The sequence below is a fragment of the Sphingomonas sp. KR3-1 genome, assembly GCF_040049295.1.
GTDB lineage: Bacteria > Pseudomonadota > Alphaproteobacteria > Sphingomonadales > Sphingomonadaceae > Sphingomonas.
The window spans coordinates 217,996-273,101 of sequence record NZ_JBDZDQ010000001.1; the positions used below are offsets into that span (position 1 = coordinate 217,996).

Annotated in this window: 54 protein-coding genes and 4 tRNA genes (2 of these 58 only partly in view); 15 read left to right on the forward strand and 43 right to left on the reverse strand. The window is 67.7% G+C overall.

Annotation, left to right across the window (positions count from 1 at the left end):
- From ABLE38_RS01185 to ABLE38_RS01215, 7 genes are all read right to left on the reverse strand, one after another.
- Positions 1–490, reverse strand: the 5' portion of a protein-coding gene (locus ABLE38_RS01185) for a tyrosinase family protein (RefSeq protein ID WP_348972341.1). It extends 905 nt beyond the left edge of the window; 490 of the gene's 1,395 nt are visible here — the first part of the coding sequence; it begins with the start codon at positions 488–490; its stop codon lies off the left edge, out of view.
- 248 nt (positions 491–738) lie between these two features.
- Positions 739–1,542, reverse strand: coding sequence for a fructosamine kinase family protein (locus tag ABLE38_RS01190; protein ID WP_348972342.1), 804 nt, complete (start codon positions 1,540–1,542; stop codon positions 739–741).
- A 149-nt stretch (positions 1,543–1,691) separates the two neighbouring features.
- A tRNA-Met gene (locus ABLE38_RS01195) sits at positions 1,692–1,768 on the reverse strand.
- Positions 1,769–1,857: 89 nt separating this feature from the next.
- On the reverse strand, positions 1,858–2,367 hold the full coding sequence (locus ABLE38_RS01200; protein ID WP_348974432.1) for a 2'-5' RNA ligase family protein: 510 nt from the start codon (positions 2,365–2,367) through the stop codon (positions 1,858–1,860).
- Positions 2,364–4,238, reverse strand: a complete 1,875-nt coding sequence (locus tag ABLE38_RS01205) for a potassium transporter Kup (protein ID WP_348974433.1) — start codon at positions 4,236–4,238, stop codon at positions 2,364–2,366. Before ABLE38_RS01205 ends, ABLE38_RS01200 begins: the two co-directional genes overlap by 4 nt.
- Positions 4,239–4,475: 237 nt before the next feature.
- Entirely contained in the window at positions 4,476–5,018 is a 543-nt protein-coding gene (locus ABLE38_RS01210) for a pseudouridine synthase (protein ID WP_348972343.1), read from the reverse strand.
- Positions 5,015–5,488, reverse strand: a complete 474-nt coding sequence (locus ABLE38_RS01215) for an Lrp/AsnC family transcriptional regulator (protein ID WP_348972344.1) — start codon at positions 5,486–5,488, stop codon at positions 5,015–5,017. Before ABLE38_RS01215 ends, ABLE38_RS01210 begins: the two co-directional genes overlap by 4 nt.
- Positions 5,489–5,625: 137 nt before the next feature.
- Between ABLE38_RS01215 and ald the strand changes: the two genes are divergently transcribed.
- Positions 5,626–6,732 (forward strand): alanine dehydrogenase, encoded by a 1,107-nt coding sequence (gene ald / locus ABLE38_RS01220; protein WP_348972345.1) that lies wholly within the window; start codon positions 5,626–5,628, stop codon positions 6,730–6,732.
- Positions 6,733–6,783: 51 nt separating this feature from the next.
- Here the strand turns inward: ald and ABLE38_RS01225 are convergent, their stop codons facing one another.
- From ABLE38_RS01225 to ABLE38_RS01295, 15 genes are all read right to left on the reverse strand, one after another.
- Positions 6,784–7,443 (reverse strand): cytochrome c biogenesis factor-like protein, encoded by a 660-nt coding sequence (locus ABLE38_RS01225; protein ID WP_348972346.1) that lies wholly within the window; start codon positions 7,441–7,443, stop codon positions 6,784–6,786.
- Positions 7,440–7,844, reverse strand: a complete 405-nt coding sequence (locus ABLE38_RS01230; RefSeq protein WP_348972347.1) for a cytochrome c-type biogenesis protein — start codon at positions 7,842–7,844, stop codon at positions 7,440–7,442. Before ABLE38_RS01230 ends, ABLE38_RS01225 begins: the two co-directional genes overlap by 4 nt.
- Positions 7,841–8,365, reverse strand: a complete 525-nt coding sequence (locus ABLE38_RS01235) for a DsbE family thiol:disulfide interchange protein (protein WP_348972348.1) — start codon at positions 8,363–8,365, stop codon at positions 7,841–7,843. The genes ABLE38_RS01230 and ABLE38_RS01235 overlap by 4 nt, the downstream gene beginning before the upstream one ends.
- Positions 8,362–10,284, reverse strand: coding sequence for a heme lyase CcmF/NrfE family subunit (locus ABLE38_RS01240; RefSeq protein WP_348972349.1), 1,923 nt, complete (start codon positions 10,282–10,284; stop codon positions 8,362–8,364). The genes ABLE38_RS01235 and ABLE38_RS01240 overlap by 4 nt, the downstream gene beginning before the upstream one ends.
- A complete protein-coding gene (ccmE, locus tag ABLE38_RS01245) occupies positions 10,281–10,715 on the reverse strand; it encodes a cytochrome c maturation protein CcmE (RefSeq protein WP_348972350.1) in 435 nt (144 codons plus the stop codon). The genes ABLE38_RS01240 and ccmE overlap by 4 nt, the downstream gene beginning before the upstream one ends.
- Complete coding sequence (locus ABLE38_RS01250; protein ID WP_348972351.1) at positions 10,712–10,846, reverse strand: hypothetical protein; 135 nt, start codon at positions 10,844–10,846, stop codon at positions 10,712–10,714. Before ABLE38_RS01250 ends, ccmE begins: the two co-directional genes overlap by 4 nt.
- Positions 10,843–11,562: a heme ABC transporter permease CcmC gene (gene ccmC, locus ABLE38_RS01255; protein WP_348972352.1), complete on the reverse strand. Its 720-nt coding sequence runs from the start codon at positions 11,560–11,562 to the stop codon at positions 10,843–10,845. The genes ABLE38_RS01250 and ccmC overlap by 4 nt, the downstream gene beginning before the upstream one ends.
- A gap of 265 nt (positions 11,563–11,827) precedes the next feature.
- Positions 11,828–12,259 carry a hypothetical protein gene (locus ABLE38_RS01260; protein ID WP_348972353.1) on the reverse strand — a complete coding sequence of 144 codons (432 nt, stop codon included), beginning with the start codon at positions 12,257–12,259 and terminating at the stop codon, positions 11,828–11,830.
- Between the two features lie 65 nt (positions 12,260–12,324).
- A complete protein-coding gene (locus ABLE38_RS01265; protein WP_348972354.1) occupies positions 12,325–12,723 on the reverse strand; it encodes a hypothetical protein in 399 nt (132 codons plus the stop codon).
- Between the two features lie 49 nt (positions 12,724–12,772).
- Complete coding sequence (locus tag ABLE38_RS01270; protein WP_348972355.1) at positions 12,773–13,639, reverse strand: sigma-70 family RNA polymerase sigma factor; 867 nt, start codon at positions 13,637–13,639, stop codon at positions 12,773–12,775.
- The gene (locus ABLE38_RS01275) at positions 13,636–14,094 is read right to left on the reverse strand and encodes a carboxymuconolactone decarboxylase family protein (RefSeq protein WP_348972356.1); all 459 of its coding nucleotides are present in this window, start codon (positions 14,092–14,094) and stop codon (positions 13,636–13,638) included. Before ABLE38_RS01275 ends, ABLE38_RS01270 begins: the two co-directional genes overlap by 4 nt.
- A 179-nt stretch (positions 14,095–14,273) precedes the next feature.
- Entirely contained in the window at positions 14,274–15,878 is a 1,605-nt protein-coding gene (locus ABLE38_RS01280; protein WP_348972357.1) for a M20/M25/M40 family metallo-hydrolase, read from the reverse strand.
- 223 nt (positions 15,879–16,101) lie between these two features.
- Positions 16,102–17,154: a Glu/Leu/Phe/Val dehydrogenase dimerization domain-containing protein gene (locus ABLE38_RS01285; RefSeq protein ID WP_348972358.1), complete on the reverse strand. Its 1,053-nt coding sequence runs from the start codon at positions 17,152–17,154 to the stop codon at positions 16,102–16,104.
- A gap of 64 nt (positions 17,155–17,218) precedes the next feature.
- Positions 17,219–17,295 (reverse strand) — tRNA-His (locus ABLE38_RS01290).
- A gap of 69 nt (positions 17,296–17,364) precedes the next feature.
- Positions 17,365–18,453 (reverse strand): ATPase, T2SS/T4P/T4SS family, encoded by a 1,089-nt coding sequence (locus tag ABLE38_RS01295; RefSeq protein WP_348972359.1) that lies wholly within the window; start codon positions 18,451–18,453, stop codon positions 17,365–17,367.
- Positions 18,454–18,571: 118 nt separating this feature from the next.
- On the opposite strand from ABLE38_RS01295, the gene ABLE38_RS01300 reads away from it, so the two are divergent.
- Together ABLE38_RS01300 and ABLE38_RS01305 are read left to right on the forward strand one after the other, a co-directional pair.
- On the forward strand, positions 18,572–19,243 hold the full coding sequence (locus ABLE38_RS01300) for a 2OG-Fe(II) oxygenase (protein ID WP_348972360.1): 672 nt from the start codon (positions 18,572–18,574) through the stop codon (positions 19,241–19,243).
- Positions 19,240–19,842: a hypothetical protein gene (locus tag ABLE38_RS01305; protein WP_348972361.1), complete on the forward strand. Its 603-nt coding sequence runs from the start codon at positions 19,240–19,242 to the stop codon at positions 19,840–19,842. Before ABLE38_RS01300 ends, ABLE38_RS01305 begins: the two co-directional genes overlap by 4 nt.
- A gap of 79 nt (positions 19,843–19,921) precedes the next feature.
- Here ABLE38_RS01305 and ABLE38_RS01310 read toward each other — a convergent pair whose 3' ends face one another.
- The 4 genes from ABLE38_RS01310 to ABLE38_RS01325 all read right to left on the reverse strand — a co-directional run bounded on the left by ABLE38_RS01310 (position 19,922) and on the right by ABLE38_RS01325 (position 26,788).
- Positions 19,922–22,573, reverse strand: coding sequence for a TonB-dependent receptor (locus ABLE38_RS01310; RefSeq protein WP_348972362.1), 2,652 nt, complete (start codon positions 22,571–22,573; stop codon positions 19,922–19,924).
- Between the two features lie 82 nt (positions 22,574–22,655).
- The gene (locus tag ABLE38_RS01315; protein ID WP_348972363.1) at positions 22,656–24,323 is read right to left on the reverse strand and encodes a hypothetical protein; all 1,668 of its coding nucleotides are present in this window, start codon (positions 24,321–24,323) and stop codon (positions 22,656–22,658) included.
- Positions 24,324–24,512: 189 nt separating this feature from the next.
- Complete coding sequence (locus ABLE38_RS01320) at positions 24,513–25,772, reverse strand: amidohydrolase family protein (RefSeq protein WP_348972364.1); 1,260 nt, start codon at positions 25,770–25,772, stop codon at positions 24,513–24,515.
- 131 nt (positions 25,773–25,903) lie between these two features.
- Entirely contained in the window at positions 25,904–26,788 is an 885-nt protein-coding gene (locus tag ABLE38_RS01325) for a DMT family transporter (protein WP_348972365.1), read from the reverse strand.
- Between the two features lie 146 nt (positions 26,789–26,934).
- On the opposite strand from ABLE38_RS01325, the gene bla reads away from it, so the two are divergent.
- Positions 26,935–27,825 (forward strand): subclass B3 metallo-beta-lactamase, encoded by an 891-nt coding sequence (bla, locus tag ABLE38_RS01330; protein WP_348972366.1) that lies wholly within the window; start codon positions 26,935–26,937, stop codon positions 27,823–27,825.
- Between the two features lie 158 nt (positions 27,826–27,983).
- Here bla and ABLE38_RS01335 read toward each other — a convergent pair whose 3' ends face one another.
- The 6 genes from ABLE38_RS01335 to lon form a co-directional block, all read right to left on the reverse strand.
- The gene (locus ABLE38_RS01335) at positions 27,984–28,520 is read right to left on the reverse strand and encodes a hypothetical protein (protein WP_348972367.1); all 537 of its coding nucleotides are present in this window, start codon (positions 28,518–28,520) and stop codon (positions 27,984–27,986) included.
- 288 nt (positions 28,521–28,808) lie between these two features.
- On the reverse strand, positions 28,809–30,875 hold the full coding sequence (locus ABLE38_RS01340) for a M13-type metalloendopeptidase (protein ID WP_348972368.1): 2,067 nt from the start codon (positions 30,873–30,875) through the stop codon (positions 28,809–28,811).
- 151 nt (positions 30,876–31,026) lie between these two features.
- Positions 31,027–31,422: a hypothetical protein gene (locus ABLE38_RS01345; RefSeq protein WP_348972369.1), complete on the reverse strand. Its 396-nt coding sequence runs from the start codon at positions 31,420–31,422 to the stop codon at positions 31,027–31,029.
- A 120-nt stretch (positions 31,423–31,542) separates the two neighbouring features.
- Positions 31,543–31,617, reverse strand: a tRNA-Val gene (locus ABLE38_RS01350).
- Between the two features lie 99 nt (positions 31,618–31,716).
- Entirely contained in the window at positions 31,717–31,989 is a 273-nt protein-coding gene (locus ABLE38_RS01355; RefSeq protein ID WP_086129015.1) for an HU family DNA-binding protein, read from the reverse strand.
- A gap of 167 nt (positions 31,990–32,156) precedes the next feature.
- On the reverse strand, positions 32,157–34,553 hold the full coding sequence (gene lon / locus ABLE38_RS01360) for an endopeptidase La (RefSeq protein ID WP_348972370.1): 2,397 nt from the start codon (positions 34,551–34,553) through the stop codon (positions 32,157–32,159).
- A 622-nt stretch (positions 34,554–35,175) separates the two neighbouring features.
- On the opposite strand from lon, the gene ABLE38_RS01365 reads away from it, so the two are divergent.
- Positions 35,176–36,546: a M1 family metallopeptidase gene (locus ABLE38_RS01365; RefSeq protein WP_348972371.1), complete on the forward strand. Its 1,371-nt coding sequence runs from the start codon at positions 35,176–35,178 to the stop codon at positions 36,544–36,546.
- Between the two features lie 2 nt (positions 36,547–36,548).
- On the forward strand, positions 36,549–37,154 hold the full coding sequence (locus tag ABLE38_RS01370; RefSeq protein WP_348972372.1) for an isoprenylcysteine carboxylmethyltransferase family protein: 606 nt from the start codon (positions 36,549–36,551) through the stop codon (positions 37,152–37,154).
- 521 nt (positions 37,155–37,675) lie between these two features.
- Here the strand turns inward: ABLE38_RS01370 and ABLE38_RS01375 are convergent.
- The gene (locus ABLE38_RS01375) at positions 37,676–38,296 is read right to left on the reverse strand and encodes a hypothetical protein (RefSeq protein ID WP_348972373.1); all 621 of its coding nucleotides are present in this window, start codon (positions 38,294–38,296) and stop codon (positions 37,676–37,678) included.
- 136 nt (positions 38,297–38,432) lie between these two features.
- Between ABLE38_RS01375 and ABLE38_RS01380 the strand changes: the two genes are divergently transcribed.
- Complete coding sequence (locus tag ABLE38_RS01380; protein WP_348972374.1) at positions 38,433–39,890, forward strand: NCS1 family nucleobase:cation symporter-1; 1,458 nt, start codon at positions 38,433–38,435, stop codon at positions 39,888–39,890.
- On the opposite strand, the gene ABLE38_RS01385 is transcribed toward ABLE38_RS01380, so the two are convergent.
- From ABLE38_RS01385 to ABLE38_RS01395, 3 genes are all read right to left on the reverse strand, one after another.
- Positions 39,859–40,551 carry a hypothetical protein gene (locus ABLE38_RS01385; protein WP_348972375.1) on the reverse strand — a complete coding sequence of 231 codons (693 nt, stop codon included), beginning with the start codon at positions 40,549–40,551 and terminating at the stop codon, positions 39,859–39,861. The two genes, ABLE38_RS01380 and ABLE38_RS01385, sit on opposite strands and share 32 nt — an antisense overlap.
- A gap of 177 nt (positions 40,552–40,728) precedes the next feature.
- Positions 40,729–41,985, reverse strand: coding sequence for an ATP-dependent Clp protease ATP-binding subunit ClpX (gene clpX / locus ABLE38_RS01390; protein ID WP_348972376.1), 1,257 nt, complete (start codon positions 41,983–41,985; stop codon positions 40,729–40,731).
- A gap of 120 nt (positions 41,986–42,105) precedes the next feature.
- Positions 42,106–42,741 (reverse strand): ATP-dependent Clp protease proteolytic subunit, encoded by a 636-nt coding sequence (locus ABLE38_RS01395; RefSeq protein ID WP_348972377.1) that lies wholly within the window; start codon positions 42,739–42,741, stop codon positions 42,106–42,108.
- Positions 42,742–42,882: 141 nt separating this feature from the next.
- On the opposite strand from ABLE38_RS01395, the gene ABLE38_RS01400 reads away from it, so the two are divergent.
- Positions 42,883–44,193, forward strand: coding sequence for a hypothetical protein (locus tag ABLE38_RS01400; protein ID WP_348972378.1), 1,311 nt, complete (start codon positions 42,883–42,885; stop codon positions 44,191–44,193).
- On the forward strand, positions 44,190–45,218 hold the full coding sequence (locus tag ABLE38_RS01405) for an aldehyde reductase (protein WP_348972379.1): 1,029 nt from the start codon (positions 44,190–44,192) through the stop codon (positions 45,216–45,218). Before ABLE38_RS01400 ends, ABLE38_RS01405 begins: the two co-directional genes overlap by 4 nt.
- Here ABLE38_RS01405 and ABLE38_RS01410 read toward each other — a convergent pair.
- The gene (locus ABLE38_RS01410; RefSeq protein WP_348972380.1) at positions 45,208–46,137 is read right to left on the reverse strand and encodes a glycosyltransferase family 2 protein; all 930 of its coding nucleotides are present in this window, start codon (positions 46,135–46,137) and stop codon (positions 45,208–45,210) included. The genes ABLE38_RS01405 and ABLE38_RS01410 overlap by 11 nt on opposite strands.
- Before the next feature lie 128 nt (positions 46,138–46,265).
- On the opposite strand from ABLE38_RS01410, the gene ABLE38_RS01415 reads away from it, so the two are divergent.
- A complete protein-coding gene (locus ABLE38_RS01415; RefSeq protein WP_348972381.1) occupies positions 46,266–46,820 on the forward strand; it encodes a DUF4328 domain-containing protein in 555 nt (184 codons plus the stop codon).
- Between the two features lie 63 nt (positions 46,821–46,883).
- Here ABLE38_RS01415 and tig read toward each other — a convergent pair whose 3' ends face one another.
- Both tig and ABLE38_RS01425 read right to left on the reverse strand, forming a co-directional pair.
- Entirely contained in the window at positions 46,884–48,506 is a 1,623-nt protein-coding gene (gene tig / locus ABLE38_RS01420) for a trigger factor (protein WP_348972382.1), read from the reverse strand.
- Positions 48,507–48,578: 72 nt separating this feature from the next.
- Positions 48,579–48,663, reverse strand: a tRNA-Leu gene (locus ABLE38_RS01425).
- 145 nt (positions 48,664–48,808) lie between these two features.
- Between ABLE38_RS01425 and ABLE38_RS01430 the strand changes: the two genes are divergently transcribed.
- Genes ABLE38_RS01430 through ABLE38_RS01440 form a run of 3 tightly spaced genes read left to right on the forward strand, consistent with a single transcriptional unit; the run spans position 48,809 to position 49,928 of the window.
- Complete coding sequence (locus tag ABLE38_RS01430) at positions 48,809–48,988, forward strand: hypothetical protein (protein ID WP_348972383.1); 180 nt, start codon at positions 48,809–48,811, stop codon at positions 48,986–48,988.
- 16 nt (positions 48,989–49,004) lie between these two features.
- Positions 49,005–49,187: a hypothetical protein gene (locus ABLE38_RS01435; protein ID WP_348972384.1), complete on the forward strand. Its 183-nt coding sequence runs from the start codon at positions 49,005–49,007 to the stop codon at positions 49,185–49,187.
- Positions 49,188–49,199: 12 nt separating this feature from the next.
- Positions 49,200–49,928, forward strand: coding sequence for a Crp/Fnr family transcriptional regulator (locus tag ABLE38_RS01440; protein WP_348972385.1), 729 nt, complete (start codon positions 49,200–49,202; stop codon positions 49,926–49,928).
- Here the strand turns inward: ABLE38_RS01440 and ABLE38_RS01445 are convergent.
- Entirely contained in the window at positions 49,925–50,551 is a 627-nt protein-coding gene (locus ABLE38_RS01445) for a peptidylprolyl isomerase (RefSeq protein WP_348972386.1), read from the reverse strand. The genes ABLE38_RS01440 and ABLE38_RS01445 overlap by 4 nt on opposite strands.
- 1 nt (position 50,552) lies before the next feature.
- Positions 50,553–50,870: a metalloregulator ArsR/SmtB family transcription factor gene (locus tag ABLE38_RS01450; protein ID WP_348972387.1), complete on the reverse strand. Its 318-nt coding sequence runs from the start codon at positions 50,868–50,870 to the stop codon at positions 50,553–50,555.
- Positions 50,871–50,956: 86 nt separating this feature from the next.
- On the opposite strand from ABLE38_RS01450, the gene ABLE38_RS01455 reads away from it, so the two are divergent.
- Both ABLE38_RS01455 and ABLE38_RS01460 read left to right on the forward strand, forming a co-directional pair.
- Positions 50,957–51,865, forward strand: coding sequence for an acyl-CoA desaturase (locus ABLE38_RS01455; protein ID WP_348972388.1), 909 nt, complete (start codon positions 50,957–50,959; stop codon positions 51,863–51,865).
- Positions 51,862–52,311 (forward strand): hypothetical protein, encoded by a 450-nt coding sequence (locus tag ABLE38_RS01460; RefSeq protein WP_348972389.1) that lies wholly within the window; start codon positions 51,862–51,864, stop codon positions 52,309–52,311. Before ABLE38_RS01455 ends, ABLE38_RS01460 begins: the two co-directional genes overlap by 4 nt.
- On the opposite strand, the gene gatB is transcribed toward ABLE38_RS01460, so the two are convergent.
- Together gatB and gatA are read right to left on the reverse strand one after the other, a co-directional pair.
- Positions 52,308–53,813, reverse strand: a complete 1,506-nt coding sequence (gatB, locus tag ABLE38_RS01465) for an Asp-tRNA(Asn)/Glu-tRNA(Gln) amidotransferase subunit GatB (protein ID WP_348972390.1) — start codon at positions 53,811–53,813, stop codon at positions 52,308–52,310. The genes ABLE38_RS01460 and gatB overlap by 4 nt on opposite strands.
- A 174-nt stretch (positions 53,814–53,987) precedes the next feature.
- Positions 53,988–55,106, reverse strand: partial view of an Asp-tRNA(Asn)/Glu-tRNA(Gln) amidotransferase subunit GatA gene (gene gatA / locus ABLE38_RS01470; RefSeq protein WP_348972391.1) — the 3' portion only. 366 nt of this gene lie beyond the right edge of the window; 1,119 of the gene's 1,485 nt are visible here — the last part of the coding sequence; its start codon lies off the right edge, out of view — the gene reads right to left on this strand; it ends in the stop codon at positions 53,988–53,990.

The window sequence follows — 55,106 nt, forward strand, 5'->3', positions numbered from 1 at the left end:
CGGCGCTGCTGCCGCGCGCGAAACCGGTCACATCGGGCAGGAAGGCGCCATAGCCCAGCGCCTTGCCCACCTCCGCGCCGATCCGCGGCTCGAACAGCGGGTTGGTGGCGGAGTTGCCCGCGGTGAATTCGGCGGGAATGCGCGCGTCGGCGAAATAGTCCCAATAGGGCATCCGCAGCGTCACCGAACGGGCGATCTCGCGCAGCCTGGTCTCGAACAAATGGAGGTAGCCGCGGTGCCAGGCGAGGAAATAGGGCTGGCCGTGCGGGCAATGGTGCATGTGGACCATCGGCCAGAACGCCCATGCATTGGGGTCGTCGGCATTGGAGTTCGCCTTCATTCGCCGCACTGCTTCGACCAGGCGCGGATGATCGGCGGTCTTGCGGAATTCCGCCCAGGGCAAGCGCCGCTGGGCGGGCGCAGCAAGGGCCAGCCCCGGCGCGCCCGCACCGACTGCCAACAACCCGATGATCTCCCGCCGACTGAGCATGGCCCCTCCCCCGATTCGCCCCGGCGCGATCATGCCCGTGTGCGCGGCAAAGGCGAGTCCGGGTGACGCCATGCCCTCCCAAAGGGGTAGCCGCCAGGCGCCCTTCTGCGGATGGCACCGCGGCCGGGAAGTGGCGACAAGCGGATTGCGCCCCGGACAAGCCACCCCGGCCGGGCGCATCGCGCGGCGCCTGCCCTCTCCGCGCCGCGACGGGCGGGCGCGCCGAGTCCCCAGCACGGCGCGCCCGCCTAGAAGCCGAGGAGGGAAAGCTCCGCCTCGATCTGCGTGCGATAGACGCCTCCGAACAGCCGCAGGTGCACGAGCAGCGGCCAGAGCCGGTAGAGGGGCTGCCGGCGCTGCCAGCCCGGCAGGAGCGCCAGGCGCTCGACGAAATGCGCCGGGAGGTGGTCGAACAGGGTGAGCATCGCGGCGTCCACCTCGCGGTCGCCATAATAGCAGGCCGGATCGATCAATCCGGTGACGCGGCCGTTCGCGACCAGGATGTTGCCGCCCCACAGGTCGCCGTGGAGGAGTGACGCCGGCGGATCGCGCGGCAGCATCGTGCCGCACCGGTCGGCCAGCGCGCCCAGCCGCCGTGCTAGCGCGGGGTCGACGTGCGGCAGATGGCAGCGCAGCCGGTTGTCCGCCCAGAACGCCGCCCAGTCGGCGTTCCGCGCGTTGGGAATGGGGACCCGGCCGAAGTGATAGTCGAAGTCCCAGCCATAGCGCTCGCTCCGCCCGGCATGGAGCAGGGCCAGCGCCCCGGCGAGCGATTCCCATGCACCCGAGGGGCCGCCATTCGCTTCTAGCCGTTCGAGCAGCAGCAGCTCATCCTCGACGGCCAGCACGTGCGGCGCGGGTGCGCCGGTGGCGGCGATGGCGCGGAGCATATCGGCCTCGATCGGCGCCCCGGGTCCGCGCTTGGCGATCGCCTGGCGGCCGTCGTCCAGCTCGATCAGGCTGACCGCGGAGAGGTCCCCGCCTGCAACCCGCCGGGACGCACGCACGCGCGCACCGAGCAATTGCTCGGCACGTTGCTGCAGGTCGCTCATAGAGGCGCGTCCGATCGTCGTTTTCCGCCCTGCCGGCGGAGCAAGGCCAACGGGCCCCGACGCCGGGAGCATGAACCCGCCTCGACGAACAAGCAATTGATAGATTACGACAAATCGCCGGTGAGGCCGCGCGACTGGAAGGATTTGAGTGGTAGCGGAGGAGGGACTTGAACCCCCGACCCCAGGATTATGATTCCCGTGCTCTAACCAACTGAGCTACTCCGCCCCAAGGGATGCACGCAGCATTGCGAGGCACCCGAAAGGCTTGGCTACCGCCGAAGCGAGGGGGCCCAATAGGTCCCGCCTCGCCTCAGGTCAAGCGTACATGTGCCGCGAATGCGCTTCCCATGGACCGCCGCGATAATGCCAGCTCGCAAGCCCCGCGATTTCCACTTCGCGCGGCGCGAAATCCTTCGAAAGCGCGCTCAGCACTGCCTTGGCCAGCACCGGACGCACCTTGTTCTGGATGGTGACGTGCGGGCGCCAGCGGCCGGCATCCTGCGGGGTCAGCAGCCCGGCGAACGCTTCGACCAGCCCCTCGCGGATGGCCACCAGCTCGGGGGCCTCGATCCGGTAGGCAACCCCGCCGCCAAGCGACATCAGCCCGGTCACCCGCGCCCGCGGCGCGCGCACCCCGCGGGTCTCGACCGAGAGGCGACGCTTCAACTCGTCCGCCACCGAGGGCGGCAGCTGGTGGAACAGCGTGAGATGCGCGTCCAGCACGTTGCGCTCGGGCGGATAGTGCTCGCGGCGCAGCGCATTGAACCAGGCCTGGTCCTGGCGGCCGAGCAGCGCGGTGACGATCAGGGGAGCGTAGGCGCTCAGATCTCGACCTGGCTGCCCAGCTCGACCACCCGGTTGGTGGGCAGGCGGAAGAACTCCATCGCGCTTTCCGCGTTGCGCAGCATCCAGGCGAACAGCTTCTCGCGCCAGATCATCATCCCCGGCCGCGACGAGGCCAGCAGCGTCTGGCGGGCGAGGAAGAAGCTGGTCTCCATCATCTTGAACTCGGCGCCGCAGGCGCTCGCCGCCTTGAGCGCCGCCGGCACGTCCGCCTCCTGCATGAAGCCGTAGGCGAGCACCATGCGGTGGAAGCCCTTGCCCAGGTCATCGACGTGCATGCGATGCTCGTCGGGGACATAGGGCACGTCCTTGATCTTCACCGTCAGCAGGATCACCCGGTCGTGCAGCACCTTGTTGTGCTTGAGGTTGTGCAGCAGCGCGTGCGGCACGCCCTCGGGCGTCGAGGTCATGAACACCGCGGTGCCGGGCACCCGCGTCGCCGAGGTGGCGGCGGAGGTGATGAAGATCTTGATCGGCATCGCGCTCTCGCGCAGCCGGCTGATCATCAGCTGGCGGCCCTTCGACCAGGTGGTCAGCAGCGTGAAGACGATGAAGCCGACCAGCAGCGGGAACCAGCCGCCATCGGGCACCTTGGTCAGGTTCGCGGCGAAATAGGCCAGGTCGACGGTGAAGAACACCGCGAGCAGCGGGATCGCATAGCGCTTCTTCCACTTCCACAGCGAGAACAGCACGACCGCGAGCAGGCAGTTGTCGATCAGCATCGCGCCGGTGACGGCGATGCCGTATGCCGCGGTGAGGTTCGACGAGGTCTGGAAGGCCAGCACCAGCAGGATCACCATGATCATCAGCGCCCAGTTGATGAGCGGGATGTAGATCTGGCCGGCGGTGGAGGCGCTGGTGTGCTCGATGCGCAGCCGCGGCACGAAGCCGAGCTGGATCGCCTGCTGCGTTACCGAGAAGGCGCCCGAGATGACGGCCTGGGACGCGATCACGGCGGCCATCGTCGCGAGGATGACGAGCGGGAACTGCAGCGCCTCGGGCGCCAGCATGTAGAAGGGGCTGCGCAGCGCGTGATGCCCCTCGCGCATCAGCAGCGCGCCCTGACCCATATAGTTGAGGATGAGCGCGGGCAGCACGAACCACAGCCACGAGATCCGGATCGGCTTGCGGCCGAAATGGCCCATGTCGGCGTAGAGCGCCTCGGCGCCGGTCACCGCCAGCACGACCGAGCCGAGCGCCAGGAAGCCCTTCAGCGGATCGTTGGCGAGGAACTGGAAGGCGTGGTGCGGCAGCAGCGCGTTGAGGATCGTCGGCGTCTGGATCAGGCTCAGTGTGCCCAGCGTCGCGATCGTCAGGAAATAGAGCAGCATGATCGGCCCGAAGAACGTGCCGACGCGCGAGGTGCCGGTGCGCTGGATCGAGAAGAGCATGACCAGGATCACCACCGCGATCGGCAGCACCAGCCGCGAGAAGCCCGGCGCGGCGACGGCAAGGCCCTCGACCGCCGAGAGCACCGACACCGCCGGCGTGATCATCGAATCGCCGTAGAAGAGCGCGGTGGCGAACACGCCGAGCAGCACGATCCCCTGCGTCCAGCGCTTCGGGTTGCCGCTGCTGCGCGAGATCAGCGCGAGCAGCGCCAGGCTGCCGCCCTCGCCCTTGTTGTCCGCCCGCATGATGATCGTGACGTATTTCAGCGTCACCACCACCATCATCGACCAGAACATCAGGCTGATAACGCCCATGATGTGCAGCGTGTCGAGCGTCAGCTTGTGGTGCCCGTCGAACGTCTCGCGGAAGGCGTAGAGCGGGCTGGTACCGATATCGCCGAAGACGATGCCGATCGCGCCGATCGCGAGCTTCCACGTCGCGTCATGGCCGTGGCCATGCACTTCGAGCGCGTCGGGATGTGCCGGAGCCGGCGTTGCGGCTCCTTCTGGAGTGGTATTCACGGGCGCGGGTGTCGCGTCGGAAAGGAAACGGACCTGGCCATGCGACCTGCGTTCTCGATCTTCTAATTGCGGCGCGCGGTTAGCACGCGCAGCATGTGCAATCAACGAATGTCGTTACGGAGGGTTTGACGCGCAAGGGGTGCGGACGGTTCCCGCAGAATGAACGCGGCGTCATGCTCAGACGACGCGCCATTCGCCGCTGGGCAGGTCCGCGATCGACCATTCGCCGATGCTCCACCGCACCAGCCGCAGCGTCGGGTGCCCGACCGCTGCCGTCATCCGGCGGACCTGGCGATTGCGCCCCTCGCGGATGGTCAGCTTCACCCAGCAATCGGGGATGCTGGCGCGGTAGCGGATCGGCGGGTCGCGCGGCCATAGCGCCGGCGCATCGATCCGCTCGGCCTGCGCCGGCCGGGTCGGGCCGTCCTTCAGCTGCACCCCGGTGCGCAGCAGGTCCAGCGCCGCCGCATCGGGCTCCCCCTCGACCTGGACCAGATAGGTCTTGGGGAGCTTGAACTTGGGATCGGCGATCCGCGCCTGCAGCCTGCCGTCGTCGGTCAGCAGCAGCAGCCCCTCGCTGTCCCGGTCCAGCCTGCCGGCCGGATACACGCCTGGCATGTCGATGAAGCTGGACAGGGTGGCGCGCGTCGTTTCCGTGCCGCGATCGGTGAACTGGCTCAGCACGTCATAGGGCTTGTTGAAGCGAATCAGGCGAGTCACGCGGCGCCCGCCCCGAATAGCGCCTCAGCCTCGCTCCGTGTCGGCACTGCGCGCAGCACGAAGCTCGAGTTGATCGTCACCACGCCAGGCAACCGCCCGAGATGCTCGCGGTGCAGCCGCTCATAATCGTCGAGGTCGCGCGCCAGGATCTTTAGCCGATAGTCCTGCCCGCCCGAGACCAGCGCGCATTCCACCACCCCGTCGATCTGTGCCACCGCCGCCTCGAAGCGCGCCAGGTCCTCCTCAATTTGCGTGCCGAGGGTGATGTCGACCAGCGCGGTGATCCGGAACCCCAGCCGGCGATGCCCGAGTCGCGCGCCATAGCCCTGGACATGGCCAGAGGCCTCCAGCGCCTGGATCCGCCGTGTGCAGGCCGATTGCGACAACCCCACCTGCGTGGCGATGGCGCTCACCGGCGCGCGCGCGTCTGCCGCCAGAGTCTTGAGGATAGCTGCGTCAATCCTGTCCATATTGCATGAATAGCCGATTTTCACGCAATTTACAGGAATCTCATGCGCCGAGCGCCTTGCCCTGTCACATCTTTGCAGGGATTCGCCGCCGCCCATGCTATATCGTGCGCGCCAATCGTATTCATGGAGAGATTCCCATGCGCATCGGCGTTCCCAAGGAAATCAAGAATCACGAATATCGCGTCGGCCTGACCCCGGCTTCGGTGGCCGAGCTGGTCCATGCCGGCCATGACGTGCTGGTCGAGACCAAGGCCGGCATGGGCATCGATTTCGACGACTCGGCCTATATCGCCGTCGGCGCCAAGATCGCGCCGGACGCCGCCGCCGTGTTCGCCGGCTCGGACATGATCGTGAAGGTCAAGGAGCCGCAGCCGGGCGAGATCGCGATGCTCGAATCGCGCCATGTCCTCTTCACCTATCTCCACCTCGCCGCCGACAAGCCGCAGGCCGAGGGGCTGATGCAGTCGGGCGCGACCTGCATCGCCTATGAGACCGTCACCTCGAACTCAGGCGCCCTGCCCCTGCTCAAGCCGATGTCGGAAGTCGCCGGCCGCATGTCGATCCAGGTGGCATCGCACTATCTCGAGAAGGAACAGGGCGGCCGCGGCGAGCTGCTCGGCGGCGTGCCGGGCGTGGCGCCGTGCAAGGTCGCGATCCTCGGCGGCGGCGTCTCGGGCATCAACGCTGCGCAGATGGCCACCGGCCAGCGCGCCGACGTGACGATCTACGACATCAGCAACGAGCGCCTGGCCGAGCTCGACATGCATTTCGGCAGCCAGATCAAGACCGCCTATGCCAGCAAGGCCGCGATCGCCGAGGCCGTGAAGACCGCGCAGGTCGTCATCGGCGCGGTGCTGGTGCCGGGCGCGGCGGCGCCGAAGCTGGTCACCAAGGACATGCTCAAGACGATGATGCGCGGCTCGGTGCTGGTCGACATCGCGATCGACCAGGGCGGCTGCTTCGAGACCAGCCATGCGACCACGCACGACAACCCGGTCTACGAAGTCGACGGCATCATCCACTATTGCGTGGCGAACATGCCGGGCGCGGTTGCCCGCACCTCGGCCTTCGCGCTCAACAACGCGACGCTCCCGTTCGTGCTCAAGCTCGCCAATCTCGGCGCCGAGGGCGCGATGAAGGCCGACAAGCATCTCGCCAATGGCCTCAACGTCTACAAGGGCAAGATCGCCTTCAAGGCAGTGGCGGACGACCTCGACCTCCCGTACGAGGCATGGATGGGCTGAGGGGCCCGGTTCGAGCGGTCGGGTTCGCCCGGCCGCTCGATTTCCCTCGCATCAGCGCTGCGGCGCGCCCTGTGCCGCCTGCCGCTGCCGCGCCATTTCCAGCTGCATCTCCACCGCCAGCAGGCGCAGGACCAGCGCGCGGCGATAGCTCGCCTTTTCCGGCGTGAGCTGGACGGCCTTTTCCAGCCAGGGCTTCGCATCGTCGAAGCGCCCCGCGCGCGCCAGCGACCAGCCATAGAAGAAGACCGGGCCGGGATGGTTCGGGCTGAGCGCGAAGGCCTTGTCGAAGGCCATCTGCGCCGCCGGGGACATGTCGCCGTCCTGCTCGGCCAGCGCCGTGCCGAAGCCGGTCCACAGCGCCACATCCTCGGGCACCTTGCGCACCGCGCCCTGCCATACCTTGACCGCCAGTTCAGGAGTGCCCGCACGCACCACGGCATCGGCCGGGCTGGCATAGGCCCAGGCATAGGTGCCGTATTTGCCGAACATCGCGTCGCGCAGGTCGATCAGGTCCTGGTCGATCTTCACCTGATGCGCGCCGGGCTCGACCGGGTGGCCGGGCAGGCTCCAGCTCCCCTGCCAGGCATAGCCCGCAGCGCCGAGCATGAGCGCCGTCGCCGGCACGCTCCACAGCTTGACCGGATAGCGCAGCGCCGCCAGCACCAGCGCCGCGGCCAGCGCGAGCGCGCCGAACATCAGCCAGCCCATCATGCCGCAGGACTCCGGAACAGGCGCCGGGCAAGCAGCACGCCGATGCCGAGCAGCAGCAACGGCGCGATCCACAGCGGCGCGGTCACCCAGCTCAGCGGCGGATCGTAGGTGACGTAGTCGCCATAGCGCTGGACCAGATAGGACCGGATCGCCGCGGGCCGCTCGCCGCGGGCGATCCGCTCGCGGACCAGTGCGCGCATGTCGCCCGCCATCTCGGCATCGCTGTCGGCGATCGACTGGCCCTGGCAGACGAGGCAGCGCAGCGTCTCCATCAGCGCCTTGGCCTGCGCCTCCTGCGCAGAGTCGGGCAGCTGGCTGTAGGAGAGCGCGGCCGGCGGGCGGTTCGAGTCCGCAAACGCCGGGGCGGCGAGCAACAGGAGCAGGATCGCCAGCCGCCTCACTTCGCTGCCTCCAGCTTGCGCAGGATCTCGGGCACATCGTCGGCGCGGATGTCACCGATATGCTGGTCGATTATCCTGCCCTGCCCGTCGATCAGGAAGGTCTCGGGCACCCCCGACGAGCCTAGGGCGATCTGGGCGTGGCCGGTCGGATCGTCGCCGATCCGGGCATAGGGATCGCCGTTCCGGGCAAGGAAGGCCTGCACCGCATCGGGCGTGTCGCGGATCGCGATCGCATTGATCTCGACGCCCGCGCGCTTGAGCGCCATCAGCTGCGGCGCCTCGGCGATGCAGGGGATGCACCAGCTGCCGAACACGTTGAGCAGGCGCGGCTTGCCCCGGAAATCCGCGGTCGCAACGCCGGGCTTGGTCGGCAGCAGCGGCTTCATCGCCAGCGCGGGCAGCGGCTTGCCGACCATCGCCGAATGCACCAGATGGTCGGCGGGCTTGATCAGCCCGCTGGCGACCAGCGCGAAGATCAGCGCGAACAGCGCCAGCGGCGCCCAGACGGCCAGTCGCCTCATTCCTCCGTCTCCGCACGCCGCTCGCGCCGCACCCGGCCGACCAGCGCGAGCAGCCCGCCGAGCGCGATCAGCGCGCCGCCGAGCCAGATCAACGTGACGAAGGGCTTCCACCACAGCCGCAGCTGCCAGCGCCCCTGCCCGTCGCCCTGGCCGATCACGGTGTAGAGCTGGCCGTCGAACAGCGTGGCAATCGCCGCCTCGTTGGTGTTGGTGGGCGGGTTGGCGAAGAAGCGCTGCTGCGGGAACAGGTCGAGCGGTTCGTCACCGGTGCGGCTGGCCTTGAGATGCGCCTCGACAGCCGACCAATTGTCGCCGACCACGGGGCGCACCTCGAGCAGCTCGACGCGGTACGGCCCGACGGTGACGTTCTGGCCAACGCTGATCGCCGCCAGCCGCTCGGTCTTGAAGGCGCTGTCCGCGGCCATGCCGGCGATGCTGACTGCGATGCCGAGATGCGCGACGACCATGCCGTAGATGTGCAGCGGCGTGCGGCGCAGGTTGCGGCGGACGAGTGGGAGGACGCTCGCCACCGCCAGTCCCGCCGCCAGGCCGAGCGCCAGCGCCGGCATCCAGCGCGCGCCGCCCAGCGCGAAGACCAGCGCGAAGGCGATCCCGCCGACGCCGACCGGCGCCAGCAGCTTGCCGAACAGCGTGTTCCACTGGTCGCGCCGCCATTTGAGCAGCGGCCCGCAGGCAGTGGCGGCGACCAGCGCCAGGCCGACGGGCACCGCCGACTTCTCGAAGAAGGGCGCGCCGATCGAGAGCTGCACGCCGGCGGCCTGCGCGACCAACGGATAGAGCGTGCCGATGAAGACGACGCCGAGGATCACGGTGAGCAGCAGGTTGTTGAGCACCAGCGCGCCTTCGCGGCTGACCAGCTCGAAGGTCGCGCCCTGCTTGACCGTGCCGATCCGCGCCCCGAACAGCGCCAGCGCGCCGCCGATATATATGCCGAGCAGGGCGAGGATGAAGCCGCCGCGGGTCGGGTCCACGGCGAAGGCGTGGACGCTGACGAGGATGCCCGAGCGGACCAGGAAGGTGCCGATCATCGACATCGAGAAGGCGACCACCGCCAGCATCACCGTCCAGGCGCGCAGCCCGTCGCGGGTGGCGAGCACGGTCACCGAATGGAGCAGCGCCGTCGCCGCCAGCCAGGGCATCAGCGAGGCGTTCTCGACCGGGTCCCAGAACCACCAGCCGCCCCAGCCGAGCTCGTAATAGGCCCAGTAGCTGCCGGCGGTGATGCCGATGGTCAGGAATATCCACGCCCCCAGCACCCAGGGCCGCATCGCCCTGGCAAAGGCCGGGCCGACGTCGCGCATCAGCAGCGCGCCGACCGCGAAGCTGAACGCCACCGAGAGGCCGACATAGCCGAGATACAGCGTCGGCGGGTGGAACGCCAAGCCGGGGTCCTGGAGCAGCGGGTTGAGCCCGCGTCCGTCGAGCGGCGCCGGGCTGACCCGGACGAACGGATTGGAAGCGAAGGCGAGGAAGGCATAGAAGCCGATCGCGATCGCCGCCTGCGCGCCGAGCGTCGCCGCCAGCGTGCCCTGGGGCAGCCGCTTCTCGAACAGCGCCACCCCTGCCCCGGCGCTCGCCAGCACGGTGACCCAGAGCAGCATCGAGCCCTCATGGTTCCCCCAGGCGCCGGCGATCTTGTAGATCAGCGGCTTCATCGAGTGGCTGTTCTCGACGACCAGCTTCACCGACATGTCCGACTGGACGAACAGCGCGATCAGCAGCCCGAAGGCGGTGAGCGCCAGCAGCCCCTGGAGGATCGCGACCCGGCGCAGCGCCTTCAGCACCACCTCGCCGGTGCCCTGCACGGCGCCCTTGGCCGCGCCCCAAGCGAGCATCACCTGCATCAGGGCAAAGCCCGTCGCGAGCCACAGGGCGGCAAGACCTGCCTCGGCGATCACTGTTCCAGCGTCTTCGTCTCGTGCATGTTGCCCGCGGCCTGGGGCGGCATGTAGCGCTCGTCATGCTTGGCGAGGATATTGTCGGCGACGAAGCTGCCGTCCGACTGGAACTGGCCCTCCGCGACCACGCCCGCACCTTCCTTGAACAGGTCCGGCGTCACGCCGCGGAACGCCACCGGCACCTTGGCCGCACCGTCGGTCACCACGAAGCGGATCGACACGCCGTCGGCGGCGCGGACCAGCGAGCCCTTCTCGACCATCCCGCCCAGGCGGACATGCCGGTCGAGCGGCAGCGGCTTGCCCCGGACGTCGCCGGGCGCATAGAAGAACGCCGCCTGGTCCTTGAGCGCCGACATCGCCAGCGCCGAGGCGCCGAGGATCGCGCCCAGCGCCAGAAGTGCGAGGACGAGCCGCTGGTGCTTGGGCTTCATTCGCGACCGCCCCTGAGCGCGTCGGCCGCAGCCTCGGCCCGGCGCATCGCGGCAAAACTGAGCGCGGCGAGCCCGCCGGTGCCGAGCAGCACGACCAGATAGGCGGCAGTGATGAACGGCCAGTGGTTCATGCCGCCGCCATCCGCCGCAACCGGGCCTCGACCTTCTGCGCGGCAAGCAGCGCGCGCATCCGCATCAGCACGACGCCGGCGAACACCAGGGTGAAGCCGCCGAGCGTGAAGAACAGCGGCCACAGCATCGAGGCATCGATCTTGCCGGCGATGACGCTCTCGCCCTGGTGGAGCGTGTTCCACCAGATCACCGAATAATGGACGATCGGCAGCAGCACGCTGCCCGCCACGCCGAACAGCGCCGGCACCCGTCCGTCGCCGGACCGGTCGGCATCGGCGCGGTCGAGCGCGATCCAGGCGATATAGACGAAGAAGAGCAGCAGCATCGACGTCAGCCGCCCGTCCCACTCCCACCAGGTGCCCCAGGTCGGGCGGCCCCAGATCGAGCCAGTGAGCAGGCACATAGCCGCGAAGACCGCCCCGGCCGGCGCAATGGCGCGCGCCGCGATGCTCGCCAGCGGATGGCGCCAGACCAGGTAGCTGAGGCAGGCGATCGCCAGTCCGCTCCAGCCGCCCATGCCGAGCCAGGCGCTGGGGACGTGGATATAGAGGATGCGCGCGCTGTCCTTCTGCACCGCATCGGACGGCGTCAGCGTCAGCCCCGCCCAGCAGCCGAACGCCACCAGCGCGACCCCGAGCCAGAACAGGATCGGCGTCAGCGGCCGCGCGATCTTGAGGAAGCGCGCGGGATTGGCAAAGGCATGCAAGGCAGGCACGCGCGATGACTAGCGAGGTTCTCGGGCGGAATCCATCGCCGGTTTGGCCGGATATCGCGTTCCTACAGGCTTCGCCGAGTCGAAGGGTCGGCGACGCCGGAAAGTCACGAAGGCCGCACCAATGGCAGCGGGCGCCAGGACCAAATCGGCGCTTTGCGCAACATATGTGCTCGGCACCGGTCCTATATTTCCTACCGATCAAAGAGCGGCCGGCGCAGGCCCCGGCCTGAAAAGCGAAACAGACGAAATCCTACATTGCAAGCCGTCAGTCCGGGCAGCGCAGCAGCCCGTAGCGCTTGTAGCCCGCATCGCCGGGCTTCACGGGCAGGATCGAATCCGGCCCGCCCTCGCCCACCAGGTTAAGGCGGCCGTTCTGGATCTCGAAGACGAACGCTGCATCCGAAGTGTCGTCCGGGGTGCCTACCTTGGCTGCTAGTTCTTTGCTCACCTTGACCACGAACATCACCGCGCCCGGATCGGACGACCAGGTGTCGAGGCGCCGGATCGGCAACGGCTCGTCCGGCTTGCCGTTCACGACATAGTTGATCTGCGCCGGCAGGAATTCGACATGGTTGGTGCCGCAGTCGGACAGCGCCTTTGCCCAGCGATGGTCGACGATCTCGGCGGCGGCCTTGCTGTTGTCCGGCTTGCAGCCGGCGAGCGCGAGCCCGCAAAGGGCAATAAGGCAAAGCTTCATGCGCGCCTTGTGCAGGCGCATCGCTTTGCGGCGGCATAACGACCAGCGTTAACGCGGCGCAGTGCTCAATATGCGGACGGGCAGCGGCGCATGACGAAGCTGCGATTGCCCTTCATGCCCAGGGCGAGCTGCTGGCGCCCGTCCAGCGCGCCCTGGCGGACGAGCGCGAGGCTGTCGCCCTCGACCCGGAACACCATCGCGGCATCCGAGGCGGCGCCCGCGCCCGCGATGACGAAGGTGACCTCGTCCCCGTCGCTGGTGATCCGCAGCACCGACAGCGAATTGACCGGCCGCCCGTCGCGGACGAAGTCGATCATGTTGCGCGAGAAATCGAGATAGGTGTCGCCGCACTCCGCCAGCGTGCGCGCCCAGCGATGGCCGACGATCGCGTCGGTGGTGTTGCCGCCGCCCCGGTTGCAACCGGCCATCGCGAGAAGGACGAGGACAAGCGGAGCGGCGCGCATGCTGCTATCATAGGCGAGCCCGGCGTTTCCGACGCCCTAACCGCGAGAGTTAATGCACCGCCCCCAGATGCCCGAGCTTCTCGGGATTGCGGGTGACGTAGATCCCGACGATCCGCCCGTCCTCGATCGCCAGCGCGGTGGTCTGCAGCACGCCGCCCGGCTCGACCGAGACAAAGCCCGGCAGCCCGTTGATCATCCCGTAGCGCACGATCCGCGACTGTTCCTTGGCGAAGAAGCGCGCGAGCGAGGTGTAGAGCTTCATGTTGTCGTCCACGCCGACGATCGGGCGCAGGCCGGCATGGACCTTGCCGCCGCCATCGGACCAGGTGGTGACATCATCGGCGAGCAGGCTGCGGAACGCGGTCATGTCGCCGCTGCGCGACGCGGCGAAGAAGGCGGCGACGATCTCCAGCCCCTTCTCCTTCGGCATCGCGTAGCGCGGGCGCGCGGCGCGGACATGGGTGCGGGCGCGGCTGGCAAGCTGGCGCGTGGCGGCGGAGTCGCGGCCGATCGTATCGGCGACTTCCTCGAAGGGCACGCCGAACACGTCGTGGAGCAGGAAGGCGGCACGTTCGAGCGGCGAAAGCCGTTCGAGCGCCATCATCAGCGGCAAGGTGACGTCCTCCACATCCTCCTCCTCCTCCTCCTCGACCAGCGGCTCGGGCAGCCAGGGGCCGACATAGGTCTCGCGCCGGGCGCGGGCGGACTTGAGCTGGTCGAGGCACAGGCGCGTCACCACCCGGCGCAGGAACGCCTCGGGCTCGCGGACCTGGCCGCGGTCGGCATCGAGCCAGCGCAGGAAGGCATCCTGCACCACGTCCTCCGCATCCGCGACCGAGCCGAGCATGCGATAGGCGATGCGCGCCAGCCGCGGACGCAGCGGATCGAAGCTCGCCGCTGCGTCCGTGCCGGTCATGCCGCGGCCACCGCCGGCTTGGCCTCGTAGAACAGGTTGAACGCCACCGCGAGGCGGTTCCAGCCGTTGATCGTGTTGATCATGAGCGTGAGCTCCACCTGCTCCTCCTCGCTGAACTCGAAGGCGAGCTCGGCATATAGCGCCTCGGGCGCGCGGGCCGTGGATACCAGAGTCAGAGCATCGGTCCAGGCCAGCGCGGCGCGCTCGCGCGGGGTATAGCAGGGCGCCTCATGCCAGGCGCTGAGCAGATAGATGCGCTGCTCGGTCTCGCCGGCCTTGCGCGCATCGGCGGTGTGCATGTTGAGGCAATTGGCGCAGCCGTTGATCTGCGAGGCGCGGATCTTCACCAGCTCGAGCAGGCTGTGCTCGAGCGTGGGGGCGATCTTGAGCGACATGTCGTACCAGGCCTTCATCGGGGCGGGCGCGGCGTGGAAGAGGTCGAGACGGGGGTTCATGCTGCATCTCCTTGGGTTGGACGCAGACATGACGAGACAGCCGCGCCGGATGTGACATGCGGCGGGATTTTTTCGCAGGGCGGCGGGAAAATCGCCCTCGGTTGGGGGATGCGCCGGGGCTCGTTGGAGGGCGCGGCCTTCGCGCTCCCCTCCCTGCAAGGGAGGGGAATTGCTCCGACTTACTTTTCCTTCGCCGGACCCGTGAACGGATCGGTCACCGCCGGCGCGGTCGGGATCGGCAGGCGGGGCAGCGGGTCCCTGGCGTTGGCGGCGTCGAGCAGGAAGGCGGCCAGGATGATCGAGGCCTGGCGCATGTCCGCCGCCTTCAGGTGATCATAGGTGTCGAGCTGGGTGTGGTGCACGCGGCTCTCGTAATCGAGCGGGTCCTGGATGAACTGGAAGGCCGGGATGCCGACCGACTGCATGAACTGGTGATCGGTGCCCTCGGTCTTCTGGATCGCCACGGTCGATGCGCCCATCGAGGCGAACGGGGCGAGCCAGTCGCGGAAGATCGGCACGACCGCCATGTTGTTCTCGGCATAGATGCCGCGGATCTTGCCCGAGCCATTGTCGATGTTGAAATAGGCGGCGAGGTCCTTGTGGCCGGGCAGCGGCGTGATCGGGAAGCGCGTGGCCCAGCTGTAGTAGAATTCGTCGGCGCTCGGCACGTGATCCCAGGCCGGGCGCTTGGCGAGGTGCTGCTCGATATAGGCGATCGAGCCGTAGAGGCTCTGTTCCTCGCCCGCCCAGAGCGCGAAGCGGATCGTGCGCTTCGGCTTGATCCCGCTGGCGGCGATGATCCGCGCCGCCTCCATCACCATCGCGCTGCCCGCGCCATTGTCGGCGGCGCCGTCGCCCGCCACCCAGCTGTCGAGATGCGCGCCGGCCATCACATAGCCGGCCCTGGGATCGCTGCCCTTGATGTCGGCGATGATGTTGTAGGCCTTGGGGTCGCTGTCGTCGAAATGGACGTTGTTCTCGATCTCGAGCGTCGGCGCCTTGCCCGTCCAGGCCAGGCGGACGAGGCGGCGATAATCCTCCGCCGCCATCTCGACGCCGGGCACCTTGGGCGTCTCGCCGACATGGTGGAGATAGCCTTCGCCGTGGACCAGCTTGCCGTCGTTGCGCGAGCGCGTGACATAGGCGACCGCGCCTTCCTCGGCGAGGAACTGGGCGAGCGCGCGCTCGAAGCCGGCGCGGGCGAGCGTCTGCCGCTGGTTGGCCGGGTCCCAGGTCGGTTCCTGATAGACGTCGAGCTTGGCGAGATCGGCGTCGCTGAGGCGCTGGAAATCGGGCTCGTTCGGCTCCGAGCCGGTGCCGGGCGCGGAGACCAGCACGACCTTGCCGGCGAGCTTGCCCTTCCACTGCGCGAAATCGCCGGCGCTCTTCATCGGCGCGACGATCACCGGCGCGGTCACGACGCCGTTGGTGGCAGGCGTCCAGGCGATCGGGATCGCGGTGAGCTGGACCGGGCGTGGCGCGACCATGCGCACGCTCGACTTCTCGATCCACCAGCCGCGGCCGAAGTCGAAGCCTTCCTTGTGGACATCGACCAGGCCCCAGCCGCGGAACTTGTCCTGCGTCCATTGCTCGGCGGTACGCATCGCCGGCGAATTGGTCATGCGCGGGCCGATGACGTCGGCGAGATATTCGGCGGTGGTCATCACCTCCGAATGGTCGGTGCCCTCTGCGACCAGCGCGCCGCCGGTGGCGGGATCGACCGACTGGGCGGCGGCCGGTGCGGCGACGAGCAGGGCGGCGGTAGCGAGGAGAAGGTGGCGCATGGGACTCCGGGGGATGCGAGGAGGATGCGCGACGCTATTGGCGGGGCGGGCCTGGTGCAAGCCTGCGGGGAGGCCTTCTTCACCCCTCCCTGCAAGGGAGGGGTCGGGGGTGGGTTGCGAGCGCAGCGAGCCCGACCACCACCTAAAAGAAAAGGCCGGGCATCGAGCCCGACCTTTTCTCACCACCCCTAGCCCCTCCCTTGCAGGGAGGGGAATCGGGTCGTCACCCCCGCCCGATCAGCCTTTGCGCGATGCGGTCGGCGACTTCGCTCTGGGGATCGCCGGTGCGGGCGCTTTCGTCCCACACTTCGATCAGGCGCTCGGGGATCTTGTCGACGCGTGCCTGGACCTCGGCCATGTTGCCCTGCCCCAGATATTCGAGGCCGACATTGATGATCCCGCCCGCGTTGATCACGTAATCGGGCGCGTAGAGGATGCCGCGGTCGTGGAGACGCTGGCCGTCCGCGCGGGTGGCGAGCTGGTTGTTGGCGCCGCCGGCGATGATATTGGTCTTGAGCGCGGCGATGCTCTGCTCGGTGAAGATCGCACCCAGCGCATTGGGGCTGAGGATGTCGGTCTCGAGGCCGAGGATCTCGGAGGCGTCGACGGCCTCGCCGCCCAGCTCCGCCGCGAGCGCCTTGGCGCGCTCGGCATTGACGTCGGCCAGCACCAGCCTGGCGCCGTCCGCGGCGAGCAGGCGGGCGACGCCGCCGCCGACCGAGCCGACGCCCTGGATCGCGACGCGCACGCCCTGCATGGTCTCCGCGCCGAGGCCGCGCTTCGCCGCCGCCTTCACGCCGAGATAGACGCCGCGCGCGGTCACCGGGCCCGGGTCGCCGCCCGCGCCGCCTTCGGCCACGGGAAGCCCCGAGACGTGGCGGGTCTGGGTCGCGACGACCTTCATCCGCTCCTCGGACATGCCGACATCTTCCGCGGTGACATATTTGCCGCCGAGCGATTCGACCGCGCGGCCGAACGCCTCGAGCTGCGCGGTGGTGACGGTCGCGCCCGGCTGGCTCGCCAGGATCACGCCCTTGCCGCCGCCGAGCGGCAGGTTGGCCATCGCGTTCTTGTAGCTCATGCCGCGCGACAGGCGCAGCGCGTCGGTGATCGCGGCGCGGTGATCGGCATAGTGCCAGAAGCGCACGCCGCCGGCCGCCGGGCCGAGCTTGGAGGAGTGGACTGCGATGATGGCGCTGAGGCCCGATTCGCGGTCGCTGAACAGATGGACGCCTTCATGGTCGTCGAAATCGGGGAAGCCCCAGTCGGTGATCACGCGCTACATTCCTGCGGAGAGTGCCGCACGTCTATGTGCCGCGCGCGGTCACGAGGGGGAGAAATGGGGCGGATGACGGGACTTGAACCCGCGACCCTCGGTACCACAAACCGATGCTCTAACCAACTGAGCTACAACCGCCGTGAAGAAGGCGCGCTTAGCGGGGGCCGATGCGAAGCGCAAGATAATTGCCGAAGAAAATAGCCGCTTTTATCCGCGCGAAATCCGCACTGCCTCGTCGGGCGTGGTGAGCCCCTCGCGAACCAGCGCGCGGGCGGCCGAGCCGAGGTTGGGCGCGCGCAGGAAGGCGTGGCGCGCCAGGATCGCCTCGTCGCCGCCGTCGTTGATCAGCCGGCGGATCGCGCCGTCGGCGACGATCGCCTCGAACACGCCGGTCTGGCCGGCAAAGCCGCTGCCCTCGCAACTCTCGCAGCCGACCGGCGCATAGACGATCGCGCCCGAATCGAAGCCGAGCAGCGCCGAGACCGAGCCATTGGCCTGCACCGGGCGGCGGCAATCGGGGCACAGCCGGCGGACGAGCCGCTGGGCGAGCGTGGCGGCGATGGTCGACGCGAGGCGGAAGGGCTCGACGCGCCAGTCGCGCATGCGGCGGATCGCGGAAACGGCGTCGGGCGCGTCGATCGCGGCGAGGACGAGATGCCCCTCCTCCGCCGCCTCGGCCGCAGCAGCGGCGGCCTCGCGCCCGTCGAGCCTGTCGAGCGCGATCACGTCGGGATCCTGCTCGAGCGCGGCACGGACCGCGGCGGCGCCGGCAAGGCCCTCGATCCGGGTGACGCCGTCCACCGGCAGCGTGCCGATCGCGGCGATGTGGCGCGGCGAGCCGGCGAAATGGCCGAGCAGCGTCGCGATCGTGGTGCTGCGGCCCGATCCCTCGGGCCCGGCGACGAGCACCAGCCCGCCGCGACGCAGCGCCGGCAGCAGCGCATCGATCAGCCCGCGGCTCATCCCGATCGCCTCGAGCGCACGCTCGCGCCGCTCGCCGCCGTCGAGGCGCAGCACGATCCGCTCCCCCTGCCCCAGCGCCAGCACCGACACGCCGGGTGCCGCACGCAGCGTTGCAGCGAGCGCCTCGTCGAGGGGGTGGTGGCGCGGCTCGGTGAGCTGGCCGGCGATGCGCAGGCGGATCACGCAGCCGGCGGGGCCGGTCTCGAGATGGATGTGCGAGGCGCGGCGACGACGGGCCTCGGCGACCAGCGCGTCGGCAGCCGATTCGGCAAAAGCGCCGCCGACGGGCTGCGCCTGCGCGCGCGGCACCAGCACTTCGGCGTCGACCTCCATCGGATCCCCTTTTCCGGACCGTCACGCGCTAGGCATCTCACATGACAGCGTGCTTGCGCTTTTGTGACTATTTCGCGTCATACTGGCGCCGGCGCGCGGCATTTGGCAGAAAGCGGCCATGCTGAGTGCCGCTTCCACCCTACCCAATCTCGGCTCGGGCCATCCGTCCGAACCGATCGTCGATCACATCATGCGCTGGCCGGGCGTGCAGCGGGTGCCGCACCCCAAGGTGCAGATGTTCATCGCCAAGGCCTTTCTCGAGCCCGAGCTGTGCGAGCTGCTGCGCATCAAGATCGACGCCGAGCGCCGCCCCTCGACGGTGGCCGACGCCAATGACGACTATGCCTTCCGCACCAGCGAGACCTGCGATCTCAGCGCACGCGATCCGGTGGTGATGGAGCTCAAGCGGCGGATGACCGCGTTCACCGGGCTCGATCCCGACCATGGCGAGCCGATGCAGGGCCAGCGCTACGAGATCGGCCAGGAGTTCAAGGCGCACACCGACTATTTCGAGCCGCAGGGCCGCGACTATGAGAAATATTGCGGCGTCGCCGGGCAGCGCACCTGGACGGTGATGCTCTACCTCAACGACGTCGAGGCCGGCGGCGCGACCCGTTTCAAGGCGATCGACAAGATCGTGCGGCCCGAGACCGGCAAGATCCTCGCCTGGAACAACCTGCGCCCCGACGGCACGCCCAATCCCTCGACCATCCACCACGCGATGCCGGTCCGCGGCGGACTGAAGTACGTGGTCACCCAGTGGTATCGCGAGCGGCGCTGGGGGTGGTGAGACGCAGTCTCGCCGCTGCTGCGCTCGCGATCCTGGCTGTCATTCCCGCGGCCCAGGCGCAGGATCTGGCGGCCGGCGACTATGGCGGCGAGTTGCTGATCGGCTTCGATCCCGCCACGCGGACCGTCACCGGCTATTTCCAGTCCTTCACCGGCGACCGGCAGCAGTTCAGCTGCATCTTCTATTTCAGCGGGACGTTGCGCGGGCGACAAGCGCCGGTCCGCAGCTATTTCCCCGCCACGCCTGCCGAGGCGATCGCCGGAACGCTGACGCGGGACACGGATGGCGGCATCGCGGTGCGGCTGGCCGAAGAGCATGGCGGATGCTGGAACGTCCAGCATTTCGCCGACGACACACAGCCGGCCGCGTTCGCGCTGGCGGCCGCGCATCCCTGGCTCGCGATCGCCGTGGTGAAGTCGCCCAAGGCCTATTTCTTCGACCGCGCTGGCGCCCCGGCCCCGCGCAAGGCCTATGTCGTGCGCGGCGACGGACTCGGCATACGTGCAGTGCGTGACGGCTGGCTGCAGGTCGACTTCACTGGCGGCGCCAGGCCGATCTCCGGCTGGATCCGTCAGGCCGACGTCTACCCGGCGCGCTGACCCGCCTGTCCAACAGAACTATCAACGAAAAGGAGCGGCACCGCGCGCGGGCCGCTCCCTGTCCGTCGCCATCGCTCGATCAGAAGGTGGTCGAGAGCGAGAAGTTGATCGTCGCGCCGGGATTGTAGCGGTTGTAGATCACCGTGTTCTTCCCGTTCGACTGGGTTTCCTTGTACTTGCGGTTCGTCAGGTTGCGGGCCTCGAGCTTCAGGTCGAGTTGCTGCCCTGCCACCTTCACGCCCTGGCGCACGACGAAGTCCAAGTTGAAGCCCGGATATTCGTAGACGTCGGGCTGGCCCGAATTGGCCAGGCCGCGGCTGGTGACGCGCTTGCTGGCATAGGAGAGGATCAGGGTCTGCTGCGAGAGCGAGCCCTTGTCCTCCATGCCCAGCTGGAAGTTCACCAGATGGTCGGACTGGCCGGTGAGCGGCGAGCCGTCCTTGAAGAAGTCGGTCGCCAGCGTCGACGAGATTGCATAGACCGCCACGCGGTCCGCCGCGTCGACCTTCAGCTTCGACTTGGTGAAGGTATAGTTGGCGATCGCGATCAGGCTGCGCTCGCCGAACAGCGGCCACTTCTTGCTCAGCTCGACTTCGGCGCCGTAGAGGTTGGCCTTCGGCGCATTGGCATAGCTGGTGATGAAGGCGTCCCCGGTGATGAACGTCTCGATCGGCTTGTCGATGCGCTTGTAGAAGCCAGCGATCGTGAAGCGCTGTTCGAGCGCGATATACCATTCGTAGCGCGCTTCGAGGTTGAGCAGCTCGCTGTCCTGGAGCAGCGGGTTGCCGCGATACTGGCGGTTGGTCTCCGGATCGAAGTAGAACTGGTAGATCAGCTCGCGGAACTGCGGCCGGGCCAGCGTCTTCGAACCGCTCACGCGGACCTGCATGCTCGGCTGGAACTGCCAGGTCAGCGTGGCGCTGGGCAGCCAATAGTCATTGTCGAGATTGGTCGCCGCGGTGCTCGAGCCGGCGGTGTTGTACACCTGGATCGGAGTCACCGTCTCCCTGGCGGTCTCGTAGCGGATGCCCGCGTCGAGCGAAAGCTCGGGCGTGATCTGCCAGTTCTCGCGGAAATAGGCCGCGTGGTTGTCGAGCGTGGCGCCGAAGGCGGGATTGCCCTCGTTGGTCTCGATCAGCGCGATGTTGTAATAATTGATGATCGCGGTGCCGAGCAGCAGGTCGGGCCGCAGCATCGCCACGCCGCCCGGCAGCGTGCTCGGTGCCGTGAACTGGAAGTCGCGGCGCGAGCTGGTACGGTCGGTATTGAGATAGGCATAGCCCACCGCGAGGCTCAGGTTCGGATCGAGCTTCCAGGTGAGGTCCGCGCCGCCCGACCAGAGATTCTCGTTCAGCTTCGAGTAGCTGACCGTCGCGTCGCCGCCATTGCCGTTGTTGAGGCGGTTGACGAAATAGGCGCCATAGGGATCCGCCGCGGCATTGGTGCGGACATATTCATAGGTGAACTCGTCCGGCGCATCGCGCTTGGTGTTGGCATAGCTGCCGCGCAGGTCGAGGCTCCAGTCGGGGCTGAGCTTGAACTCGCCGACGAACTGGGTGTCGATCAGCTGGCGTTCGTACCAGGCCGTGTCCTGCTGCATGAAATCGGTGTCGGTGCCGTGGCGCTGGCCAAGGCTCAGACGGGCGCGCTTGATCGTGTCGTGCACGCCGAGCGTGGTCCAGCGCAGCTTGTTGTCGCCGAACTCGACGCCGAGGCCGAGCAGGCCGTTGACGATCACGCGATTGTCGGTCGAGACGCGCTCGAAGTCGTTCTCGAGCGCCGACAGGTCGCTGGTCAGCGAGTTCTGCTGGATCGTGTCGCGCGTCGTCCACTTGCTGCTGTAGCCGGCGGTGGCGATCAGGCCGAGCGAAACGTCGCCCACGTCATATTTGGTGCCGCCGGTCAGCGTCGCCGACCAGTTCGGGCCGATGCGCTTCTGGCGCTGGAGCAGCGAGTTGTTGGCATTCACCAGCTGGCCCGCGATCGCCTGATCATCGACGGTGCCCGAGCTCAGCCGGTCGCCGCTGGCGAAATAGGCGGCGAGCGCCGGCGGCAGGTCGCGCGTGCCGTCGTCATAGCCGGACCAGTCCTGGCCGCCGCCTGCATAGACATAGCCGAAATGGCCGGTCGTCACGAGATTGGCGCCCACGCCGCCGCTCGCCGTCAGGAAGCTTTCCTTGGGCAGCGAATTGGTGGTGAGGTTGATCACGCCGCCGCCGAACTCGCCCGGATAATTGGCCGAGTAGCTCTTCTGGACGAGCGACGAGGAAATGACGTTGGTCGGGAAGATGTCGAGCGGGACGACGCGCTTCAGCGGCTCGGGGCTGGGCAGCGGCGAACCGTTGAGCAGCGCGAGCGAATAGCGGTCGCCGAGGCCGCGAACATAGACATAGCCGTTGCCGACGACGCTAAGGCCGGTGACGCGGCTGAGCGCGCCGGCGATGTCGCCTTCGCCGGTGCGGGCGATGTCGGCGCTCGACAGCACCGAGACGACCTGCGGCATGTCGCGGGTGACGTTGGTGCGGCGGCCGGTGACGACGATCTCGCCGGGAACGGAGACGTCCGGAGCGGGCTCCTCCTGCTGCGCGGCAGGATCCTGGGTTTCAGCAGTGGTGCCGGTGGCAGGTGCCCCGGCCGTGTCCGACGTGGTCGCCTGCGCCCAGGCGATGGACGGCGCGACGAGCGCGGAAGTGAATAGCAACAGGCGGGCGAGCCCCATCGGCTTCGTCATGTGAAACCCCCAAAATCAAATCCTGAGAGGGGCGGAGCGCCGCCGCATGGCCGCGCCCCGCCCCCGGTTCAGTCGAGGCTGCTTAGCCGGTCGGCAGCGACAGGCAGTTGCGGCCCGCGGCGGTCGTCGTGTCGAACGCGGCGTAGCCCGAGTTGCAGGTCCAGCCCTTGTACCAGTTGTCGTTCGCGTCCTTGACGGCGCCGATGTAGGTCGTCGTGTCGAAGAAGGCGTTCCAGGTCTTGGCGTCGAAGGCCGTGACCGCGGTCTCGGTCGCGCCGTTGACGAACTGGGCGGTCAGCGACGGGGTGTAGGCGTCGTTGTTGCCGTTCGCGCCCGAACCGAAGCTGGTCGAGACGTTGCCGAGATTGAAGCTGCCGGTCGCGAGGTACTTGGTGGCGTTGCACTGCATCACCACGGCGCGCGCGAGCAGCGTTGCCGGGGTACCGCCCGAGCCGTTCATGCGCAGGCACTCGTTGTTCGGCGTCACGACGATGCCGTTGGCCCAGCGGATGTCCGAGTTGCCGCGGACCAGGATCGAGCCCTTGTCGCCCGAGCCTTCGTTGTTGGCGCTGACGTTCGGCTGCAGCGCGGTGAAGTTGACGATGTCGGTCTTCTGGCGCGGCGTGTCGGTCTCGTTGCCGTCGCTGTCGATCTCCATCAGCGCGTCGCCCTGGCCCGGACGCTGCAGCAGCAGCAGGTACTGGAAGGCGCCTTGGAGGCCGGTGTCGATGTCGAGGCTGTCGTCATCGGCGCCCGTCGAGATGTAGTGCTTGAAGTTGACGGTGCCGCCGAAGAACTCCGCGCCGTCGTCCGAGCTGTTGTGGCTCTGGAAATATTCGAGCGTGGTGCCCGAACCGGTGCCTTCGGTGGTGAGCGACTGAAGCTCCTTGTCCGCGCCGAGCACATAGCCCGAGTAGCGGATCTGGACATACTTCATGCTGCCCGCATTGTAGGTGTCGTCGGCGCCGCCGAACACGGCCGGATCGGCCGAGCCCTCGGTCGCGCGCTCGCAGGTGCCGGCAGCCGTCGAGCCGCCGTTGCAATCGGAGATCTTGGCGCGGCCCATCAGCACTACGCCGCCCCACTGGCCGATCGTCTGATCGTTGTTGAGGCCGAGGATGTTGTCACGGCTGGTGAAGATGATCGGGTTGGTCGCGGTGCCCACGGCGTTGATCTTGTTGCCGCGGTTGACGGCGAGCCACGAGGTGCCGGTGCCGCCGAACACGATCACGCCCGGATCGATCGTCAGCGTGACGTTGGTGTCCGCGGTCAGCTGGCCAGCACCGTTCAGGGTGAAGCCGTTGGCCGCGGTGCAGCCCACGGTGGTGCTGGCGTACGGCAGGTTCGGCGAGGCGACGGTGCCGGCGCCAGCCGGGCCGAAGCCGCTGTCGCAGCCGACGTTCACGCGGCCGTTCATCTGGTAGACCAGGCCGGCGATCTTCGGGAGCTGGATGCTCTTCGCGATGTTGTTCGGCAGGGTGCAGACGCGCCACGTGCCGGTCGGGCCGGTGATCGTGCCGGCGTCGGTCAGGCCCTTGGGATCGGCGATCGTCGGGCAGCCGGTGGCCGGCGAAACCAGCGCGGTGGTCGGCGTCGGCGTGGGCGACGGCGTCGGGGCCGGCGGGTTGTTGATGACGACGTTGCCGCCGGTGCCCGGCGAGGCGATGTCGTTCGCGCCGTCGCACGCGGCAAGCGCGCCACACGCAATGGTGGTCATCATGATAAGGCTGACGCGTTTGAAGCTGGCCATAGGATCTCCGTTCCGGTGTTGCACCGGGTTGCATCGAATTACGGTGCGGGATCGACTCGGCTGTTCCCCCGTCGGCCGCATTGGCGGCGCTAGGCGGCACATGTGACTCGTTGGCGCGGAATCGAAGACGTTTCGGAGACAGTTGCGTGACGCGATTGTTACAGCGTCACCTTACGGCCGCGAAACGGTTCATGGCGTGGTGACGATGTTGCCCGATTGCATCACGAGCCGGACATTTTCGAGCGCCGACAAATCCTTGAGCGGATCGCCGGCCACCGCAACCAGATCGGCGATCCGGCCGGGCGCGATGCTGCCGATCCGGTCGGACATTCCCAATATGGCGGCATTGCCCGCGGTCGCCGTCCATAGCGCCTCCGCCGGCGCCATGCCCCAGCCGGCCATCAACTCGATCTCGCGGGCATTGGCGCCGTGGGCGAACACGCCGGTATCGCCGCCGACGCACATCGTCACGCCGGACTTGAGCGCGGCGGCATAGCTTGCCCGCTTGGCGCGGATCGCCTCGGGCTCGGGCGCGCTGCCGTTCCAGCCGCCATAGCGGGTGATCGCGTCGGTGGCGGCGAGCGTCGGGCAGAAGGCCGCGCCATGCCCCTTCATCAGCGCGAACACCTCCGCGGTGCCGTCATTGCCATGCTCGATGCTGTCCGCCCCGGCGAGGATCGCGCGGCGCATCCCCTCGGGCGTGCTGGCGTGCACCGCGACCTTGCGCCCGGCATCGTGCGCAGCGGCGACGCCGGCCTTCAGCTCGTCGAGGCTAAAGGTCGCGCGGCTCGGCTCGCCCGGGCCCCAGCGATAGTCTGCGTAGAATTTTACCCAGTCGGCCCCGTGCGCGATCTGGTGGCGGACGGCGGCGACGATCCCCTCGCCGCTCACTTCCTCGGCGCCCTGCGGCACGTCCCAGGCATAGCCCTTGGGCCCATAGGCACCGGTGGCGACCATCGCGCGATCGGCGATGAGCAGGCGCGGGCCGGGCACGATGCCCTGCTGGATCGCCGCCTTGAGCCCGGCATCGGCGTCCCCTGCCCCTTCGGTGCCGAGGTCGCGGACGGTGGTGAAGCCGGCCATCAGCGTCGCGCGCGCATGCGCCACCGCGCGGGCGGTGCGCAGCGCCAGCGGCTCCTTCATCACCTGATCGTTCCAGCTCGTCTCGTTGTACGGATGGAGGAACAGGTGGACATGCAGGTCGATCATGCCGGGGATCAGCGTGGTGCCGGGCAGCGCGCGTATCTCGGCACCGGCGGGGGCGGCGACGTCGGGTCCGACCGCGACGATCCTGCCATCGGCGACAAGGACCTTCCAGCCGGGATGCTCGACGCGGTCGGTCGCGGTGAACACGCGGTCGGGCACCAGCAGCACCGGCGCCTTCTGCGCGGCGGCGATGCCGGGGACGAGCAGGAACGCGGCGGCGAGCAGGTTGCGGAGCTTGGTCATGGCGGGAGAGTGGCAAAGCATAAGGTGGTGCGCCAGCCCCAAGCCGTCATCCCGGCGAAAGCCGGGATCTCTTGCGGCTCCTGCCTTCGCCATCGCCTGAGACCCGGGCTTTCGCCGGGTGACGAACCCGATCAATACATCGCCGTCATCGCCACGCCGCCGGTGATCAGTATCACGCCGAGCATTTGCCGCAGGCTGAGCTTCTCGCGGAACAGCCGGTGGCCGGCGGCGGCGGCGATCGGCATCTCGATCACGCCCAGCGCGCGCACCGCCGCGGCGGGGGCGAGGTTGAGCGCCAGGAACCAGCCCGACGACGCCAGCGCGCCGAACAGCCCCGCCCCGAGCGACTGGCGCCACCCGGCGATCACCGCGGCGAGCGCGGCACGGTCGCGGATCGCCAGATAGAGGCCGAGCCCGACCGCCTGCACTGCCTGGACGATCGCGACGCAGGCCATCGCCGAGAACCAGGGATGATGCGGCTCGAGCCGCAGCCCGGCATGGCGAAAGGCATTGAGCGCGAAGCCGAACAGCAGCCCCGAGAGCACGCCATAGGTGACGCCGAGCACCGGGTGATGCGCCCCCTCGATCCTTCTGGGCCAGACCAGCACGGCGAGCCCGAACGTCGTCACCGCGACACCGACCCAGCCGAGCGCGGAGAGATTGTCACCGAACACGACCAGCCCCACCGTGGCGGCGAGCGGCACCGAGCTTTGCTGGAGCGCCGTGCCCACCGCGAAGCCGGCATGGTGCATCGCGAGCAGCAGCGCGGCGGTGGCGATCACCTGGGCCAGCGCGCCGGTCAGCGCCGGCCACCAGAATTCCCAGCCGAACTGCGGGTCGAGCTGCGGGCTGAGCGCGAAGGTCAGCGCGGTAAAGGCCAGCGAGAACGGCAGGCCGAACAGGAAGCGCACGAGCGTGGCGCCCCAGGGGCCGGTGTTCGACATCATTCCGCGCTGGAGCGCGTTGCGCCCGACCTGAAACCCCGCCGCCGCCACCGTCGCCACTGCCCACAGCACGCTACGCTTACTCCCACCCGATACCCGAGCTGCGCTTAGGCATGCGCGCCCGACCCATCAATCCCGCTAATGGCTCCTCCGAGAAATGCTGGTTTGTGCGGGGCGCCCCCGACGGGCCATCTCGCGGCAACAACGGGAGACGCCTCTTGAAACCCATCCTGCTCCTCGCCGCCGTCCTCACCTTGCCCTGGCTCCAGCAGGACGACCCGCTCACTCGCCCGATCGCGCCCGAGGCCGCCGCCAAATGGATCGGTCCGCAGGCGCCGATCCGCGTATACAGCAACACCTATCTGGTCGGCTTCAAGGGAATGAATGTAGCCCTGATCGACACGGGCAAGGGGCTGATCCTGATCGACGGCGCGGTGCCGCAATCTGTGCACGACGTCGAGGCGCACCTGCAGCAGCTCGGCTACCGCATCCAGGACGTGAAGCTGATCCTCAGCACCGAGCCGCATTTCGATCATGCCGGCGGGCTGGCGGCACTCGCGCGCGACAGCGGCGCGACGGTGGTGGCGAGCAGCTGGGGCGCCGCGGCACTGCGCAACGGCCGCAGCCCCGCCGATGATCCCCAGGTCGCCTGGCTCGAGCCCTTCCCTGCCGTCTCCCGCGTGCGGGTGGTGCAGGATGGCGCGGCGATCCGGCTGGGCGGCGTCACCGTCACCGCCCGCGCCACGCCGGGGCATACGCCGGGGAGCATGAGCTGGACCTGGCGGAGCTGCGAGGGTCGTGCCTGCAAGACGCTGGTGTTCGGCTCGAGCCTCAATCCGGTCGCGGCGGACGGCTATCGCTTCACCAGCCATCCCGAGGTGGTGGCCAGCTTCCGCGCCACCCAGGCCAGGGTGCGCGCGATGCCCTGCGACATCCTGTTCAGCGCGCATCCGGACAATTCAGGCGGTCCCGAGAAATATGCAGCTCTCGCGCGTGGCGTGCGGCCCAACCCCTATCTCGATCCCGGCGCGTGCCGCGCCTATGCGGCGCGCTCCGAGCAGGCGCTCGCAGAGCGGCTGGCCGACGAGAAGGCGGGCCGGGCGAAGTAGATCGTGCTGACATTCGGCCCGCTTTTCCCCGGCGAAGGCCGGGCCCAGCCTAGGCAGTGCACGCGAAGACGCGCCAAGGCGCGTGACTTTCAAGTCTGGGCCCCGGCCTTCGCCGGGGAAAAGAGGATTTCGAGTTCCGCCTTGATAATCGATACGGTTTAATCGCGCCGCGCGGCGCGGAACAAGGCGGCGGAGAGCAGCCAGGGCAGCGCGAAGCCGGCGATCAGCCCGGCGGTGCGCGGCTCCGTGGTCAGCGCGGGGATCACGGTGGCGGCCTGCACCAGCGCAGTCGCCGCCATCGTCCAGGCCATGCCGACCGGCTGGAACCGCGCGAGGAAGCCGCCGAGCACCGCCACTGCGACTACCCCGCCGAACAGCAGGTTGAGCGGATTGCCCTCGTCGCCGATCATGCCGACCGCGAGGTTGATCCAGATCGTCAGGAACGCCGTGAACAGCGCCAGCGCCACGCCGGCGCGATAGGCCCCGCTGGTGCGCGCGCGGATCGCCAGCTCGAACACCAGGCCCGTGCCGCCGATCAGCACCGCCGCGACGAGGAAGTCGACCGGCCCCCAGACGACTTCGCGGGTAAACTGCATCGCGATCGCCGGCAGGAGCAGCAACCCGGCTGCCGCGCTCCACGCGGCGATCCGCAGGCCTTTGCCGGTGCGGGGATCGGGATAGGTCTGCGCTGCCATGACTGCCTCCTGCTTGGGTGGCACCGCTCTGCGCTTCCAGGCGCGAATGGGCCAACCAAGCTTCGGAGGAATCGGCGTGCAGAGGAGGTGCAGGTGCATCAGCGACATTCAGTTCCCCGGCGAAAGCCGGGCCCCAGTTGCAACCTCGTTCGAGAGGTTCACCCACCTGCCAAATTCGTCGAAACCGGGCCCCGGCTTTCGCCGGGGAACAGCCTGGATGTAGCGCCAGATGAAAAGGCCCGCCGGTCGCGAGACCGGCGGGCCTTGTCTTACCCGAAGGCGATCAGTTCACCAGATGCGCACGCGGTCCGCCGGCGCGACATACTGCTTCTGGTCGGGCGTGATCTTCCACGCGGCGTACCAGGCATCGACGTTGCGCAGCGGGTTGATCGCGCGGATCTGGCCCGGCGAGTGCGGATCGCTGACCAGCTGCTGGCGCAGTGCCTCGGTGCGGAACAGGGTGCGCCACACCTGGCCCCAGCCGAGGAAGAAGCGCTGGTCGCCGGTATAGCCGTCGATCACCTTGGCCTTCTTGCCGCCGAGCGAGGTGTGATAGGCGTCGAGCGAGATCAGCACGCCGCCGAGGTCGCCGATATTCTCGCCCATCGAGGCGCGGCCGTTGATGTGGACGCCCGGCAGCCCCTCGAAGCTGTACGCCTCATACTGCGCGCCGAGCCGCGAGGCCTGGGCCTCGAACTTGGCGGCGTCTTCCGCGGTCCACCAGTCGCGCAGCACGCCATTGCCGTCGGACTTGCGGCCCTGATCGTCGAAGCCGTGGCTGATCTCGTGACCGATCACCCCGCCGATGCCGCCATAATTGACCGCGTCGTCGGCCTGCGGATCGAAGAAGGGCGGCTGCAGGATCGCGGCCGGGAAGACGATCTCGTTCTTCACCGAGTTGTAATAGGCGTTCACCGTCTGCGGGGTCATGCCCCACTCCGTCTTGTCGACCTGCCCGCCCAGCCGGTTGCGGCGGAAATCCCATTCGAAGCGGCTGGCGCGCTCGGCATTGCCGACCAGGTCGCCCGGCTTCACTTCGAGCGCGCTATAGTCGCGCCACTTGTCCGGGTAGCCGATCTTGACGGTGAAGCCCTTGAGCTTCTCCTGCGCCTGCGCCTTGGTCTCCGGGCTCATCCAGGCGAGGTTGTTGATCCGCCCGGCGAGCGCGACGCGCAGGTTCGCCACCAGCGAGTCCATCTTCGCCTTGGAGGCCGGCGGGAAATAGAGCGCGACATAGTCGCGGCCCACGCCTTCGCCGATCGCGCGCTCGACAAAGCCGACGCCGCGCTTCCAGCGCTCACGCTGCTGCGGCTGGCCGTTGAGGAACTTCGAGCGGAAATCGAACTGCGCATCGACGAAGCGCTTCGAAAGCAGCGGTGCGATATCGTCGGTGGTGCGGAAGGCCTGCCAGGCCTTGAGCGTCTCCAGGTCGGTATCGGCGAAGACCTTGGCGATCGCCGGAACCGCGGTGTTCTGCGAGACGATCACGCGGTCCGCCTTGGTCAGGCCCGCGGCCGCCCAGAATGCATCCCAGCCAAAGCCGGGGGCCGCGGCCTTGAGCTCGGCGACGCTGGTCGGGTTGTAGGTCTTGTCGCGGTCGCGGCTCTGCACGCGGGTCCAGTGCGCCTTGGCGATCTGGGTCTCCATCGCGACCACCTTGGCGGCGGTGGCTTCCGGATCGGCCCAGCCGGCCATGCCGAGCATCTGCGCGACATATTGCTGGTAGCGCGCCACCTGCGGCGCGAACTTGGCGTCGAGATAGAGGTCGCGGTCGCCCAGGCCCAGGCCCGACTGGCGCAGGCTGAGCGCATAGACATTGGGGTTCTTGGCGTCGTCGCTGACGCCGACGCCGTAGAAGCTGCCGCCGAAGCCGCCGACCGAGGCGCCCATCAGCCGCGCAAGGTTGTCCTTGCTCGCCGCCGCCTTGACCGGCGCGAGCCGCTGCTCGAGCGGCTGCGCGTCGAGCTTCTCGGCCAGCGCCTCGTCCATGAAGCCGCTGTAGAGGATCGCCGACTTCATCCGGTCCGGATGCGCGGTGTCCGTGGCGCTATAGCCCGAGATCAGGCTGCGCATGCGCACTTCGGAGAGGTCGCGCAGCACCGCGAAGGCGCCGAAGGACGAGCGGTCGGCCGGGATCTGGGTGCGATCGTTCCAGGCGCCGTTGACGAAGCGATACCAGTCGTCGCCGGGCTTCACGCTCTTGTCCATGCCGGTCAGGTCGAAGCCCCAGGCGCCGTAGCGCGTGGCGCCGGCATCGGCACCGGCGGCGACGGGCGCCGAGGATTGCTGGCTGAACCCGATCGCGGGCACGGCGATCGCGGCCATGGCGGTGGCGAGCAGCAGGATTTTCTTCAATGGAGGTCCCCCGAGTTTTTATCGAGACGGTTAGGCGCGTCGGGGGAAGGTGTGTCACGACACCGGTGGCCGCGCAATATCCTTACGTGCGCGTGGAAGGTTCGGAAACACGCGGAAACAAAAAGACCTCCGGACAAGGGCAACGTGGCGCCTATCGGTATACTATCTTTACTCCGGACATCGCCTCGCGCCGCAGGAAGGTCCGGGCCTTGGGAGCATAGCGGATGCGCAGGCGATCCGGGCCGAGCCACTGCATCTCGGCCCAGGGCCCGCCCCAGTCGCCCGGCGCCGCTGCGCCGTGATCGTCGTCCGCGATGAATATATTGCCCTTCCCCACCGGCACTTCGCCCCGGCGCAGGATCGAGATCTGGGTGGAGAAGCCGGTGGTTGCGCCGCAGCTGCGCTCGAACATCACCGCGCTCAAGCCGCCTCCCGGTGCATCGCGCCGCGCGATCACATCGTTTGCGCACATGTCGGAATCGCCCAGACATGCAGACAGCTGCACCGACAATGCCATTGCAATCGCGGATCTCAGATAGGCGGCCATGCTCCTCCCCTTTTGACGAACTTGGCAGAAGCAGATGCAGGGAAGATGCAGGCGCTGTCTGCCTTCGGCCGAAGGCGCAACAAAAAGCCCGCCGGTCCCCAGGACCGACGGGCTTTTGAATGGTGGGCGCGGTAGGGATTGAACCTACGACCCCACCCGTGTGAAGGGTGTGCTCTACCACTGAGCTACGCGCCCATTGGCCAGGTCGTTGAACCTATGCGGCCGAAATGGGAAGCGGGCCTTTAGGCGGCACAGCTCCGGCTGTCCAGCCCCAAAACCCGCAAATGGAGCGGCTTAGTTGACCGCGTCCTTGAGGCCCTTGCCGGCCTTGAACTTGGGCTGGTTCGACGCCTTGATCGTCATCGGCTCGCGGGTGCGCGGGTTGCGGCCGGTCGAGGCCTTGCGCTTGCTGACCGAAAAGGTGCCAAAGCCGACCAAGCGAACCTCATCACCCTTCTTGAGCGCGGCCTGGATGGCATCGAACACGGCCTCGACGGCCTTGCTCGCATCGCCCTTCCCCAGCCCGGAGGTGTCGGCCACCTGGCCGATCAGCTCTTGCTTGTTCATTTCGTGACTTTCCCCCTCAAGAATTACGCAGAAATACGCGAGTCGCGGCGCAGACCCGAGCGATCAAGTCAGCACGGGCCCGCCACCGCTGTCAAAACCTTTCAGCCTGCTTTTCGCTCGCCATGACGAAAAGGTTACGGTGTCCGAACGGTTAGGTTTGCCCTGCATCAATGATGCAGGGGGTCTCCCAAACCGCTCGCCGCCGCCGGCGGCTGCACCGCCAGTTCGTCATGCTCGGTCCAGTCGATCGGCGCCAGCGGCTCGGTGAGCGCCAGGCGCAGCACTTCGTCGACATGCTTGACCGGAACGATCTCGAGAGCGTCACGGATATTCTGCGGGATCTCGGCCAGGTCCTTCTGGTTCTCGTCGGGGATGAGCACCGTCTTGATGCCGCCGCGCATCGCCGCGAGCAGCTTCTCCTTCAGCCCGCCGATCGGCAGCACCCTTCCACGAAGCGTCACTTCGCCGGTCATCGCGATGTCCTTGCGCACGGCGATGCCGGTCAGCGTCGAGACGATCGCCGTGACCAGGCCGATGCCCGCCGAAGGGCCGTCCTTGGGCACCGCGCCCTCGGGCAGGTGGACATGGATGTCCTTGCGCTGGAGCAGGCTCGGCTTGATCCCATAGGCGGGCGAGCGCGCCTTGACGAAGCTGAAGGCGGCCTCGACCGATTCCTTCATCACGTCACCCAGCTTGCCGGTCGTCTTGATCGCGCCCTTGCCCGGCACGGTGACGCTCTCGATGGTCAGCAGCTCGCCGCCGACCTCGGTCCAGGCGAGCCCGGTGACCGCGCCGATCTGGTTCTCCTCCTCGCCCAGCTCGTGCCGGTATTTCGGCACGCCGGCGAATTCGGCGAGGTTCTCGGGCGTGATCGTCACGCTCTCCGCCTTGCCTTCGAGGATCTTGCGCAGCGCCTTGCGGGCGAGGCGCGCGATCTCGCGCTCGAGCGTGCGGACGCCGGCCTCGCGCGTGTACTTCTGGATCAGCTGGCGCAGGCCCTCGTCGGTAAGGACGAACTCGCCGTCCTTCAGCCCATGCGCCTCGATCTGCTTGGCGATCAGATGGCCCTTGGCAATCTCGAGCTTCTCGTCCTCGGTATAGCCTTCGAGCCGGATGATCTCCATGCGGTCGAGCAGCGGCTGCGGCAGGTTGAGCGAGTTGGCCGTGCACACGAACATCACGTCCGAGAGATCGATGTCGATCTCCAGATAATGGTCGTTGAACTTGTTGTTCTGCTCCGGATCGAGCACCTCGAGCAGCGCCGAGGCGGGATCGCCGCGGAAGTCCTGGCCGAGCTTGTCGATCTCGTCGAGCAGGAACAGCGGGTTGCTGGTGCCGGCCTTTTTCAGGTTCGACACGATCTTGCCCGGCAGCGAGCCGATATAGGTGCGGCGATGGCCGCGGATCTCGGCCTCGTCGCGCACGCCGCCCAGCGACTGGCGGATGAACTCGCGCCCGGTCGCCTTGGCGATGCTCTTGCCCAGCGAGGTCTTGCCGACGCCCGGCGGGCCGACGAGGCACAGGATCGGCCCCTTCAGCTTGTTGGTGCGCGCCTGGACCGCGAGATACTCGACGATCCGGTCCTTGACCTTCTCGAGCGCGTAATGGTCCTCGTCGAGCACGCCCTGCGCCTCGGCGATGTCCTTCTTGAGCTTCGACTTCTTGCCCCAGGGCAGGCCCAGCAGCACGTCGAGATAGTTGCGCACCACCGTGGCCTCGGCGCTCATCGGCGCCATGGTCTTGAGCTTCTTGAGCTCGGCCTGCGCCTTGGTGCGGGCTTCCTTCGAGAGCTTGAGCGTGGCGATCTTCTGGGTCAGCTCGGCGATCTCGTCGCCATCGCCTTCCTCGCCCTCATTGCCCAGCTCGCGCTGGATCGCCTTGAGCTGCTCGTTGAGGTAATATTCGCGCTGCGTCTTCTCCATCTGGCGCTTCACGCGGCTGCGGATCTTCTTCTCGACCTGCAGCACGCCGAGCTCGCCCTCCATGAAGGCGAACACCATCTCGAGGCGCTTCATCGGATTGGTCTCGACGAGCAGCGACTGCTTCTCGGCGACCTTCACCGCGATGTTGGCGGCAACCGCGTCGGCAAGGCGCGACGCGTCTTCCAGCTCGGCGAGCTGCACCGCGGTCTCGGCCGGCAGCTTGCGGTTGAGCTTGGCGTAATTCTCGAACTGATCGACCACCGAGCGCATCAGCGCCTGGATCTCGGTGCCTTCGACGGCATCGTCGTCGATCGGCGCGACGGTCGCGGTCAGGAAGGCGCCGCCCTCCTCCATCGTCACCAGCGAGCCGCGCTCCTTGCCGGCGACGAGCACGCGCACGGTGCCGTCGGGCAGCTTGAGCAGCTGGAGGACTTCGGCGGAAACGCCGGTATCGTAGAGGTCTTCGCGGCCGGGATCGTCCTCGGCCGGGTCGAGCTGCGCGACGAGGAAGATCTCCTTGTCGTCGGCCATCGCCGCTTCCAGGGCGGCAACCGACTTGTCGCGGCCGACGAACAGCGGCACGATCATGTGCGGGAAGACGACAATGTCCCGAAGGGGAAGAACGGGGTAGGACTGCTTCATGGATACTCCTGGGCCCGTACAGGGCTCCTCAGCTCCATTATATGGGGGTCGAGGAGCCCGCATCAATCATCGAACGCGGATCGGCTGTGGAGTGTTGCTTCCCATTGCGGCACGAGCAAGCGGTTTTCCCTGCATGACGTAGCGTAAGGCGCCAGAATGGGCCGCCGACGCCGCGAATCGACATTTCCCCGACTCGCCCCGCGCCGAACCCGTTCCGGGCCGCCCGATTTCCGGTTAGCATGACGCAAAAGCATTTCGCCTGAAGGAGGCTCCCATCCGCACTTCGCTGTTCCTCGCCGCATCGGCCCTGGCGCTCGCCACCGCTCCTGCCGCCGCGCAGACCGTAAAGCCCGGCGAGCCGCCGATCACGCCGACCACGCAGGCATCGGGCGGGCCGATCAGCCCCGAGCGCGCCGCGCTTCATCTCGAGCATGCCGATCTGGCGATCGAAGTATTCCCCGGCACCCAGCGCATCGCCGGCGTCGGCACGCTGACGATCAGCAGCGCGATCCCGCAAAAGATCCTCCAGATCGACCTCGACCGGAACCTGCCCGTCACGGCGGTCAGCGTCGACGGCAAGCCGCTGACGCCCAAGGAATGGGCCAATCCCGAGGGCCGGCTGATGGTCACCCTGCCCCGCCCGCTCAAGGCCGGCGGCAAGGCGGTGGTGCGGATCAGCTATGGCGGCACGCCGCACGTCGCGGTGCGCGCGCCCTGGGACGACGGCATGGTCTGGGCCAAGACCCCGGGGCCGGACCGCGAGCCCTGGGTCGCCAGCACGGCCGAAGGCTATGGCTGCGACCTGTTCTGGCCCTGCCTCGACTTCCCACGCGGTGAGCCGGACGTGGTCGACATGCACATCACCGTGCCCAAGGGGCTGAAGGTGGCGGGCAATGGCAGGCTGGTCAGCACGCAGGAGCTGCCCGATGGCCGCTCGACCTGGAACTGGCACACGCGCAGCCCCAATCCCTATTCGGTGACACTGCAGATCGCGCCCTACAAGCTGCTCCAGGCCGACTACAGGAGCCGCTTCGGCAACACGATCCCGATGCAATATTGGTACCTGCCCGGTCGCGACGAAAAGGCGGCGAAGCTGTTCGCCGAATTCGCACCCTCGCTCGATTTCTACGAAAGCGTGATCGGACCCTATCCGTGGGGCGACGAGAAGGTGGGCGTCGCCGAGACGCCGCACCTCGGCATGGAGCACCAGACGATCAACGCGTACGGCAACAACTACAAGCAATACCCCTCGGGCTTCGACGAGATCTTCCAGCACGAGCTCGGCCATGAATGGTTCGGCAACCAGATGTCGGCGCAGAACTGGGACGATTACTGGCTGCACGAGGGCTTCGCCCAGTACATGCAGCCGCTCTATGGCCGCTGGCGCGAGGGCGAGGCCCGCTATGCGATCATGATGGAGGATTTCCGCCTCGCGATCACCAACACCGCGCCGATCGTCTCCGGCCAGATCCGCACCGAGGAGCAGGTCTATGAGGAGAAGAATGGCGGCCCCGGCCAGGACATCTACGTCAAGGGCGCCTGGGTGCTCCACACGCTCAGGAACCTGATCGGCGACGACAAGTTCTTCGAGGCGACGCGCCGGCTTGTCTATGGCCGCCCCGATCCCAAGCCCGGCAATTTCACCCCGCGCTTCGCCACCACGCCCGAGTTCATCACGATCGTGAACCAGGTGTCGGGCAAGGACCTGCAATGGTTCTTCGACGTCTATCTCTACCAGGCGCCGCTGCCCGAGCTGACAGAGAATCGCCAGGGCGACACGCTGGTGCTCCGCTGGAAGACGGCGGGCGACAAGCCCTTCCCGCTGCCGGTGGAAGTCTCGATCGACGGCAAGGTGAAGAAGATCGACATGCCGGGCGGCACCGCGACGGTGAAGCTGCCGGCGGACGCGCATGTGATCGTCGATCCGGACTCTCGCATCCTCAAATATTCGGCCGCGGTCGAGGCCTATCAACGCTACGCATATCGGAGGTGAGCATGCTCGCACTGGTCCATCCCGAGCCCACCAGCATCTATGCGGTCGTCGCGCTGTTCGGCAGCCTGTTCGTCTGGGTCGCGGTGCTGCTGATCGCGCGAAGCCGGCGCGGACCGGCGGGCAGCGAAGTGACCCAGGGCCGCGATTCGAGCTCGATGCGCGGCGTAGCCGTGCAGGCGCTCGGCTTTCTCCTGGTCGGCTTCGGTCCGCTGCGCCTGGTGATCGGCCCGCCCGACGCGCTTGCGATCGGGGAGACGGCGCTGGTGCTGGGATCGATCGTCGGCGTGATCTGGCTGTTCTTCGCCTCGTCGCGGGCGATGGGAAGCAACTGGGCGATCGTGGCGCGCACGCGGGACGATCACCAGCTCGTTACCTGGGGGCCTTTCGCGCTGGTCCGCAACCCGATCTATGTCGCGCTGTTCGTCTGGATCCTGGTGATGGCGCTGGCGCTCGGGCATTGGCGGGCCCTGCTCCTGGCAGTGCCGCTCTACTGGATCGGCACCTGGATGCGCGTCAGCCGCGAGGAAAAGCTCCTCCGCGCGCAGTTCGGCACCGCTTATGACGCCTATGCGGCGCGCGTGAAGCGCTTCGTTCCCGGGCTGGTCTGAGGAAATTGACGTTGATCCTGATGCTCTCGATAGCGACGCTGTTCTCGTTCCAAACTGCCCCCGCGCCGGCCACATCCCAACCCCAAAACCGTGGCTCGACCGGACGGGCCTCCCAGATGATATCGCGCTCTACTCGGATAAAAGCGGTCGCCTGGTCGATTGCATCTCGCGAGCGGGATCGCCCATTCCTGCGGACTTCGCCCCGCTTTGCCGCCAGGCACTCGCCCGCAACGCCAAGGCACGCCGCCTGACACCGATCGACCGCGCCAAGTGGCTCGCCGGCGCGTCGCTCAGCGGCGGATCGGGGCACATGAGATTCGCATTGGACGTGGGCACACGAGGACAGGCCACGCGCTGTCAGGCACTCGAATCGAGCGGCGATGCCCCGACCGATGAGCGCATCTGCGATCTGCTATCGCAACGCGCACGTTTCGTAGCGGCGCGCTCGAGCGAGGGCACACCCTTGCCGGCTACCTATCGCAACGACGTGCAATGGTGAGCTCCCCGTCGAACGCAGGGCTTCAGTCCTCCGGCATCCCGCCATCGGGCCGCAGCAGTTTCGCCAGCACGAAGCCGAAGCCGATCTGCCACGGCGTGTAGATCTTGAGCAGCTGCAGCCAGTTGCTCGGGAACGCGTCGTTGCTCGATCCGGTCGTCATGTAGAGGTAGACGACCATCGCGCCGAGCCCGGCAAGCATCGCCGTGCCGAACACCGCGAATACCACCGAGGCGATGCCCGGCCGGCCCAGCCCGGTGACCAGCACCAGCAGCAGCGCGAGCCCGGCGCCCACGCCGCCGCCGATCAGGCCCGAGCGTATCGGATCGGCGATCGCGTTGACCTGCCCCGCCAGTTGCACCGCCGCCCAGTGCGCGAAGGTGACGCCGATCACCAGCACCGCGACCTTCATCACCAGCTTGTGGCTCCGCCCGGCCCAGACCAGGGGCAAGGTAAGCAAAGGCGTGATCCAAAGCCCCGCATTGGCGACATTCGCCAGGGTGAGTACGCTCAACCCCGCGATGAAGAGCAGATGCCCCAGGACAAGCCACTTGAAAGCCGTGCCCGCGGCAGAATCGAGCGCAAGATTGAACGACGAGTGATACTCGCGGGGATCTTCGTCCGCGAGGATTGCAGCTTCAGACATAGGAACCCTCCTCTATCCGGCTAATACACCAAGCGTGCGCCTCAACTTGAGTCGCGTCAACAAAAGTCGATCTTGCAGCGCAGCGAAGTTCGCGCGACATTCCAGCCGCTTGGGGAAGCATCTTGGGGGACGCATATTGACCGACCAGAGCCTGTGGAATCCGGACCTCGCGCCGACCGGGCCCGGGCAGCGCAGCTGGGCCTGGTATCACTATGCCGCGCTCTGGGTCGGGATGATCGTCGCGGTGCCCGCCTGGATGCTCGCCGCCGGGCTGGTCGAGCAGGGCATGTCCGCCGGCCAGGCCGCCTTCACCGTGCTGCTCGGCAACGTCATCGTGCTGATCCCGATGCTGCTGATCGGCCATGCCGGCGCCCGCCACGGCATCCCCTATGCGGTGCTCGTCCGCGCCTCGTTCGGCACCAGCGGCGCGCGGCTGCCCGCGCTTGCCCGCGCGCTGGTCGCCTGTGGCTGGTACGGCATCCAGACCTGGATCGGCGGCGAGGCATTGCTGACGCTGCTCGGCGTGTTGCTGAAGGTCGATCTGCGCGGAAGCCGGCTCCCCGTGCTCGGCATCGGGATCGGCCAGCTTGCCGCCTTTCTCGCCTTCTGGACGCTCCAGCTCTTCTTCGTGCGCAAGGGCCTGCTTACCATCCGCCGGCTGGAGACCTGGACCGCGCCGGTGAAGATCCTCGTCTGCATCGCGCTGGTCTGGTGGGCGATCGACGCGGCGGGCGGACTCGGCCCGATCTTCCACGCGCCTTCCGCCTTCGTGGCCGGCGGCGCCAGGGCGGGGCAGTTCTGGAGCGTGTTCTGGCCGGCGCTTACCGCGATGATCGGCTATTGGGCGACGCTGGCGCTCAACATCCCCGATTTCACCCGCTTCGCGCGCTCGCAGCGGGACCAGCTGATCGGCCAGTCGATCGGCCTGCCACCGATGATGGGGCTGATCGCGCTCGCCAGCGTCATCACCACCAGCGCCACCGTCGTCATCTATGGCGAGGCGATCTGGGATCCGGTCGCGCTCTCCGGCCGGTTCGAGGGGCCGCTGGTGCTGCTCGGGCTGGTCGTGATCAGCATCGACACCATCTCGTGCAACATCGCCGCCAACCTGGTCTCTTCCGCTTATGACTTCTCGTCGCTGTGGCCGGCGCGGATCAGCTATCGCACCGGCGGGATGATCACCGCCGCGCTCGCCGTCCTGATCATGCCGTGGAAGCTGCTCGAGTCCTCCGGCGGCTATATCTTCGTGTGGCTGGCCGGCTATTCGGCGCTGCTCGGCCCGATCGCCGGGATCCTGATCGCCGACTACTGGCTGATCCGCCGCACCCGGCTCGCGGTGGACGATCTCTACCGCGCGGACGGCGCCTATCGCTATCGCCGCGGCTGGAACCCGGCGGCGCTCGCCGCCTTCGCCGCGGGCGTGCTGCCCAATCTGCCCGGCTTCCTCGCCACCGCCGCGCCCAAGGCGATCACGGTCGGCCCGGCCTGGATGGCGATCTACACCTGGGCGTGGTTCGTCGGGCTGGGCATCGCGCTGCTCGTCTACACCGCGCTGATGCGGCTCAGCCCACGTCCCGCCGCCCAACCCGCATGAGCCAGGCGAGAAAGAAGGCCAGGCAGGCCTGCCAGGGCAGATGGATGCACTCGAACCAGAAGACGAAGCGCGCCGACCTGAGCGGATAGTCTAGCGCGTTGGTGAACATCAGCCCCTGCGCCATGCCGAGCGCGGCGAGCGCGGTCAGCGCGACGATGCCGAGCGCGATGATCGTGCGGTTGGCAGCGCCGAGCGGCACCAGCCGCAGTGGGACCAGCAGCACCAGCGCCAGCGCGCCGCCGGCGAAGCCGCCCACCGCGCCGGTGCCGAGGTCGCGCAGATAGGCCTGGGGGTCGGGCTCGAGCGAGAAGCTCAGCAGCGCGTGCCGCCAGGCCAGGTAGTTCGCCACGACATGCGCGAGCGGCAGCACCGCGGCAAAATAGACGACGCGCTGCACCCAGCCGCGCTGCCGGACGCTGGCGAACAGATAGGGCAGCCCGAACAGCGGCGTCAGATAGAGGCTGGGCCCGATCACCGGCGCCAGCACGTCCTTGGGGTCTGGGTAGAGCAGGATCGCGAACGCCAGCGCCACGCCATAGACCACTGCGCCGACCAGCAGCCAAATGAAGGCGTGGCGAAAGCGGACATGCCGGCGCCGCGCCTGCCGGGCGGCGAGTCTGTCGGTCCTGGTCAGCCCCCGCCGCATGGGGGCAGTCTGCATCATCCTCCTTCTTCCGTCATCCCCGCGAAGGCGGGGATCCAGAGTGGCGAAGGACGCCGCTTTTGGTACCCCGGATTCCCGCCTTCGCGGGGATGACGACAAGGGCGCAAAAGCAGAAGGCCCTCCCCGCTTCCGGGAAGGGCCTTCCAGATTTCAGCCGAAGCTAAGGCGCTACGCTCAGCCCGCCTTTTCCTTCTTGGCATAGACGCGCACCGGCTCCTTCGAGCCGCCGACCACGTCCTTGTCGACCACGACCTCGTCCACCCCGTCCATCGACGGCAGGTCGAACATCGTGTCGAGCAGGATGCCCTCGAGGATCGAGCGGAGGCCGCGGGCGCCGGTCTTGCGCTCGATCGCCTTCTTCGAGACCGCCGTCAGCGCATCGTCGTTGAAGCCGAGCTTCACGCCCTCCATGTCGAACAGCTTCTGATACTGCTTCACAAGCGCGTTCTTCGGCTCGGTCAGGATCTTGATCAGCGCCTCGACGTCGAGGTCCTCAAGCGTAGCGATCACCGGCAGACGACCGACGAACTCGGGGATCAGGCCGAACTTGAGCAGATCCTCCGGCTCGACCTGCTTGAGCATCTCGCCGGTGCGGCGCTCATCCGGCGCGGCGACATGCGCGCCGAAGCCGATCGACTTGCCCTGCAGGCGGTCACCGATGATCTTCTCGAGGCCCGAAAAGGCGCCGCCGCAGATGAACAGGATGTTGGTCGTGTCCACCTGCAGGAATTCCTGCTGCGGATGCTTGCGGCCGCCCTGCGGCGGAACGCTGGCGGTGGTGCCTTCCATCAGCTTGAGCAACGCCTGCTGCACGCCCTCGCCCGACACGTCGCGGGTGATCGACGGGTTCTCGGCCTTGCGGCTGATCTTGTCGATCTCGTCGATGTAGACGATGCCGCGCTGCGCCCGCTCGACATTGTAGTCGGAGGCCTGGAGCAGCTTGAGGATGATGTTCTCCACGTCCTCGCCGACATAGCCGGCTTCGGTGAGCGTGGTGGCATCGGCCATCGTGAACGGCACGTCGAGGATGCGCGCCAGCGTCTGCGCCAGCAGCGTCTTGCCGCAGCCGGTGGGGCCGACGAGCAGGATGTTCGACTTCGAAAGCTCGACGTCCGCACCCTTGGCGCCGTGGTTCAGGCGCTTGTAGTGGTTGTGCACCGCCACCGAGAGCACGCGCTTGGCACGCTTCTGGCCGATCACATAATCGTCGAGGACGTCGCAGATTTCCTGCGGCGTCGGGACCCCGCCGTCCTTCTTGCTGACGAGCGCGGACTTGGTCTCTTCACGAATGATGTCGTTGCAGAGCTCCACGCACTCGTCGCAGATGAACACGGTCGGGCCCGCGATGAGCTTGCGTACTTCGTGCTGCGACTTGCCGCAGAACGAGCAATAGAGCGTGCTCTTCGAGTCACCGCCGCTGAGCTTGGTCATTCAATCCATCCTTGGTGCGCCGCGCGCACATTACGCCACCCGCCATCCTACACGCGGGTGGTACTCCGGCAAAGTCGGAATCTGGCTATTACGCCAGACTCCTTAAGCACCTACTGACAATCAGGCTGCCGAAGCCTCGCCGTCAGACGGGGTCGGCCGCTTCTCGTAAACCTCGTCGACCACGCCGAACGCCTTGGCTTCCTCGGCCTCGAAGAAGCTGTCGCGGTCCATCGTCGTCTCGATCTTCTCGATCGGCTGGCCGGTATACTTGGCATAGAGCGCGTTCATCCGCGCACGGATGCGCAGGATCTCGCGGGCCTGGATCTCGATGTCCGACGCCATGCCCTGCGCGCCGCCCGAGGGCTGGTGGAGCATGATGCGGGCATTGGTGAGCGCCACGCGCAGGCCCGGCTCACCCGAGGCGAGCAGGAACGAGCCCATCGAGGCGGCCTGGCCGATGCAGACCGTGCCGACGCGCGGACGGATATACTGCATGGTGTCGTGGATCGCCATGCCGGCGGTCACCACGCCACCCGGCGAGTTGATGTACATCCAGATGTCCTTCTTCGGGTTCTCGGACTCGAGGAAGAGCAGCTGGGCGGTGATCAGCGAGGCCATATGGTCCTCGACCGGGCCGGTCACGAAGACGATGCGCTCGCGCAGCAGGCGCGAATAGATGTCGAAGCTGCGCTCGCCGCGGCTCGACTGCTCGATAACGATGGGAACGAGACCGCCGGTGACGGGATCAATGGTCATCTGACCGGAAAGCGGATGCATGGATGATTTTCTCGTTATGGTGTTTTGGCCCGACCAACATCGGCGCTTGACGTGCGGAGTTCAAGCCTTGGTTATGGTTACGCCGCTACGACCGGCTCCGGGGAGGGTGTCATCACGGGAATGCAGGCCAGGGACGCGCTGGAGGCGACGCGCAAGGCGGCGGCGGGGCTGATCCTCGCCGGGCTGGCGCTGCGCCTCGTCTGGCTGGTGCTGGTGCGCGGTCTGCTCGCCCCCTTCGACCTGGGCGAGGCGAGCGGCGCGGCGGCCGCCCTGGCGCGGACCGGCACGATCGCCGACGCCTTCGGCCCCGGCACCGGCCCCACTGCGCACCTGATGCCGGCCAGCGTGGTGCTCGCCGGCGCCGTGCAGCATGTCTTCGGCGATTCGGCCTGGGCGGGCCTGGTGCTGAGCCTGTGGACGCTGGCCCAGCTCGCGCTGATCTGGCTGCTCGCCCGCGCACTGTTCGCCGGCGCCGGATGGCAGCCCGCCGCGATCGTCGGCGGGCTGGTGCTGGCCTGCCTGCTTCCCGGACATATCGTGCAGGAAGCCGCGGACTTCCGTGTCTGGGAAGGCGGGCTGGCGACCCTGCTCGCGCTCGCCAATCTGTGGCTGATCGTCACGATCGAGCAGCGCGAGACGATAGCCCCGCAACCGCTGCTGATCGGGGCGGCACTCTCTGCCCTGACCTTCTTGGTCAGCCCCACCACCGGCCTCGCGATCGATGCCTGCTGGGCCTGGCTCGCGCTGCGCCGCCTGCCCCTGCCCCAGGCGCTGGCCTTCGCCGCCACTGCAGCGGCGGCGCTGGCGCTGGTCCTCGCGCCCTGGGTGCTGCGCAACGCGCAGGTGATGGGCAGCCCGGTGCTGCTCCGCGACAATCTCGGGCTCGAGATGGCGATGGCCAATTACCCGGGGGCGCTCGACCCCGCCGATCCCCGCGCCGAGGGCGTGGCGCGGATGCAGGCGATCCATCCCTATCGCAACCCCGCCGTCCAGGCCCGGCTGCGCGCCGCGGGTGGTGAGGTCGCCTATGCGGCGGCGCTCGGCCGCGAGACCCGCGGCTGGATCGCCGCGCACCCGCTCGACTTCGCCCGGCTGGCGCTGCGCCATTATCGCCAATTCTATTTCCCCGATCGCTGGCAGGGCGCGCTGACAAATTGGGGCGCCTTTCCCAACCTGCGGATCGAGATGATCCGCCTCGTCGCCGCCTTCGGCCTGCTCGGGCTCGCCATCGGCCTGGTCCGGCGGCGGCGCTTCTACGGGCTGTTCGCGCTCTACCTCGCGCTTGCCGGCCTGCCCTACGCGCTCGTCCTGCCGATCCCGCGCTATGGCTATGTCGTCTGGCCGCTGCTAGCCTTCCTCGCCGCCCGGCTGTTCGCTGACCTTTTCACCACCTTGCCGGCGCTGCGGCGCGGGCCCATGATCGCGCGATGACAAACACCGTCCTGGTCACCGGCGGCTCCGGCTTTGTGGGCAGCCACGTCCTCCTCCAAACGCTGGCGGCGGGGCATGAGGTGCGCACCACCGTACGCAGCCTGTCACGCGAGCCCCAGGTCCGCGCGACGCTCGAAAGGGCCGGCGCCGACACCAGCCGGCTGCGCTTCTTCGCCGCCGACCTGGAGAAGGACGACGGCTGGGCCGAGGCGGTGGCGGGCTGCGACTATGTCCAGCATGTCGCCTCCCCCTTCCCGCCCAACCAGCCCAAGGACGAGCAGGAGCTGATTCGCCCGGCCCGCGAAGGCACGCTCAGGGTGCTCCGCGCCGCGCATGCCGCGGGCGTGAAGCGCGTCGTGCTCACCTCCAGCTTCGCCGCGATCGGCTATGGTCAGGGCCAGCGCCACACCGACTATACCGAGGCGGACTGGACCGATGTGAACGGCCCCGCCGTCCAGCCCTATATGAAGTCCAAGACACTTGCCGAGCGCGCCGCCTGGGACTTCGTCACCGGCGAGGGCAAGGGGCTCGAGCTGGCGGTGGTCAATCCGGTCGGCATCTTCGGGCCGGCACTCAACGACGATCTCTCCACCTCGATCTGGCTGGTCAAGTCGATGCTCGAGGGCCAGATGCCCGGGCTGCCCGACCTGTGGTTCGGCGTGGTCGATGTCCGCGACGTCGCCTGGCTCCAGGTCGAGGCGATGACCAATCCCGATGCCGCAGGCGAGCGCTTCCTGGCGGTGGCCGGCCCGGCGATGTCGATCCCGCAAATGGCCGAGGTGCTGCGCGCCGGCCTCGGCCCGGCGGCCGCGAAGATCACCCGCCGCCGCGTGCCCAGCTGGCTCGTGCGGATCATGGCGCTGTTCAATCCGATGGCGCGCGAGGCGGCACCCCGCCTCGGCATCCAGTCCAACGCCAGCAACGAAAAGGCCCGCCGCCTGCTCGGCTGGCAGCCGCGCTCGAACGAGGAAGCGATCCTCGCGACGGCGCACAGCCTGATCGATTTGGGACTGGTTAAGGCTTGAGCGGCCCCGGTTGCGCCAGATAGGCGAGCCGGCGCACCTCGCGCCGCCCGCGCACCACCGTGTCGAGGATCAGCCCGGTGAACAGGTTGAGGAAGGCGAGGATCATCAGCCCGGTCGCCAGGATCGCGGTCGGGAAGCGCGGCACCAGCCCGGTATGCACCCAGGTCAGCGCCAGCGGGATGCTCAGCCCCACGGCGAGCGCGGCGAACACCGCGGCGATCCAGCCGAAGAACAGCATCGGCCGCTCGATCCGGTAGAGCACGGCGATCGTCTTCAGGATGCGCCAGCCGTCGCGATAGGTGTTGAGCTTCGATTCGGAGCCCTCGAGCCGGGCGAAATAGCGCGTCTCCACTTCGCCGACGGGCATCTTGAGCTCGAGCGCATGGACGCTGATCTCGGTCTCGATCTCGAACCCGGCGGAAAGCACCGGGAAGCTCTTCACGAAGCGGCGCGAGAAGACGCGGTAGCCCGAGAAGATGTCGGTGAAGCTGCGCCCGAACAGGCTGGCGAGGATGCCGGTCATCAGCCGGTTGCCGAGCACATGGCCGCGGCGATAGGCCTCGGCCTCCTCGTGCACGCGGGTGCCGACGATCATGTCGAGCCCCTCTTCCGCCACCCGCGCGACCATCGCCGGCGCCGAGGCCGCGTCATAGGTCGCGTCGCCGTCTGCCATCACATAGATGTCGGCCTCGATATCGGCGAACATCCGGCGCACGACATTGCCCTTGCCCTGCATCCGCTCGCTGCGGACCACGGCGCCGGCGGCGCGGGCGACTTCGATCGTCCGGTCGCGGCTGTTGTTGTCGTACACATAGATGGTCGCGCCCGGCAGCGCGGTGCGGAACGCCTCGATCGTCTGCGCGATGGCGGCTTCTTCGTTGTAGCAGGGCAGGATGACGGCGACGGACGGCTGGCTCATGCGCCTGCCATAGGGCCGAATTGGTTACGGTTCGATAGCTTTTCGCCTTTGACGCCACCGTTTCGGCTGCGCATCATCCTGCCGATCTCAAGGGGGAATCGAGGATGGGGCACAGCAATCTCAAACTGTTGACCTGGGTTGTTACCATCATGGTGGTGATCGACGCGCTCAACATGCCGTTCGTGGCAGTCACGGTGCAGTTCTTTCCGAGCTTCTTCGCGACGAGCCTGATGCCGATCGCGGACCAGTTCGATACGAGCATGTGGATGCTCAAGATCGCGACGATCATCCTGTTCAGCGTCTGGATCTACCGGGCGGGCAGCAACCTGCTGCGCGTCGGCTATCAGGATCTGGAATTCACGCCGGGTGCGCGCATCTGGTGGTTCGCGGTGCCGATCGCCAACCTCTTCAAGCCGTTCCAAGGCATGCGCGAGCTGTGGAATGCCAGCCATGGCGAGACCGAATACACCATCACGCCGCCACTGGTCTCCACCTGGTGGGCCTTCTGGCTGGCGGCCAACATCCTCGCCTCGGCCAATGCGCGCTTCCCAAGTGTCGCCCTGATCGACCTGACGGCGCTTGCCGACATCGGGCTGGCAGCGCTGGCGATCCCGATGATTCATCAGATCGCCCGCGCGCAGGCGCGGATGGTGCCCGAGGAAGTTGCCGAGGTCTTCGCCTGAAAAGCAAAGGCCCCCGCTCCGGCTGGAGCGAGGGCCCTTGAATGTCTCGGGTGAGAAGAAGCCTCAGTCGGCCTTCTTCTTCGCCGGTGCCTTCTTCGCGGGCTTGGCCGGAGCCTCTTCCGCGGTCTCGGCTTCGGCCTTCTTGGCCGGCGCCTTCTTGGTCGCTGCCTTCTTCACCGGCTCGGCCTCGACGAGCTCGTCGCCAGCAGCCGCCGGCTCGACATCGGCCTTCTCGGCCTTCTTCGCCTTGGCGGCCGGCTTCTTCTCGGCCTTGGCCTCGCCGTCCTCGGTCTTCGCCTTCTTGGCGCGCGGCTTGTGGTTGTCGTGGTCGTGATGATGCGTGCCGGTGTCGAAGCCCTCGTCGGACTCGATCGCGGCTTCCAGCTCGTCACGGCTCACTTCGCGGTCGCTGATCTCGGCCTTGTCGAACAGATAGTCGACCACCTTGTCCTCGAACAGCGGTGCGCGCAGCTGGGCGGCGGCCATCGGCTCGTTGCGGACATACTGGTAGAAGCGCTCGCGGTCGTTCGGCGAATACTGCGCCGCCGCCTGGGCGATGAGCTGGTTCATCTCCTGCGAGCTGACCTCTACGCCGTTGGCGGTGCCAATCTCCGAGAGGAGCAGGCCCAGGCGCACGCGGCGCTCGGCGATCTTCACATAGTCTTCGCGCTCGGCTTCGAGCTCGGCCTTGGCCGCGGCCGGATCGGCCTCATGCTCGGCTTCGTGCTGGAGCTGGTGCCAGATCTGGTCGAACTCGGCGTCGACCATCGAGGGCGGAACCTCGAAGTCATGGCCGGCCGCCAGCTGGTCGAGCAGCTTGCGCTTCATATAGGTGCGGGTCAGGCCATTGAGCTGCTGCTCGAGCTGGCCCTTGAGCAGGCCGGTGAGCTGCTCGAGGCTCTGCAGGCCCAGCGTCTTGGCGAAATCGTCGTTGATCTCGGTCTCGCCGGCGGTCTGCACCGCGGTGATCTTGAGCGCGAACTGGGCGGGCTTGCCGGCCAGGTCGGGCACGCCGTAATCGGCCGGGAAGGTGACGTCGATCGTCTTCTCGTCGCCCGCCTTCACGCCGACGAGCTGGTCCTCGAAGCCCGGGATCAGGCGGCCCGAGCCGATCTCGACTGCCATGCCCTCGCCGGTGCCGCCGTCAAACGCGACGCCGTCGACCGAGCCGGCGAAGTCCATCACCACCTGGTCGCCGGTGGCGGCCTTGTGCTTGGCCGGGGCGTCGGTGAACGCCTTCTGCTGGCCGGCGAGCTGCTTGAGCTGCTCGTTGACCTCGTCGTCGCTGACCGGAACGGTCAGGCGCTCGAGCTTGAGCGTGTCGATCGCGGGCGTCGGGACGTCGGGGAGCACTTCGAGCTCGACCTTGACCTCTGCGTCCTTGCCGGGCGCATATTCGCCTTCCAGGCTGACCGACGGCGACACCGCAGGGCGCAGCTTGTGATCGGCGATCAGCTTCTGCACGCCTTCCTGGATAGAGTTGTTCAGCGCGTCCTGCGCGATCGCCTCGCCATGCATCTTGCGAACCAGGTTCGCCGGCACCTTGCCCGGGCGGAAGCCCGGCATGCGCACCTGCGGAGCGACCCGCTTGACCTCGGCATCGACCTTCTTGTCGATGTCCTTGGCAGTGATCTTCAACGTGTAGGCGCGCTTCAGGCCCTCGTTCAACGTCTCGACAGTCTGCATTTTTCTTCGGCTTCCAAACTTCAAGAATAGGAGTCGCGGCGTCCGGTGACGCGGGCAAACGAGCGGCGATGCTGGTGCGGGCGAAGGGACTCGAACCCCCACACCTTTCGATACCAGAACCTAAATCTGGCGCGTCTACCAGTTCCGCCACGCCCGCACAGGGCACCGCCGGTCGGCGGGCTCTATAGCAGTCGGGTGCCTCATCGCAAGGGCGCAGGAGTCTTTAAGGCGGGAGGGCGTCCGGCGCGACTGAACCCAATCGCGTTCCAGGGCGTTGAGCTAGCGAAACAAGGAGATCGAACGTGCCCGTCGAACCGCCCGTCCAGCCGACCGTGCCGCCTGCGGAAGCCCCACCGGCGCCACAGCCCGGCCAGCCGGCGAGCCCGCCGCCGGAGTTCGATCCGCCGGCACCGGACATCGACGTGCCCGCCCCCGAGCCGGCCACCCCCGCGGTGCCCAGCCCGGGCCAGCCGATCGCCTGACAGGAAAGGACACGAGATGACCGACGACAATCGCAAGGACCCGCGCTCCGATCTCGAGCAGGTCGTCGAAGCGCGCGCCGACGCCGTCAAGCGCGGCGAAGGCGGTGACGGCAGGTCGCCACTCGAGCCGTCCGGCGTGGCCGATGGCGTCGGCGGGACCGGAGGCGAGGTGAAGAACCAGGGCTCCGACCAGCAGTAACCCTGGCCGCCCATGATCGACAAACATATCAGGAAGCTCCGGCTGCGCTGCGAAATCGGCGCGTCGGAAGAGGAGGCCATTCGCGACCTCGTCCAGGGGCCGTACGACTATCCTGCCGAGCAGGTCATCGTGCGCCGCGGCGAGCCGCTGAACAGCTCGATCCTGCTGCTCGACGGCCTGCTCGCGCGCTACAAGGATCTGAGCGACGGCCAGCGCCAGATCACGCACATCCATGTCGCCGGCGACTTCGCCGACCTGCACGGCTACACGCTCAAATATCTCGATCACAACCTGCTGTCGCTCACGCCGGTCAGCATCGCGCGGGCGCCGCATGCGAAGATCGACGAGATCACGGACAAGTATCCGCACCTCACCCGCGCCTTCTGGTTCTCGACCAATCTCGACGCGGCGATCCACCGCGAATGGGAAGTGTCGCTCGGCCGGCGCAATGCCATCGAGCGCGCCGCCCACCTGCTCTGCGAGCTCCAGTCGCGCCTGCTCGTGGTCGGCGCCGCCGAGGGCAAGAGCTTCCGCCTGCCGATCACCCAGACCCAGTTCGCCGAATGTCTGGGCCTCACCGGCGTGCACGTGAACCGCGTGCTGCGCGAGTTGCGCGAGGCCGGGCTCGCCGAGTTCCGCAGCGGCACGGTGACGATCCACGACCGCGCCGGCCTCGAATCGCTGGCCGAGTTCGACCCGCTCTACCTCTATCTCCAGATGCCGAAGCGCCTCTCGGCCTAGGGCTTCACCCGCCGCGCGCTGAGGATCTTCACCGGCGCCGCGGGGATCTCGCCCTGGAAATAGCCGCGCAGCGTGGCGGTGGGCGAATTGGGCGCGTCGAAGATCTTGAGCACCACGTCCTTGCCGTCGATCACATGCGCGAAGGCGGCATAGCCAAGGTTATCGCCCGGCTTGCTCGGATCCGCGTCGAACGAGGTCTGGTCGCCGAGCACGATGGTGAAGTCCCCGCTCGCCGTGCCCGGCGCGCGGCGCGGGGTGGAGACGGTGAAATCGGTGTGCTTGATGCCGGTCAGCGTGGTCGGCTCGTGCTTGATCGGCGGCAGCACCTTGCCCGGCACGTTGTTCACGCCGAACTGCACGAAACCCCAATGATCCTGCACCTTGGCGACGCGGTAGAAGGTGATGCCGTCGAGCCGCTTCTGGTCGACATAGCGCAGGAAGTTGTTGCCGCTGATCGGCGCGTGGACATTGTCCACTTCGATCGTGATCGTCCCCGCGGTGGTGGCGAGCGCGACGCGGGGCAGCGCTACGGCGGGGCTCGGAGCGGGCGCGGGCATCGGCGCGGTCTGCGCGAGCGCGGGCAGAGCGAACAGGCTCAGCACAAAAACGGCGATCCAGCGCATCCTATTCCTTCTCCTCGACCTGCTCGCCCAATTGTGCGCTTTCGCGCTTGAGCGGGCGCGACACCGGGCAGACTTCCTGGACATAGTCGTTCAGCACATTGGCCAGATGCTCGCGCACCAGCCGGTAATGGACATATTGTCCGCGCTTCTCGCTGATGACCAGCCCCGCATTCTCCAGCACCGCGAGATGCTGCGAGACCGCCGGTTTGGAGATGTCGAACCGCGCGGCGATCTCGCCCGCGGTCAGCTCGGCATGCGCGAGATAGGCCAGGATCTTGCGGCGGACGGTGGACGACAGGGCTTCGAAGACGCGTTGCATGAAAAGCTATTTAAGCAATTACTTCATTGCCTGCCAGCCCCGATTGAGCAATTAGGTAATTGCTTAACTACCTAGCGAGTCGCACCATGATCGATCCGCATGCAGTGAACCATCTCGTCGAGACGCCCGGCGCCGACCCCGTGAAGGGCCGCGTGCGCTGGGCCCCGGCGCAGTCGCTCTGGAACGGCGGGATGATGGCGACGACATTGGCGCTGGGCCCCCTCACCTTCACGCCTGCCGCCCTCGCCCTGTTCATAGTTGCGACCGGCGCGACGCTGCTGCTCGGCCATTCGGTCGGCTATCACCGGCGGCTTATCCACAAGAGCTTCGCCTGCGCGCTCTTGCTCGAGCGCGTATTGGTCTGGTTCGGCGCGCAGGCGGGCCTTTGCGGCCCGCTGGCGATCATCCGCACGCATGATCTGCGCGACTGGGCCCAACGCCGCAGCGATTGCCACCCTTATCTCAGTCACGCCAATCCGATGGCGAAGGACGCCTGGTGGCAGCTCCATTGCCGGCTGGAGCTCGATGCCCCGCCGCGCTTCGACCTGGGCCGCATCGGCCGCGACCCGTTCTACCGCTTCCTCGAGGCAAGCTGGATGCTCCAGCAACTGCCGATCGCCGCCCTGCTCTTCTGGGCCGGCGGCTGGGGCTTCGTCGTCTGGGGCGGCTGTGCCCGGATCTTCGCCTGCGTCCATGGCCATTGGCTGGTCGGCCATCTCGCGCATAATCGCGGACCGCAGAGCTGGATCGTCGCCGATGCTGGCGTGCAGGCGCATGACGTCTCCTGGGCTGGGCTGATCACGATGGGCGAGGCCTGGCACAACAACCACCACGCCTTTCCCGGCTCGGCGCGGATCGGGCTGTATCCCGGCCAGAGCGACCTGGGGTTCGTCTTCATCCGGCTGCTGGAACGCGCGGGGCTGGCCTGGGATGTGCGCACGCCGGGCTCGCTGCCGGCGCGCGCAAGCCTGCACGCAATCGAGGCGCATTCATGAGCGAGGAAGCCACCCCTGCCGCCGACAATCCCGGCTGCCTCGCGCTGTTCTTGTCGGTGGCGCTGCCCGCGCTGCTGCTGACGATAACGGTCTTCCCGCCCGCCTTCGCCACGCCGATGATCTACATCCCGATATTCGTGGTGACCGGGTTCATCGCCACGGTGATCGGGCTGCCGCTCTATCTCGTCGCCGCGTATTTCCAGCGGAAGAACGTCTGGACCGCGCTGGCCGCCGGTGTGCTGACCGGCGCTTTGCTCCCGGTGGTGGGCGCCTTGTCCGAGCCGACGCCCGAGGCGTGGCGCGTCGCCGCGGGTTACGCGGCGACGGGTGCCGTCGGTGGCCTGACCTTCTACCTCATCGCCACCGTGTCGCGCGCACCGCGCCGGAACCTCGCGCTGTTGCTCGCGCTCGCCGGCTTCTCGGTCGCGGCAGCGCTGCGGATCTAGCCCGCCAGCGCCTTCTTCAGCAGCTCGTTGACCACCGCCGGGTTCGCCTTGCCGGCCATCGCCTTCATCGTCTGGCCGACGAAGAAGCCGAACAGCGCTTCCTTGCCACCGCGATACTGTTCGAGCTGGCCCGGATTCTTGGCGAGGATCTCGGCGATCACCGCCTCGATCGCGCCAGTGTCGCTGGTCTGCTTGAGCCCGCGCTCCTCGACGATCTTGCCCGCCGGCTCGCCGGTCTCGAGCATGATCTCGAACACCTGCTTGGCGAGCGGGCCGGACAACGTGCCGTCAGCCGCCAGCGCGAGCAGCTCGGCGCCGCCCTCCGGGCTCACCGGGCTCTCGTCCAGGCCCTTGCCCAGCCGGTTGAGCCCGCCATAGAGGTCGGAGAGCAGCCAGTTGGCGCTCGCCCGCGCGACTTCGTTCTCGCCCTTCTTCTGCACCCGCGCGCTCTCGGCGAGCAGAGCCTCGAACCAGCGCGCGGTGTCCGCATCGGCGGTCAGCGTCGCGGCATTGTACGCGCTCAGCCCAAGCTCGCTCTCGTAGCGGCGGCGCTTGGCGTCGGGCAGCTCGGGCAGGCTGGCGCGGCATTCCTCGAGGAACGCGTCTTCCAGCTCGAGCGGCAGCAGGTCGGGATCGGGGAAGTAGCGATAGTCCTGCGCATCTTCCTTCGAGCGCATCGACCGGGTCTCGCCCTTGTCCGGATCGAACAACCGCGTCTCCTGGACGATCCGCCGGCCCGCTTCGAGCTCCTCGACCTGGCGCCGCGCCTCGATCTCCACCGTCTGCATGACGAAGCGGACCGAGTTGACGTTCTTGGTCTCGGTGCGCGTGCCGAACTCGGCGCCCGGCTTTCGGACCGAGACGTTCACGTCGGCGCGCATCGAGCCCTGGTCCATGTTGCCGTCGCACGATCCGACATAGCGCAGGATCGCGCGCAGCTTGGCGAAATAGGCACCGGCTTCCTGCGGCGAGCGCATGTCGGGCTTCGAGACGATCTCCATCAGCGCCACCCCGGCGCGGTTGAGATCGACGTACGAGCGCGACGGATGCTGGTCGTGCATCATCTTGCCGGCGTCCTGCTCGACATGGATGCGCTCGATGCCGATCGTCTTGACGTTGGCCTCGGGATCCTTGTCGTCCAGGCTGATCTCGATCTGCCCCTCGCCCACCAGCGGGTGGAAGAGCTGGCTGATCTGATAGCCCTGCGGATTATCGGCGTAGAAGTAATTCTTGCGGTCGAAGCGCGACCATTTGTTGATCACCGCGCCGATCGCCATGCCGGTGCGCACCGCCTGGCGGATGCACTCGCGGTTCGGCACCGGCAGCATGCCCGGCATCGCGGCGTCGACCAGGCTGACCTGGCTGTTCGGCTCTGCGCCGAATTCGGTGGCCGCGCCCGAGAAGAGCTTGGCGTTGGAAGTGATCTGCGCGTGCACTTCGAGGCCGATCACGACCTCCCACTCGCCGGTTTCGCCGTGGATGCGGTATGTGGAGTCAGTCATTTTGGTCCACTCTCGGAACGTCTGAATAGTCGGTTCTTGATCCGCGGCTCGGGTCGCGAGGCAACGGACTTGGTTCGGCGTCGGGCAGGAAGATCATCGGATCGCCTTGGAGGCCGTGCGCTACCTAAAAGGTCGCCCAAGCTTCCCAGAAGGTCGATCCAATGGATCATTCCCTCACCACCATTGCTCCGGCCGCGCCGTGAACCCGGCGCGCTGCTCGATCGCCAGGCCCGCATTGAGCACGCCCTGCTCGTCGAGCGGCCTGCCGATGATCTGCAGCCCGAGCGGCAGCCCGCCCGCGTCCAGTCCGCCCGGCACGCTCATCGCAGGCAGGCCAGCCAGCGAGCTCGGCACGGTGAACACGTCGTTCAAGTACATCGCCAGCGGATCGGCCGACTTGTCGCCCAGCGCGAATGCCGCGCTCGGCGCCGTCGGCGTCAGCAGCAGGTCGCAGACCGCGAACGCGTTCTCGAAGTCGCGCGCGATCAGCGTGCGCACCTTCGATGCCTGGGTGAAATAGGCGTCGTAGAAGCCCGCCGACAGCACATAGGTGCCGATCAGGATGCGGCGCTTCACTTCCTCGCCGAACCCGGCTGCGCGCGTCGCCGCGTACATGCCCTGCAGGTTCTGGCCCTCGGCCAGCTCGCGCAGGCCGTAGCGCACGCCGTCATAACGGGCGAGGTTGGACGAAGCCTCGGCCGGCGCGATGATGTAATATGCCGGCAGCGCATACTTGGTGTGCGGCAGCGAGACCTCGACGATCTCCGCGCCCGCATCCTTCACCCACTCGATGCCGCGGTCCCACAGCGCGAGGATCTCGGCGGGGGTACCGTCGAGGCGATATTCCTTGGGAATGCCGATCTTCTTGCCGCGCAGGTCGCCCGAGAGCAGCTCCTCCCACTTCGGCACGGGCAGGTTGAGCGAAGTCGAATCCTTCGCATCGAAGCCCGCCATATTCTCGAGCAGGATCGCGCAGTCCTTCACGTCGCGCGCCATCGGCCCGGCCTGGTCTAGGCTCGAGGCGAAGGCGACCACGCCCCAGCGCGAGCAGCGGCCATAGGTCGGCTTGATGCCGCTGATGCCGGTGAACGCTGCGGGCTGGCGGATCGAGCCGCCGGTATCGGTGCCGGTCGCGCCCGGCACCAGCCGCGCCGAGATCGCCGCCGAGCTGCCGCCCGACGAGCCGCCCGGGGCCAGCGGGGCATTGTCGCCGCCGCCGCGCCGCCAGGGCGAGATCACATTGCCGAAATAGCTGGTCTCGTTCGACGAGCCCATCGCGAACTGGTCGAGGTT

Coding starts and splice junctions, on each gene's coding strand:
- ABLE38_RS01260 (WP_348972353.1), bottom strand. CDS start 12,259: ATGAAGCTTTGCCTTATTGCCCTTTGCGGGCTCGCGCTCGCCGGCTGC.
- ABLE38_RS01190 (WP_348972342.1), bottom strand. CDS start 1,542: ATGAGCGACCTGCAGCAACGTGCCGAGCAATTGCTCGGTGCGCGCGTG.
- ABLE38_RS01410 (WP_348972380.1), bottom strand. CDS start 46,137: ATGAGCCAGCCGTCCGTCGCCGTCATCCTGCCCTGCTACAACGAAGAA.
- ABLE38_RS01280 (WP_348972357.1), bottom strand. CDS start 15,878: ATGCGCCACCTTCTCCTCGCTACCGCCGCCCTGCTCGTCGCCGCACCG.
- ABLE38_RS01235 (WP_348972348.1), bottom strand. CDS start 8,365: ATGAGGCGACTGGCCGTCTGGGCGCCGCTGGCGCTGTTCGCGCTGATC.
- ABLE38_RS01355 (WP_086129015.1), bottom strand. CDS start 31,989: ATGAACAAGCAAGAGCTGATCGGCCAGGTGGCCGACACCTCCGGGCTG.
- ABLE38_RS01400 (WP_348972378.1), top strand. CDS start 42,883: ATGCAGGCCAGGGACGCGCTGGAGGCGACGCGCAAGGCGGCGGCGGGG.
- ABLE38_RS01440 (WP_348972385.1), top strand. CDS start 49,200: ATGATCGACAAACATATCAGGAAGCTCCGGCTGCGCTGCGAAATCGGC.
- ABLE38_RS01335 (WP_348972367.1), bottom strand. CDS start 28,520: ATGGCAGCGCAGACCTATCCCGATCCCCGCACCGGCAAAGGCCTGCGG.
- ABLE38_RS01370 (WP_348972372.1), top strand. CDS start 36,549: ATGCTCGCACTGGTCCATCCCGAGCCCACCAGCATCTATGCGGTCGTC.
- ABLE38_RS01250 (WP_348972351.1), bottom strand. CDS start 10,846: ATGAACCACTGGCCGTTCATCACTGCCGCCTATCTGGTCGTGCTGCTC.
- ccmE (WP_348972350.1), bottom strand. CDS start 10,715: ATGAAGCCCAAGCACCAGCGGCTCGTCCTCGCACTTCTGGCGCTGGGC.
- ABLE38_RS01275 (WP_348972356.1), bottom strand. CDS start 14,094: ATGAACCCCCGTCTCGACCTCTTCCACGCCGCGCCCGCCCCGATGAAG.
- ABLE38_RS01455 (WP_348972388.1), top strand. CDS start 50,957: ATGATCGATCCGCATGCAGTGAACCATCTCGTCGAGACGCCCGGCGCC.
- ABLE38_RS01345 (WP_348972369.1), bottom strand. CDS start 31,422: ATGGCCGCCTATCTGAGATCCGCGATTGCAATGGCATTGTCGGTGCAG.
- ABLE38_RS01215 (WP_348972344.1), bottom strand. CDS start 5,488: ATGGACAGGATTGACGCAGCTATCCTCAAGACTCTGGCGGCAGACGCG.
- ald (WP_348972345.1), top strand. CDS start 5,626: ATGCGCATCGGCGTTCCCAAGGAAATCAAGAATCACGAATATCGCGTC.
- ABLE38_RS01435 (WP_348972384.1), top strand. CDS start 49,005: ATGACCGACGACAATCGCAAGGACCCGCGCTCCGATCTCGAGCAGGTC.
- tig (WP_348972382.1), bottom strand. CDS start 48,506: ATGCAGACTGTCGAGACGTTGAACGAGGGCCTGAAGCGCGCCTACACG.
- ABLE38_RS01405 (WP_348972379.1), top strand. CDS start 44,190: ATGACAAACACCGTCCTGGTCACCGGCGGCTCCGGCTTTGTGGGCAGC.
- ABLE38_RS01270 (WP_348972355.1), bottom strand. CDS start 13,639: ATGACCGGCACGGACGCAGCGGCGAGCTTCGATCCGCTGCGTCCGCGG.
- ABLE38_RS01295 (WP_348972359.1), bottom strand. CDS start 18,453: ATGGAGGTCGACGCCGAAGTGCTGGTGCCGCGCGCGCAGGCGCAGCCC.
- ABLE38_RS01315 (WP_348972363.1), bottom strand. CDS start 24,323: ATGGCCAGCTTCAAACGCGTCAGCCTTATCATGATGACCACCATTGCG.
- ABLE38_RS01265 (WP_348972354.1), bottom strand. CDS start 12,723: ATGCGCGCCGCTCCGCTTGTCCTCGTCCTTCTCGCGATGGCCGGTTGC.
- lon (WP_348972370.1), bottom strand. CDS start 34,553: ATGAAGCAGTCCTACCCCGTTCTTCCCCTTCGGGACATTGTCGTCTTC.
- ABLE38_RS01375 (WP_348972373.1), bottom strand. CDS start 38,296: ATGTCTGAAGCTGCAATCCTCGCGGACGAAGATCCCCGCGAGTATCAC.
- ABLE38_RS01320 (WP_348972364.1), bottom strand. CDS start 25,772: ATGACCAAGCTCCGCAACCTGCTCGCCGCCGCGTTCCTGCTCGTCCCC.
- ABLE38_RS01450 (WP_348972387.1), bottom strand. CDS start 50,870: ATGCAACGCGTCTTCGAAGCCCTGTCGTCCACCGTCCGCCGCAAGATC.
- ABLE38_RS01310 (WP_348972362.1), bottom strand. CDS start 22,573: ATGACGAAGCCGATGGGGCTCGCCCGCCTGTTGCTATTCACTTCCGCG.
- gatB (WP_348972390.1), bottom strand. CDS start 53,813: ATGACTGACTCCACATACCGCATCCACGGCGAAACCGGCGAGTGGGAG.
- ABLE38_RS01460 (WP_348972389.1), top strand. CDS start 51,862: ATGAGCGAGGAAGCCACCCCTGCCGCCGACAATCCCGGCTGCCTCGCG.
- ABLE38_RS01385 (WP_348972375.1), bottom strand. CDS start 40,551: ATGCAGACTGCCCCCATGCGGCGGGGGCTGACCAGGACCGACAGACTC.
- ABLE38_RS01225 (WP_348972346.1), bottom strand. CDS start 7,443: ATGATGGGCTGGCTGATGTTCGGCGCGCTCGCGCTGGCCGCGGCGCTG.
- ABLE38_RS01365 (WP_348972371.1), top strand. CDS start 35,176: ATGGTCACCCTGCCCCGCCCGCTCAAGGCCGGCGGCAAGGCGGTGGTG.
- ABLE38_RS01300 (WP_348972360.1), top strand. CDS start 18,572: ATGCTGAGTGCCGCTTCCACCCTACCCAATCTCGGCTCGGGCCATCCG.
- clpX (WP_348972376.1), bottom strand. CDS start 41,985: ATGACCAAGCTCAGCGGCGGTGACTCGAAGAGCACGCTCTATTGCTCG.
- ABLE38_RS01395 (WP_348972377.1), bottom strand. CDS start 42,741: ATGACCATTGATCCCGTCACCGGCGGTCTCGTTCCCATCGTTATCGAG.
- ABLE38_RS01445 (WP_348972386.1), bottom strand. CDS start 50,551: ATGCGCTGGATCGCCGTTTTTGTGCTGAGCCTGTTCGCTCTGCCCGCG.